The 57,671-nt window shown below is 66.1% G+C and carries 56 protein-coding genes, 1 pseudogene and 1 riboswitch (1 of these 58 running past the window's edge); of the genes and pseudogenes, 33 read left to right on the top strand and 24 right to left on the bottom strand.

From position 1 onward, the window contains the following. From exbB to AC1DJT_RS00835, 4 genes and pseudogenes are all read left to right on the top strand, one after another. Positions 1-371 carry the final stretch of a tonB-system energizer ExbB gene (gene exbB / locus AC1DJT_RS00850; RefSeq protein WP_476776619.1) on the top strand. It extends 673 nt beyond the left edge of the window, so 371 of the gene's 1,044 nt are visible here — the last part of the coding sequence; its start codon lies beyond the left edge, outside the window; its stop codon occupies positions 369-371. Between the two features lie 3 nt (positions 372-374). After that, complete coding sequence (gene exbD, locus AC1DJT_RS00845) at positions 375-830, top strand: TonB system transport protein ExbD (RefSeq protein WP_441490341.1); 456 nt, start codon at positions 375-377, stop codon at positions 828-830. Continuing rightward, entirely contained in the window at positions 827-1,711 is an 885-nt protein-coding gene (locus AC1DJT_RS00840; protein WP_441507509.1) for an energy transducer TonB family protein, read from the top strand. Before exbD ends, AC1DJT_RS00840 begins: the two co-directional genes overlap by 4 nt. A gap of 185 nt (positions 1,712-1,896) precedes the next feature. Then, positions 1,897-3,599: pseudogene (locus tag AC1DJT_RS00835) on the top strand (ABC transporter ATP-binding protein). 92 nt (positions 3,600-3,691) lie between these two features. Here AC1DJT_RS00835 and AC1DJT_RS00830 read toward each other — a convergent pair. Both AC1DJT_RS00830 and cobD read right to left on the bottom strand, forming a co-directional pair. Continuing rightward, positions 3,692-4,663 carry a D-2-hydroxyacid dehydrogenase gene (locus AC1DJT_RS00830; protein WP_476833344.1) on the bottom strand — a complete coding sequence of 324 codons (972 nt, stop codon included), beginning with the start codon at positions 4,661-4,663 and terminating at the stop codon, positions 3,692-3,694. A gap of 76 nt (positions 4,664-4,739) precedes the next feature. Beyond that, entirely contained in the window at positions 4,740-5,756 is a 1,017-nt protein-coding gene (gene cobD / locus AC1DJT_RS00825) for a threonine-phosphate decarboxylase CobD (RefSeq protein ID WP_441507506.1), read from the bottom strand. A gap of 11 nt (positions 5,757-5,767) precedes the next feature. Here cobD and cbiB point away from each other — a divergent pair, with 11 nt between their 5' ends. Then, entirely contained in the window at positions 5,768-6,748 is a 981-nt protein-coding gene (gene cbiB, locus AC1DJT_RS00820; RefSeq protein WP_476768309.1) for an adenosylcobinamide-phosphate synthase CbiB, read from the top strand. Between the two features lie 103 nt (positions 6,749-6,851). Here the strand turns inward: cbiB and cobO are convergent, their stop codons facing one another. Next, a complete protein-coding gene (gene cobO / locus AC1DJT_RS00815; RefSeq protein WP_441507504.1) occupies positions 6,852-7,463 on the bottom strand; it encodes a cob(I)yrinic acid a,c-diamide adenosyltransferase in 612 nt (203 codons plus the stop codon). Positions 7,464-7,476: 13 nt separating this feature from the next. After that, a complete protein-coding gene (cobU, locus tag AC1DJT_RS00810) occupies positions 7,477-8,001 on the bottom strand; it encodes a bifunctional adenosylcobinamide kinase/adenosylcobinamide-phosphate guanylyltransferase (RefSeq protein WP_441507503.1) in 525 nt (174 codons plus the stop codon). A gap of 140 nt (positions 8,002-8,141) precedes the next feature. After that, a riboswitch (cobalamin riboswitch) is annotated at positions 8,142-8,324 on the top strand. On the opposite strand from cobU, the gene AC1DJT_RS00805 reads away from it, so the two are divergent. The 9 genes from AC1DJT_RS00805 (at position 8,312) to cobJ (ending at position 17,629) form a co-directional block, all read left to right on the top strand. Then, positions 8,312-8,542: a CbtB domain-containing protein gene (locus tag AC1DJT_RS00805; protein ID WP_441507502.1), complete on the top strand. Its 231-nt coding sequence runs from the start codon at positions 8,312-8,314 to the stop codon at positions 8,540-8,542. It overlaps the preceding riboswitch by 13 nt. Before the next feature lie 12 nt (positions 8,543-8,554). Continuing rightward, positions 8,555-9,295 (top strand): CbtA family protein, encoded by a 741-nt coding sequence (locus tag AC1DJT_RS00800; protein ID WP_441507501.1) that lies wholly within the window; start codon positions 8,555-8,557, stop codon positions 9,293-9,295. A 49-nt stretch (positions 9,296-9,344) separates the two neighbouring features. Further along, the gene (locus AC1DJT_RS00795) at positions 9,345-9,734 is read left to right on the top strand and encodes a DUF1636 family protein (protein ID WP_441490350.1); all 390 of its coding nucleotides are present in this window, start codon (positions 9,345-9,347) and stop codon (positions 9,732-9,734) included. 4 nt (positions 9,735-9,738) lie between these two features. Then, positions 9,739-10,788: a cobalamin biosynthesis protein CobW gene (gene cobW, locus AC1DJT_RS00790; protein ID WP_441507500.1), complete on the top strand. Its 1,050-nt coding sequence runs from the start codon at positions 9,739-9,741 to the stop codon at positions 10,786-10,788. A gap of 3 nt (positions 10,789-10,791) precedes the next feature. Continuing rightward, positions 10,792-14,154 (top strand): cobaltochelatase subunit CobN, encoded by a 3,363-nt coding sequence (cobN, locus tag AC1DJT_RS00785; RefSeq protein WP_476833343.1) that lies wholly within the window; start codon positions 10,792-10,794, stop codon positions 14,152-14,154. After that, complete coding sequence (gene cobG, locus AC1DJT_RS00780) at positions 14,151-15,449, top strand: precorrin-3B synthase (protein WP_476833342.1); 1,299 nt, start codon at positions 14,151-14,153, stop codon at positions 15,447-15,449. Before cobN ends, cobG begins: the two co-directional genes overlap by 4 nt. After that, entirely contained in the window at positions 15,446-16,078 is a 633-nt protein-coding gene (locus AC1DJT_RS00775) for a precorrin-8X methylmutase (RefSeq protein ID WP_441507497.1), read from the top strand. The genes cobG and AC1DJT_RS00775 overlap by 4 nt, the downstream gene beginning before the upstream one ends. A 10-nt stretch (positions 16,079-16,088) precedes the next feature. Continuing rightward, positions 16,089-16,841, top strand: a complete 753-nt coding sequence (locus AC1DJT_RS00770) for a precorrin-2 C(20)-methyltransferase (protein WP_441507496.1) — start codon at positions 16,089-16,091, stop codon at positions 16,839-16,841. After that, complete coding sequence (gene cobJ / locus AC1DJT_RS00765) at positions 16,838-17,629, top strand: precorrin-3B C(17)-methyltransferase (protein ID WP_441507495.1); 792 nt, start codon at positions 16,838-16,840, stop codon at positions 17,627-17,629. Before AC1DJT_RS00770 ends, cobJ begins: the two co-directional genes overlap by 4 nt. Here the strand turns inward: cobJ and AC1DJT_RS00760 are convergent. Further along, positions 17,572-18,336, bottom strand: coding sequence for a cobalt-precorrin-6A reductase (locus tag AC1DJT_RS00760; protein ID WP_441490356.1), 765 nt, complete (start codon positions 18,334-18,336; stop codon positions 17,572-17,574). The two genes, cobJ and AC1DJT_RS00760, sit on opposite strands and share 58 nt — an antisense overlap. On the opposite strand from AC1DJT_RS00760, the gene cbiE reads away from it, so the two are divergent. The 3 genes from cbiE to cobM are packed head-to-tail and all read left to right on the top strand — an operon-like array spanning position 18,335 to position 20,735. Continuing rightward, on the top strand, positions 18,335-19,594 hold the full coding sequence (gene cbiE, locus AC1DJT_RS00755) for a precorrin-6y C5,15-methyltransferase (decarboxylating) subunit CbiE (protein WP_441490357.1): 1,260 nt from the start codon (positions 18,335-18,337) through the stop codon (positions 19,592-19,594). The two genes, AC1DJT_RS00760 and cbiE, sit on opposite strands and share 2 nt — an antisense overlap. Beyond that, positions 19,573-19,971 (top strand): cobalamin biosynthesis protein, encoded by a 399-nt coding sequence (locus tag AC1DJT_RS00750; RefSeq protein ID WP_476833341.1) that lies wholly within the window; start codon positions 19,573-19,575, stop codon positions 19,969-19,971. The genes cbiE and AC1DJT_RS00750 overlap by 22 nt, the downstream gene beginning before the upstream one ends. Then, positions 19,968-20,735, top strand: a complete 768-nt coding sequence (cobM, locus tag AC1DJT_RS00745) for a precorrin-4 C(11)-methyltransferase (protein ID WP_441490359.1) — start codon at positions 19,968-19,970, stop codon at positions 20,733-20,735. The genes AC1DJT_RS00750 and cobM overlap by 4 nt, the downstream gene beginning before the upstream one ends. Before the next feature lie 11 nt (positions 20,736-20,746). Here cobM and AC1DJT_RS00740 read toward each other — a convergent pair whose 3' ends face one another. Next, the gene (locus AC1DJT_RS00740; protein WP_476833340.1) at positions 20,747-21,850 is read right to left on the bottom strand and encodes a cobalt-precorrin-5B (C(1))-methyltransferase; all 1,104 of its coding nucleotides are present in this window, start codon (positions 21,848-21,850) and stop codon (positions 20,747-20,749) included. Between the two features lie 56 nt (positions 21,851-21,906). Between AC1DJT_RS00740 and AC1DJT_RS00735 the strand changes: the two genes are divergently transcribed. Then, positions 21,907-23,235 carry a cobyrinate a,c-diamide synthase gene (locus tag AC1DJT_RS00735; RefSeq protein ID WP_476833339.1) on the top strand — a complete coding sequence of 443 codons (1,329 nt, stop codon included), beginning with the start codon at positions 21,907-21,909 and terminating at the stop codon, positions 23,233-23,235. Continuing rightward, entirely contained in the window at positions 23,232-23,855 is a 624-nt protein-coding gene (gene bluB / locus AC1DJT_RS00730; protein WP_441507493.1) for a 5,6-dimethylbenzimidazole synthase, read from the top strand. Before AC1DJT_RS00735 ends, bluB begins: the two co-directional genes overlap by 4 nt. A gap of 123 nt (positions 23,856-23,978) precedes the next feature. Here bluB and AC1DJT_RS00725 read toward each other — a convergent pair whose 3' ends face one another. From AC1DJT_RS00725 to AC1DJT_RS00705, 5 genes are all read right to left on the bottom strand, one after another. After that, complete coding sequence (locus AC1DJT_RS00725) at positions 23,979-24,635, bottom strand: 3-oxoacid CoA-transferase subunit B (protein WP_441507492.1); 657 nt, start codon at positions 24,633-24,635, stop codon at positions 23,979-23,981. 13 nt (positions 24,636-24,648) lie between these two features. Continuing rightward, positions 24,649-25,356: a CoA transferase subunit A gene (locus AC1DJT_RS00720; protein WP_441490364.1), complete on the bottom strand. Its 708-nt coding sequence runs from the start codon at positions 25,354-25,356 to the stop codon at positions 24,649-24,651. A 147-nt stretch (positions 25,357-25,503) separates the two neighbouring features. Further along, positions 25,504-26,127 carry an Isoquinoline 1-oxidoreductase subunit gene (locus AC1DJT_RS00715; RefSeq protein ID WP_441490365.1) on the bottom strand — a complete coding sequence of 208 codons (624 nt, stop codon included), beginning with the start codon at positions 26,125-26,127 and terminating at the stop codon, positions 25,504-25,506. After that, positions 26,127-28,304, bottom strand: coding sequence for a xanthine dehydrogenase family protein molybdopterin-binding subunit (locus AC1DJT_RS00710; protein WP_476833338.1), 2,178 nt, complete (start codon positions 28,302-28,304; stop codon positions 26,127-26,129). The genes AC1DJT_RS00715 and AC1DJT_RS00710 overlap by 1 nt, the downstream gene beginning before the upstream one ends. A 3-nt stretch (positions 28,305-28,307) precedes the next feature. Then, entirely contained in the window at positions 28,308-28,766 is a 459-nt protein-coding gene (locus tag AC1DJT_RS00705) for a (2Fe-2S)-binding protein (protein WP_476833337.1), read from the bottom strand. A gap of 195 nt (positions 28,767-28,961) precedes the next feature. Here AC1DJT_RS00705 and AC1DJT_RS00700 point away from each other — a divergent pair, with 195 nt between their 5' ends. The 6 genes from AC1DJT_RS00700 (at position 28,962) to AC1DJT_RS00675 (ending at position 34,610) form a co-directional block, all read left to right on the top strand. Continuing rightward, positions 28,962-29,585: a TetR/AcrR family transcriptional regulator gene (locus tag AC1DJT_RS00700; RefSeq protein ID WP_441507490.1), complete on the top strand. Its 624-nt coding sequence runs from the start codon at positions 28,962-28,964 to the stop codon at positions 29,583-29,585. Positions 29,586-29,764: 179 nt separating this feature from the next. After that, a complete protein-coding gene (locus AC1DJT_RS00695) occupies positions 29,765-30,529 on the top strand; it encodes an ABC transporter ATP-binding protein (RefSeq protein ID WP_441507489.1) in 765 nt (254 codons plus the stop codon). Continuing rightward, positions 30,519-31,262 (top strand): ABC transporter ATP-binding protein, encoded by a 744-nt coding sequence (locus tag AC1DJT_RS00690; protein WP_476833336.1) that lies wholly within the window; start codon positions 30,519-30,521, stop codon positions 31,260-31,262. Before AC1DJT_RS00695 ends, AC1DJT_RS00690 begins: the two co-directional genes overlap by 11 nt. A 41-nt stretch (positions 31,263-31,303) precedes the next feature. Continuing rightward, on the top strand, positions 31,304-32,509 hold the full coding sequence (locus tag AC1DJT_RS00685) for an ABC transporter substrate-binding protein (protein ID WP_476833335.1): 1,206 nt from the start codon (positions 31,304-31,306) through the stop codon (positions 32,507-32,509). Between the two features lie 186 nt (positions 32,510-32,695). Next, positions 32,696-33,583: a branched-chain amino acid ABC transporter permease gene (locus AC1DJT_RS00680; protein ID WP_476833334.1), complete on the top strand. Its 888-nt coding sequence runs from the start codon at positions 32,696-32,698 to the stop codon at positions 33,581-33,583. A 34-nt stretch (positions 33,584-33,617) separates the two neighbouring features. Further along, on the top strand, positions 33,618-34,610 hold the full coding sequence (locus tag AC1DJT_RS00675) for a branched-chain amino acid ABC transporter permease (RefSeq protein WP_476833333.1): 993 nt from the start codon (positions 33,618-33,620) through the stop codon (positions 34,608-34,610). 2 nt (positions 34,611-34,612) lie between these two features. Here AC1DJT_RS00675 and AC1DJT_RS00670 read toward each other — a convergent pair whose 3' ends face one another. From AC1DJT_RS00670 to AC1DJT_RS00650, 5 genes are all read right to left on the bottom strand, one after another. Next, on the bottom strand, positions 34,613-34,993 hold the full coding sequence (locus AC1DJT_RS00670; protein ID WP_441507486.1) for a c-type cytochrome: 381 nt from the start codon (positions 34,991-34,993) through the stop codon (positions 34,613-34,615). After that, complete coding sequence (locus AC1DJT_RS00665; protein WP_441507485.1) at positions 34,990-35,994, bottom strand: Vgb family protein; 1,005 nt, start codon at positions 35,992-35,994, stop codon at positions 34,990-34,992. The genes AC1DJT_RS00670 and AC1DJT_RS00665 overlap by 4 nt, the downstream gene beginning before the upstream one ends. Positions 35,995-36,091: 97 nt before the next feature. Next, a complete protein-coding gene (locus AC1DJT_RS00660; protein WP_441507484.1) occupies positions 36,092-36,727 on the bottom strand; it encodes a 2-hydroxychromene-2-carboxylate isomerase in 636 nt (211 codons plus the stop codon). A gap of 8 nt (positions 36,728-36,735) precedes the next feature. After that, positions 36,736-37,266 carry an isochorismatase family protein gene (locus AC1DJT_RS00655; RefSeq protein ID WP_441507483.1) on the bottom strand — a complete coding sequence of 177 codons (531 nt, stop codon included), beginning with the start codon at positions 37,264-37,266 and terminating at the stop codon, positions 36,736-36,738. Further along, positions 37,263-37,901: a TetR/AcrR family transcriptional regulator gene (locus tag AC1DJT_RS00650; protein WP_441507482.1), complete on the bottom strand. Its 639-nt coding sequence runs from the start codon at positions 37,899-37,901 to the stop codon at positions 37,263-37,265. Before AC1DJT_RS00650 ends, AC1DJT_RS00655 begins: the two co-directional genes overlap by 4 nt. 93 nt (positions 37,902-37,994) lie before the next feature. Here AC1DJT_RS00650 and AC1DJT_RS00645 point away from each other — a divergent pair, with 93 nt between their 5' ends. Continuing rightward, the gene (locus tag AC1DJT_RS00645) at positions 37,995-39,533 is read left to right on the top strand and encodes a 4-hydroxyphenylacetate 3-hydroxylase family protein (RefSeq protein WP_476833332.1); all 1,539 of its coding nucleotides are present in this window, start codon (positions 37,995-37,997) and stop codon (positions 39,531-39,533) included. Positions 39,534-39,616: 83 nt separating this feature from the next. Continuing rightward, positions 39,617-41,269, top strand: coding sequence for an acyl-CoA dehydrogenase family protein (locus AC1DJT_RS00640; protein WP_476833331.1), 1,653 nt, complete (start codon positions 39,617-39,619; stop codon positions 41,267-41,269). 149 nt (positions 41,270-41,418) lie between these two features. On the opposite strand, the gene AC1DJT_RS00635 is transcribed toward AC1DJT_RS00640, so the two are convergent. Then, complete coding sequence (locus tag AC1DJT_RS00635) at positions 41,419-42,150, bottom strand: DUF899 domain-containing protein (RefSeq protein WP_476833330.1); 732 nt, start codon at positions 42,148-42,150, stop codon at positions 41,419-41,421. A gap of 62 nt (positions 42,151-42,212) precedes the next feature. Here AC1DJT_RS00635 and AC1DJT_RS00630 point away from each other — a divergent pair, with 62 nt between their 5' ends. Both AC1DJT_RS00630 and AC1DJT_RS00625 read left to right on the top strand, forming a co-directional pair. Beyond that, positions 42,213-42,683 carry a MarR family winged helix-turn-helix transcriptional regulator gene (locus AC1DJT_RS00630; protein WP_441490381.1) on the top strand — a complete coding sequence of 157 codons (471 nt, stop codon included), beginning with the start codon at positions 42,213-42,215 and terminating at the stop codon, positions 42,681-42,683. A gap of 65 nt (positions 42,684-42,748) precedes the next feature. Next, positions 42,749-43,156 carry a VOC family protein gene (locus AC1DJT_RS00625; protein ID WP_441490382.1) on the top strand — a complete coding sequence of 136 codons (408 nt, stop codon included), beginning with the start codon at positions 42,749-42,751 and terminating at the stop codon, positions 43,154-43,156. A 556-nt stretch (positions 43,157-43,712) separates the two neighbouring features. On the opposite strand, the gene AC1DJT_RS00620 is transcribed toward AC1DJT_RS00625, so the two are convergent. From AC1DJT_RS00620 to AC1DJT_RS00610, 3 genes are all read right to left on the bottom strand, one after another. After that, entirely contained in the window at positions 43,713-44,186 is a 474-nt protein-coding gene (locus AC1DJT_RS00620) for a cysteine hydrolase family protein (RefSeq protein ID WP_476833329.1), read from the bottom strand. Between the two features lie 188 nt (positions 44,187-44,374). After that, positions 44,375-47,140, bottom strand: coding sequence for an autotransporter outer membrane beta-barrel domain-containing protein (locus AC1DJT_RS00615; protein WP_476833328.1), 2,766 nt, complete (start codon positions 47,138-47,140; stop codon positions 44,375-44,377). A gap of 1,008 nt (positions 47,141-48,148) precedes the next feature. Then, positions 48,149-49,579: an aldehyde dehydrogenase family protein gene (locus AC1DJT_RS00610; protein ID WP_441490385.1), complete on the bottom strand. Its 1,431-nt coding sequence runs from the start codon at positions 49,577-49,579 to the stop codon at positions 48,149-48,151. A 574-nt stretch (positions 49,580-50,153) separates the two neighbouring features. Between AC1DJT_RS00610 and AC1DJT_RS00605 the strand changes: the two genes are divergently transcribed. Together AC1DJT_RS00605 and AC1DJT_RS00600 are read left to right on the top strand one after the other, a co-directional pair. After that, entirely contained in the window at positions 50,154-51,644 is a 1,491-nt protein-coding gene (locus tag AC1DJT_RS00605; protein ID WP_441490386.1) for an MDR family MFS transporter, read from the top strand. 144 nt (positions 51,645-51,788) lie between these two features. Beyond that, positions 51,789-52,352 carry a DUF1269 domain-containing protein gene (locus AC1DJT_RS00600; RefSeq protein WP_476833327.1) on the top strand — a complete coding sequence of 188 codons (564 nt, stop codon included), beginning with the start codon at positions 51,789-51,791 and terminating at the stop codon, positions 52,350-52,352. A gap of 115 nt (positions 52,353-52,467) precedes the next feature. Here AC1DJT_RS00600 and dapD read toward each other — a convergent pair whose 3' ends face one another. Next, positions 52,468-53,310, bottom strand: a complete 843-nt coding sequence (gene dapD / locus AC1DJT_RS00595) for a 2,3,4,5-tetrahydropyridine-2,6-dicarboxylate N-succinyltransferase (RefSeq protein ID WP_043242272.1) — start codon at positions 53,308-53,310, stop codon at positions 52,468-52,470. A gap of 218 nt (positions 53,311-53,528) precedes the next feature. Here dapD and AC1DJT_RS00590 point away from each other — a divergent pair, with 218 nt between their 5' ends. Both AC1DJT_RS00590 and AC1DJT_RS00585 read left to right on the top strand, forming a co-directional pair. Then, positions 53,529-53,885, top strand: coding sequence for a hypothetical protein (locus AC1DJT_RS00590; protein WP_441507478.1), 357 nt, complete (start codon positions 53,529-53,531; stop codon positions 53,883-53,885). 112 nt (positions 53,886-53,997) lie between these two features. Further along, entirely contained in the window at positions 53,998-55,332 is a 1,335-nt protein-coding gene (locus AC1DJT_RS00585; RefSeq protein ID WP_476833326.1) for an 8-oxoguanine deaminase, read from the top strand. Positions 55,333-55,524: 192 nt separating this feature from the next. Here the strand turns inward: AC1DJT_RS00585 and tam are convergent, their stop codons facing one another. The 3 genes from tam to AC1DJT_RS00570 form a co-directional block, all read right to left on the bottom strand. After that, the gene (gene tam, locus AC1DJT_RS00580) at positions 55,525-56,295 is read right to left on the bottom strand and encodes a trans-aconitate 2-methyltransferase (protein ID WP_476833325.1); all 771 of its coding nucleotides are present in this window, start codon (positions 56,293-56,295) and stop codon (positions 55,525-55,527) included. A 111-nt stretch (positions 56,296-56,406) separates the two neighbouring features. Beyond that, positions 56,407-57,300: a dTDP-4-dehydrorhamnose reductase gene (rfbD, locus tag AC1DJT_RS00575; protein ID WP_441507475.1), complete on the bottom strand. Its 894-nt coding sequence runs from the start codon at positions 57,298-57,300 to the stop codon at positions 56,407-56,409. After that, positions 57,297-57,671: GDP-mannose 4,6-dehydratase (locus AC1DJT_RS00570; RefSeq protein WP_476833324.1), on the bottom strand; the 375-nt coding region annotated here is incomplete at its 5' end. The genes rfbD and AC1DJT_RS00570, both read right to left, overlap by 4 nt.

The following is a 57,671-nucleotide window of genomic DNA, read 5'->3' as shown; positions in this document are numbered from 1 at the left end:
TGGCGAAGGGCACCGGCCTGCTCGCGACGATTGGTTCGACCGCCCCCTTTGTCGGCCTGTTCGGCACTGTCTGGGGCATCATGAACTCCTTCATCGGCATCTCGCAGTCGAAGACCACCAATCTCGCCGTGGTCGCGCCCGGCATCGCCGAAGCCCTGCTGGCGACTGCGATCGGCCTCGTCGCGGCGATCCCCGCCGTCATCATCTACAATGTCTTCTCGCGCTCGATCGCAGGCTACCGCGCCGTGCTGTCGGACGCCTCGGGCGACGTCCTGCGCCACCTCTCGCGCGACCTTGAGCGTGCGCGGCGTGCGGCGCAGCGTCCCGGCCGCTCGCTGCATGCGGTGCCGCCGCTGATGTCGGCGGAGTGAACGATGGCCGTTTCGCTCAAGGATCCGCAGGACGGCGATCTGGCTGAGGTCTCCGAGATCAACGTCACACCCTTCATCGACGTGATTCTCGTGCTGCTGATCATCTTCATGGTCGCAGCCCCGCTCTCCACCGTCGATGTCGCCGTCGATCTGCCCGTCTCCAACGCGCAGCCGCAGCCGCGGCCCGAGAAGCCCGTCTTCCTTACCGTGAAGGGCGATCTCTCGCTCGCGCTCGGCAACGACCCCGTCCCGCGCGAAGCGCTGCAGAGTGTCCTCGACCGGCAAACCAGCAGCGACCGTGAGCAGAGAGTCTTCCTGCGCGCCGACGGGACTGTCGCCTATCGCGAGCTGATGGATGTGATGAACCTCCTGCGCAATGCCGGCTATCTGAAGATCGCGCTGGTCGGGCTCGAGGATACGGGCCAGGCGGCCGCGCCGGTCGCGGGTGTGAAGCCATGAAGACCGGGTCTCTCGATGGCAGCGCATCACGACGCCTCTGGCCGGCGCTATTGCGCTGGAGTTCGGCTGGGCTCGTCGTGGTGGCGGCGCATGGCGGTATTGCCTGGCTGGCCTTGAGCTGGCGGCCGGGAGAGGCTGCGGCCGGYGCGCCCGAGCCTGCCGTGATGATCGAGCTTGCGGCGGTTTCCGTTGCGCCCGAGGCCCCCGCTGCCGACCTGCCCCTTGCCCCCCAGGCGACCGAGGCCGAGCCGCCCCCACCAACCCCGGAGCCTGTTCCCGAGCCGGTCAAGGAGCCAGAGCCGCCTCCGGAACCCGAGGTGATACCCGAGCCGGTCCATCTGCCCGAGCCTGAGATCAAGCTGCCCGAACTGCCGCAGCTGCCCGATGCTGCAGCCGTGCTCGCTCCCCCGCCTCCGCCTGCCCCCGAGAAGCCGAAGGTCGTCGAACGCAAGCCGACGCCGCCCAAGCCACGCATCGTGGAGCGCCGCAAGCCGGTCGAGCGCGAGAAGCCACGGGCCAAGGAAGCCGCCGCGCCCCCCGCCTCGGCCGCGCCCGCCGCTGCTCCTTCCTCCGCGCCAACCGGTTCCGCTGCATCGCCCTCCGCCTCGACGGCGTCATGGCGCGGCATGCTGATCGCCCATCTCAATCGCTACAAGCGCTTCCCGGGCGGCGCGCGTCCCGGCACGGTGCAGATTGCCTTCTCGATCGATCGGGGCGGGCGTGTCCTGTCCGCGCGACTCGCCGGTAGCTCCGGCGATGCCACGCTCGATGAGGAGGCCGTCAGCATGATCCGCAGGGCAAGCCCCGTCCCGGCGCCTCCTGCCGGCGTCGGCGGGGGCGGCACGATCTCGCTCGCGGTGCCGGTGCGTTACAATCGCTGACGTGGCCCATCTGGAGTGCGGCGGAGCTCCGGGCCCCGGCTTGGCGATGAGTGATCAGTGCCCGGCCATGCATCGCCGGCATTCCGCTCCGGCACGCCAGAGCCTATAGAAGGGGCCGGCCCCGTTCCGGCCTCTGGACCCGCGGATAATCGTGCGCGATCCGGATTTGAAAAGACATCGTCATCATGCTTCGCCGTTTCTTCGCCTATTACGCACCGCATCGCGGCCTCTTCCTGCTGGATTTTTCCTGCGCAGTGCTGTCGGGCCTGCTGGAGCTCGCCTTCCCGATCGCGGTGAAGTTCTTCATCGACTGGCTGCTGCCCGGCCAGAACTGGGGATTGATCCTCGCCTGCGCCGCCGCACTGCTGGTGATCTACCTGCTCAATAGCGGGCTGATGGCGATCGTGACCTATTGGGGCCACATGCTCGGCATCAATATCGAGACCGAGATGCGGCGGAAGGCGTTCGACCATCTGCAGAAGCTCTCCTTCAGCTTTTTCGACAACCAGAAGACCGGCCATCTCGTGGCCCGCCTCACCAAGGACCTCGAGGAGATCGGAGAGGTCGCGCATCACGGGCCCGAAGACCTGTTCATCGCGATGATGACCCTGTTCGGCGCCTTCGTGCTGATGTTCATGGTCAGCCCCGAGCTTGCGCTCGTCACTGCCGCGATCGTGCCGCTGACCGGCTGGCTGACCGGCCGCTATGGCGGGCGCATGACGCATAACTGGCAGCAGCTCTTCGGGCGGGTCGGCAGCTTCAACGCGCGAATCGAGGAGAATGTCGGCGGCATCCGCGTCGTCCAGGCCTTCGCCAACGAGGAGCACGAGCGGCGGCTCTTCGCCCGTGACAACCAGAACTACCGCCAGACCAAGCTCGATGCCTACCGCATCATGGCGGCTACCATCTCGCTGAGCTATCTCAGCATGCGGCTGACCCAGATGGTGGTGATGGTCGCCGGCAGCTATCTCGTCATCACCGGCAGCCTGAGCCAGGGCGGTTTCGTCGGATTCCTGCTGCTCATCGCCGTGTTCTTCCGACCGATCGAGAAGATCAATTCGGTGATCGAGACCTATCCGAAGGGCATTGCCGGCTTCCGGCGCTATACCGAGTTCCTCGACACCGAGCCTGATATCGCCGACCGACCGAATGCGGTGACTGCGCCGAGACTCTCGGGCGAAATCCGCTATGCGGGCGTTTCGTTCGCATATCAGACCGGCCGCCCCGTGCTCAGCGGCACGACCTGCATATCAAGCCGGGCGAAACGATCGCGTTCGTCGGCCCGTCCGGGGCCGGCAAGACGACGATCTGCTCCCTGCTGCCGCGCTTCTACGAAGTCAGCGGCGGAAGCATCACCATCGACGGCATCGATATCCGCGACATGACGCTGGCCTCGCTGCGCGGGCAGATCGGCATCGTGCAGCAGGATGTCTTCCTCTTCGCCGGCACGATGCGCGAGAACATCGCCTATGGCCGGCTCGAGGCGAGCGAGGCCGAGATCGTCGAGGCCGCGCGGCGCGCGCGGCTCGACGAGGTCATCGCGGCGATGCCCGACGGGCTCGACACCATCATCGGCGAACGCGGGGTCAAGCTTTCGGGCGGGCAGAAGCAGCGCCTCGCCATCGCTCGCATCTTCCTGAGGAATCCGCCGATCCTGATCCTGGACGAGGCGACCTCGGCGCTGGACACGCAAACCGAGCGCGCCATTCAGCAATCGCTTGCGGATCTGTCGCAGGGCCGCACCACGCTGATGATCGCGCATCGTCTCGCGACCATCCGCGATGCCGACCGGATCGTGGTGGTGGATTCGACCGGGATCGCCGAGCAGGGCAGCCATGCCGACCTGGTCAAGGCCGACGGCATCTACCGCCGGCTGCACGAGGCGTAAGCGACCGCCCGGTCAGGTATCGGCCCGAAACCGGGAAGACCGATGCGATCACAGTCAGATCATGGGACCGGACTTCGTTCCGGTTCCATGATCTAAACGATCTGGTTGTGCAACTCCGCGTCGCCACGCGCCAGCCGGTCGAGATTGTCGAGGAGGATGTCGACGACGTTCGTCTCATAGGCGCGCGTCTCGCCGGCGCTGTGCGGGGTGACGATGACGTTCGGCTGCCCCCAGAAGGGCGAGGCCGGTGGGAGCGGCTCGTCATGGAAGCAGTCGAGTCCGGCGCCAGCCAGGCGCCCCGAACCCAGCGCCGCCAGCAGCGCCGCCTCGTCGACGACACGGCCACGCGCAACATTGATCAGGAGAGAGCCCGGACGCATGGCGGCCAGCGCCTCGCTGCCGATCAGTCCTTCGGTCTCGGGCGTCAGCGGGCAGGTCAACGCCACGATATCGGCCTCAGCCAGAACCGTGCCCAGCTTGTCCGTCGCCACAATCGCATCGATGCCTGATACGGGCCGCTCGCTGCGGCGCACACCAATGATGCGCAGACCGAAAGCCGCAGCCAACCTCGCCAAACGCAGGCCGATCCGTCCAAGGCCGACGATGACAAGCGTCTTGCCGCCGAGCTCGTCCTCGCGTCGGGCGCGATCACCGATCATCGGCCGCCAATGCTTTGCCATCTGGTTGTCGCGAGCGAGGTGGATCTGACGGGTAAGGCCCAGGATGAGCGCCATCGCGTGTTCGGCAACGGCGCGCTCATTGCCCCCCTGCGCACTGGTGAGGCGAATGCCGGCCGCGGCGAAGGCGGCCTTGTCGAACTGATCCGTGCCGGCGCTGATCGACTGGACGAAGCGCAGGCGCGGGCAGGCGGCGATCAGCTCGTTGCGCCAGAGTCCGGAGACGACGAGGACATCGGCTTCGGGCGCGCGCGCCTTGAGTTMATCGAGGCTGCGAACCTCAAAGCTCCTCGCGGCGCGCGCCCGCGCGGAGAACTCCGCTCCCAACTGGTAGGCGGCATGCGCGAAGCCGATCGTGAGTTCTCTTTCCTGCGGCCAAGGCTTCATTGCATTCCCCCGTGATGACAAAACCCAGCTTAATCATGCGAAACGGCTCCGTCCCGCCCTTCCATGCATGCGCCCCCTAGGCGGCATCAGGAGGCAGAAAGGATGCCAGAGCAGCGGCGAGCCTCTGCCAGGACGGCTCGTCGCCGGGCAAGCCAAGCCGTAGCCAGCTCGCATTGTTCTGAAAGCGGCGGACATAGATGCCGTCGCGGCCGAGATGGGCGAAGAGTGCCGGTGCGTCCGGCGTCGCCAACAGCCTGAACAGGGAGGTGCCGCCAACGATCACGCCTCGCGACGCCAGCAAGGCATCGAGGCGGGCGGCATCGCTGGCCCGGGCACCGGCGGCCGCCGCGAGCCAGTCCGTGTCACTGAGCGCCTGCGCCCCGATATGAAGCGCCGGCCCCGCGACGGCCCAGGGACCGAGCGCGGCACGCAAGGCCTCCGTCAGGCGCGCCTCGCCGATCGCGAAACCCAGACGCAAGCCGGCAAGCCCGTAAGTCTTGCCAAAGGAGCGCAGGATCAGCGTCGCCGGTGGCAGCTCGGGGATCAGGCTCGCCTCGGGCATGAAATCGATGAAGGCCTCGTCGATGACGAGCAACCCGCCTCGTCCGGCCAGGTCACGCGCAACCGCCGTGAGTTGCGCGCGCTCAATCACCCGCCCATCGGGATTGTTCGGGTTGACCAGCACGACCACGCCCGCATCGCCCGCCTCCGCGGGCGTTGCGCTCTCCCGCACGTCCATCCCCGCCTTGCGCCAGGCCACCGCATGTTCGGCATAGGTCGGGCCGATCACGACGACTGGCCCGGTGTTCGCAAGACACGGCAGCAGTTCGATCAGGATCTGAGTGCCGGGCGCCGCGACGATGCCGGCCGTCTCGGGCACCCGGTACGTCTCGCGTGCCGCAGCGAGCAATGCCGCCTCGTCCCGCACTCCCGGCAGGCGCTGCCAGAGGCTTAACGGCAGCGCAGGAACCGGATAGGGGATGGGATTGATCCCGGTCGAAAGATCGATCCATGGCTCGGGCGCCTCCGGGAACAGCGCCTTCGCCTGTGCCAGATCGCCGCCATGCCAGACCTTGCCTGCCGCCTCAGCCATTCCCGCCCCGCATGAGCCTGTCCGATTCCCTACCGCTCCTCGCCGCCGCCCTGATCATCGAGGCGGGATTCGGCTACCCCCAGGGCTTGTATGCGCTGATCGGCCATCCCGTCACCTGGATCGGTGCGCTGATCTCCCGGCTCGACCGGATGCTCAATCGCGAGCGCGCCTCCTTCATCGTGCGCAAGGCGGCCGGCGGCCTCGCCCTCGCGCTGCTGCTTGCCGCCACATTCGCCATCTCATGGGGGCTGACCCTGCTCTGCCGCGGCCTCGGCCCGCTGGGCTGGCTGCCCCTCGCGCTCGTCGCCTCCAGCCTCATCGCACAGCGCAGCCTGCACGAGCATGTCGCACGGGTCGCCGAAGGACTGGAGCGGGACGGGCTCAAAGGCGGACGCATCGCCGTTTCGATGATTGTCGGCCGCAACCCCGAAACCCTCGACGAAGCCGGAGTTTCCCGCGCCGCAATCGAAAGCCTTGCCGAGAATTTCTCGGACGGGATCGTCGCTCCGGCTTTCTGGCTCGGCGTCGGCGGCCTGCCGGGCGGCGCGCTCTACAAGGCGATCAATACCGCCGATTCGATGATCGGCCACAAGACACCGCGCCACCTCGCCTTCGGCTGGGCGGCGGCGCGTCTCGACGACCTCGTCAACCTTCCCGCCTCTCGCCTCACCGCGCTGCTGCTGACCGCAGCCGCCGCACTCGACAAAACGTCAGACCCCGCCAATGCGTGGCGAGCTGTCCGACGCGATGCCCGCCATCATCGTTCGCCCAATGCCGGTTGGCCGGAAGCCGCGATGGCAGGTGCGCTCGGCCTCCGGCTGGCGGGCCCGCGCGTCTATGGCGATGTCAGGGTCGACGACGGGTGGATGGGGGACGGCCGGGCCGAAGCGGAAGCGGCGGATATCCGGCGGGCGCTCGCTCTCTATCGGAGGGCGTGTCTGCTGCTGTGGGGGCTCGCCGTTGCGGGGGCCGTCACCGCGCTCGCCCTCTAGTTCATCGGACCGGGCATCGCATCGGGAACGACGATCTCACCTTCTGTGTTTGCTTCGACTTTCCCGAAAGCTGCGATCCACGTTTCGGGTCGATGCCCTGGCCTCAGAACTCGATCCCGGCCTGTGCCTTCACGCCCGCCGCGAAGTGATGCTTGACCACCGTCATCTCGGTGACGAGGTCTGCGACGGCGATCAACTCGGGCTTGGCATTGCGGCCGGTGACGACGATGTGCAGATCAGGGCGCCGGCTCGCCAATGTCTCGACCACCTCCGCCAGCGGCAGATAGTCGTAGCGCAGCGCGATATTGAGTTCGTCGAGCACGAGCAGGCGTATCTCCGGATCGTCCATCAACGCCTTGGCCTTGGCGAAGGCGCGCCCGGCGGCAGCGATGTCGCGGGCCTTGTCCTGCGTTTCCCAGGTGAAGCCTTCGCCCATCGTGTGCCAGACGATGCGATCGCCGAAGGCGTCGAGCGCCTTGCGTTCACCTGTCGCCCAGGCGCCCTTGATGAACTGCACCACCCCGACGCGCCAGTCATGGCCGAGAGCCCGCAGGATCAATCCGAAGGCGGCGGTCGACTTGCCCTTGCCTGGCCCCGTATTGACGATCAGGAGTCCCTTTTCGATCGTCTTGGCGGCGACCTCGGCATCCTGCACCGCCTTGCGCTTTTCCATCTTGGCCTTGTGGCGGGCGGCCTCGTCAGCATCGATCGTCATCGGAACCTCCTGCTCATTTCACCTGCATCGGCAGACCGGCGACCATGAAGATCACCCGGTCGGCCCGCGCCGCAAGCATCTGGTGCAACCGCCCCGCCTCGTCGCGGAACCGTCGGGCGAGCGCATTCTCGGGCACGATACCGAGCCCGACCTCGTTGGAAACCAGGACCACCGGGCCACGTGCCGAAACGCAGGCCTCGACCAGTTCCCGGCTTGCAGCCGCCACATCCTGCTCTGCCAGTATCACGTTGGTCAGCCAGAGCGTCAGGCAGTCCACCAGGGCAGGTTGCCCCGCGGGAACCGCGCGGATCGCCTGCGCCAGGGCCAGCGGCGCATCGATGGTCATCCAATCCTGCGACCGGCGGGCGCGGTGCTCGGCAATCCGGGCGCGCATCTCATCGTCATAGGCCTGCGCCGTGGCGAGATAGATCCAGGGCGCCGGCACCATCTCGATCAGGGCCTCGGCATGGCGGCTCTTGCCGGAGCGGGCGCCGCCCAGAACGAGGGTAAGAGGGGAAAGGATCGCTGCCACTGCCAAAATCTCAACCCAGGGAAGATCAGCCTAAGGAACGGACCTGGCGAGCGAAGCGAAACAAGCCGGGACAGGCCATCAGAGATCACATCGCTTCACTGCGCTCGCAATCACGATCGCTGCATTGCACAGCACCGTGCAGATGGCTAATGATCATCCCCGACGGTGCCTCTGCAAGGAGGTGAAAAGGGAACGCGGTGCGATACCGCGGCTGCCCCCGCAACTGTAAGCGGCGAGTTTCGCGCCATCGGCCACTGGGATTGTCCCGGGAAGGCGGCGAGAGATCCGGACCCGCGAGCCAGGAGACCTGCCGTCGATGAGTGATGCAATCCAGCGGGCTGCCGGCGGGGTGGCCAAGGAGACCGAGATGACGACGAATACGGCTTCGATCACCACCCAGGCCAGCGCATCCGAGCGCGTCAAGGCTGTCGCAGCTGCCCTGGCACTCGGCGCAGCCCTGATCTTCACCGTCGGCTTCGCCCATTCGACCAGCGTTCACAACGCAGCCCACGACACGCGCCACACCCTCGCCTTTCCCTGCCACTGAGGGAAAGGCAACATGGTCAATCGTGTTCTCACGGTCAGTCTTCTGGCCGGGCTTCTTGCTGGGCTCCTGGTCGCAGCACTCCAGCATGTCACCACCACGCCGCTGATCCTCAAGGCGGAAACCTTTGAGACGGCGTTGCGCGCAGCCGAGCTTCAGCACGCCAGCTTCACCGGCGATGCCAGGATCGTCCTTGCCCATGGCGGCGCCGACGCAGCCGACCACGCCGAGTGGAAGCCACAGGACGGCTTGCAGCGCACGGCCTTCACCACCATCGTCACCATTGCGACCGCGATCGGCTTTGCCGCCCTGCTGCTCGGCGGCATGATCGCAGCGGGCGATGCCATCACTGAACGGACCGCACTGATCTGGGCGGCTTGCGGCTTCCTGGCCTTCGGCCTCGTGCCGGCGACCGGGCTCGCACCGGAATTGCCCGGCAGCGCGTCAGCCGAACTGCTCCACCGCCAGACCTGGTGGATCGCCACCGCGCTCGTCACCGCCGGCGGCCTCTGGGTCTTCCTGCGGACGGAGGCGAGCTGGCTGCGGGCACTTGCCGTGCTTGCCATGCTCGTCCCGCATCTGATCGGCGCACCACATCCCGCCGCCCCGGAGAGCAAGGTCCCGGCCGAAATCGCAGCGCATTTCGCCGCGCTCTCGCTCGCGCTCCAGGCTGCCCTCTGGCTCGCTACCGGCTTTGCCGTCGGCGTGCTCTGGCCCTGGGCGACGCGCCGTGCCGCAGCCCCGGCCAAGGCCTGACGCTGAGCGCGATCCCCCGGGATCGCGCCGGAAGCAAAGGAACCGGCCTATGCCCGAAGGCGATGTCACCATTTTCGTCTGCGTCGCCTGCCGGCGCGCGCGGGCGGACCTGCCGGAGGGTTACGACCAGCCCGGACTGGGTTTTGCCGAGGCGCTGCGCGAACGCATCGCGCGCGACGGCGGGACGCTTCCGGTCGAACCCGTYGACTGCCTCGCGGTCTGCAATCGCCCCTGCACCGTCGCCTTGGCGGCCGACGGCAAATGGACCTATCTGATCGGCGATCTCGACGCAGACACCCATATCGCCGAAATCGTTGACGCAGCTGCAAGCTTTGCAGCCAGCGCAAACGGTATCGTTCCCTGGAAAGAAAGACCCGCTTCGTTCCGCAAGGGCGTGGTCGCGCGCGTACCGCCTCTCCCGGCGCGCCAACAAGGATGAGATCATGAACGCTCCCCAAGCCCGCTCGCTGGGCAAGATCCCCTGCACGATCATCACCGGCTTCCTCGGGGCCGGAAAGACCACACTGGTGCGGCACCTGCTGGAGAATGCAGGGGGCAAGCGCATCGCCGTGCTGGTCAATGAGTTCGGCGATCTCGGCTTCGACGGTTCCTTCATCGACGGCTGCGGCATTTCCGGCTGCACCGCGGAGGACATCGTCGAGCTGCCGAATGGCTGCATCTGCTGCACCGTCGCCGACGACTTCGTGCCAGCGCTGGAAAAGCTGCTCGACCGGCCGAACCCGCCGGAACACATCCTGATCGAGACCTCGGGGCTTGCCCTGCCGAAGCCGCTGGTCAACGCGTTCAATTGGCCGGCCATTCGGTCACGTGTCACGGTCGATGGTGTCATCGCCGTGGTCGATGGTCCGGCCGTGGCGGATGGCCAGTTCGCGGATGATCCCGCCGCTCTCGCTGCGCAGGCGGCGCAGGATGCCGCGGTCGGGCACGACAACCCGCTCGAAGAAGTGTTCGAGGACCAGATCCTCTGCGCCGACCTGATCCTGCTCAACAAGAGCGACCTCGTCGATGCGGCCGGCCGCGAACGCGTCAAGGCCGAGATCGCCGCGCATCTGCCGAAGGCGATCAAGATCGTCGAGACGGCCCATGGCAAGGTCGAGCCCGCCCTGATTATTGGCCTCAACGCGGCTGCCGAGGCCGATCTCGCTGGACGCCCCTCTCACCATGAGAGCGCCGAGGACCACGACCACGACGATTTCGAAAGCCTCGATTTCGCTCTCGCCGCGGCGACATCGCCCGAGGAGCTGGCGGCCCGCGTTGCCAGGGCCGCGGAGGCCGAGGGCGTGCTGCGCCTGAAGGGTTTTTCGGCGATTCCCGGTAAGCCGATGCGGCTCGTCGTCCAGGGTGTCGGGCGTCGGGTCAGCCATCATTACGACCGCGCCTGGGCGGCCGGCGAAGCCAAGGATGGTCGCCTCGTGGTGATTGGCCTGAAGGGCTTTGATCGCAAGTCCGTGGAGGCCGCCCTCGCGGGCTGAGCCATGCACCTCCTCCCCTCAAGCGAGATCAGGCTTGACGACGGCGAAGACGCCGTCGATCTCGCCCTGCCGCCAGGGGATGTGCTGGTGCTCTCCTTCGCCGACAGCGACCTTTCGGCGCTGACGGCCGCGGCCGGCGCAAGCGAGCTCGCCGTCAGGCTCGCCTCGCTGCGCCGGCTGAAACACCCGCTCTCCGTCGATTTTCTCGTCGAGAAGACGGTGGCGCATTCGCGCTTCGTGCTGATCCGCTGTCTCGGCGGGCTGGACTACTGGCGTTACGGCATCGAGCAGCATGCGGAAATCTGCCGAYGGGGCGGGATACCGCTCGTCGTGCTGCCCGGCGACGACCGGCCTGATGAGCGGCTGGCCGAGTACGGCACCGTCGAACCGCATTTCGCGGCGGAGCTTCTCGCCTATTTCCGCGCCGGCGGCGGTGCGGAGAATATGCACCGGCTGCTTGGACGGGTGGATGCGTTCCTTCGCCGCGAAAGCGATGCTTCGGACCTCGCGCCCACTCCCTTGCCCGCGYTCTTCGCCCTTGGTGCGGGCGGTGCTCCGCTCGCATGGCGTGAAGCGCTCTCACAGCGCCCCGTCGCGAACGCGCTAGTCCCGATCCTGGTCTATCGCTCCAGCGTCGCCGCCGGAGACACCGCCATGGCGGAGGCGATCGCAGAGGCGCTGAGTGCGCGCGGCCATGCCCCGTTGATTCTGGCCCTTACGAGCTTGAAGGACCCGGCCGTCACCGGCGAACTTGCGGCCCTGATCGCCGCGCGCAAGCCCGCCGCCATCATCACCACCACCGCGTTCTCGGCCCGCAACAGCGCCGATTTCGTGCTGGACACCGCCGATTGCCCGATCCTGCAGGCCGTGCCGGTCGGCAGCCCGCGCGACGCCTGGGAGGCCTCGCCGCGCGGGCTTTCCGGGGCCGACCTCGCCATGCAGGTGGCGCTGCCTGAATTCGACGGACGGTTGGGGGCGCTGCCCGTCGCCTTCAAGGCCGAGATGACGGACAGCAGGACCGGCCTGACGAGCCGCCGGTTGGTTCCTGATCGCGATGGTGTCGCCGCCCTTGCCGATCTCGCCTCAGGCTGGATCGCGCTGGCCGGCAAGCCGGCTGCCGAGCGCAACCTCGCCCTGGTCATGTCCGACTACCCGGCGCGCGGAGGACGGGCCGGCTTTGCAGTCGGGCTCGATACCCCAGCCAGCGTCGGGGCCATTTGCGAACTGCTGGCGCAGACCGGATACGATGTCGGCCCCTCCGCGCAGAGTGTCATCCCGGACGAGCCAAGGCAGAGCCGGGACGGTCACCTTGCTCATGGTGACGACACGCGTTTGATGCAGGCGCTGACTGAAGGGCCAGCAGAGTTTGCAGTCCCGCTCGCCGATTATCACGCCTGGCTCGGCGCCATTCCCGGCGCGGCAGGCGCGGCACTCATCGCGGCCCATGGCGAACCTGAGGCGGATCGTGACTGCGATGGCTCGGCCTTCCGTTTCCGTGTGGTCCGCAATGGCCGTCTCACCATCGCGCTGCAGCCCGCTCGCGACACGACGCCCGACCGCAAGCTGCGCTATCACGATCCCGATGCGCCGCCGGGCCATGCCTATCTCGCCTTCTATCTCGGCCTCCGGCGGATTGCCGATGCCGACGCACTGATCCATCTCGGTACGCATGGCACGACCGAGTGGCTGCCGGGCAAGGCGGTGGCTCTTTCAGCGAGCTGCTGGCCTCGGCTTGCGGTTGGCGGCCTGCCGGTGATCTACCCCTATGTCGTCGATGACCCCGGTGAGGCGGCCCCTGCCAAGCGCCGGCTTTCGGCCGTGACGCTCGGCCATCTCCCACCCGAACTGGTGCATGTGGATGCAGCCGGCGAAGTGGCTCTGCTGCGTGATCTCGTCGAGGAGTTTTCGCAAGCGCAGGTCCTCGATCCGCGCCGCGCCGAGATCGTCGCCCGTGAAATCCGCGGGCGAGCCGAAGCAAGCGGGCTGGCGGAAGCCTGCGGTGTCACGCCCGATCTCGACATGGCGAGCGCACTGAGCCAGCTCGACGCGCATCTCTGCGACATCGCCGAACTGCCCTTCCGGGATGGGCTGCATGTCTTCGGGCGGGCTGCGCACGATCCCGCGTCATCCCGCAACGAGCGCGACAACTTGCTGCGCGCTCTGGCCGGGCGGTTCGTTCCGCCCGGCCCTGCCGGCTCGCCGCATCGCGGGCAAAGCGATGTGCTGCCGACCGGCCGCAACCTCTCGACGCTCGATCCGCGCGCGATCCCGACCCGGGCCGCCGCGCGCCTCGGCTCGCGCGCCGCGGCGTCGCTGATCGCACGCCATCTCCAGGACCACGGCGATTATCCACGCCGGATCGTGATGGATCTCTGGGCCTCGCCCACTCTGCGTTCCGGTGGCGAGGACATCGCACATGCGCTTGCCCTGATGGGCGTCGCGCCGCTCTGGGATCACGCCTCGACGCGAGTGACCGGATTTTCCGTCATTCCCCTGGCCAAGCTCGATCACCCGCGCATCGACGTCACCATCCGTATCTCCGGCGCCTTCCGCGACACATTCCCAGGTCAGATCGCACTGCTCGACGCCGCTGCGCGCGCCGTAGCAGTGCTGGACGAAGCCGATGAATGGAACGAGCCTGCTGCAGCCCGCCGGCGCGGCGAAGACGCCGCACGCATCTTCGGCCCGGCACCCGGCCGCTTCGGCGCGGCCATGGCCGACCGCGCGCTCGACGGGCAATGGGAGAGCCGCGGCGAGCTTGGCGCCGCCTATCTCGCGGCCAGCGATCATGCCTTCGGTGGTACGGAGGGCCTTGCCAGCGCCGATCCCGGCTTCGCGCGTCGCGTCGCCTCGGCAAGCGCCTTCGTTCATGTCAGCGACACGGCGGGGCGCGACATTCTCGAAGCGACCAGCGCGGCCGATGTGATCGGCGGTTTTGCCGCGGCAGCGCAGGCGCTCGGCAGCGAGGCCGCACTCTACAGTCTCGACAGCTCCAACCCGGAAGCGCCGAAAACGCGCACCCTGGCCGAGGACATTGCGCGCATCGTCCATGGCCGGCTCTGCCACCCGCGCTGGATTGCGGGCCAGCTTGCCCATGGCTGGCGCGGCGCGGCCGAACTTGCCGAGACCGTCGACACACTCTTCGTCTATGCGGCCAGCACAGACGCGGCCTCGGACGGACTGTTCGACGCCGTATTCCAGGCCTATTGCGCGGATCCGGCCATCTGGAGCGCGCTGGAACAGGCCAATGCGCCCGCGGCTGCCTCGATCCGCGCGCGGCTGACGGAAGCCGAGCGGCGCGGCCTCTGGCAGACCCGGCGCAATTCCGTGGCCGCCTTCCTCGCCAGCAAGGACGCGGCGGAATGACCGCCCCGACGCAAGAAGCGCTCCGGCGCGGCTGGTGCCCGAGCACGCTCCGGCCGATGGAAACCGGGGACGGCTGGCTCGTGCGGCTGCACCCGCCGGGCGGGCAGATGCAGCCCGCACAATTGCGACGCGTGGCGGATCTGGCCGAAGAGACGGGCAATGGCCTCGTCGAGATTTCCAGCCGCGGCAATCTCCAGATCAGGGGTGTGCGGCAGGAGGCCCATCCCGCCCTTGTCGAGGCCTTGCTCGCGGAGCGGCTCGTCGACGAAGCCGGCGGGCCCGGGCCGCAGCGCCTGGTGCTCACCTCACCGCTCGCCGGGCAGGATCCGAGCGACCTGATCGATGCCGCCATTCTGGCCGCATCCCTGGAACGTCAGGGGCGCGCCATCTCAGGGTTGCCGCCCAAGACCAGCGTCATCGTCGATGGCGGCGGCGAGCTCGCACTCGATGGCTTTGCCGGCGATCTGCGCGTGGTTGCGATTGACCAGGGTTCCGTCGTGATCGGCCTGCCGCAAGGCGGCTGGTTTKGCCCGGTCGCATCCGGTGATGCAGGCGCCGTGACGGCAGGGCTGTTGCAGGGCTTTGCGGCATACCGGCGGGCCGAGGCTGACAGGATCCATCGCCTGCGTGATCTCGACCACGACCAGATTAGCGCGCTGACCGAGGCCCGCTCGATAGCGCCGGCCGGTGCGCCGGCGGCTCGCTCCGCGCCGAGGCGGGTCGGGCTCTTCGCGTTGCGCGCCTCCCGTTTTGCCCTGATCGCTGGGCTGCCGTTCGGCCGCTCGGACACTCGGACATTGTCGCGGCTATGCGAGGCCGCCGGCGCGCATGGCGTCAGCGAAATCCGCTTTTCGCCCTGGCGCGGGCTGGCTTTCCTGGGCCTCGAGCACGATGCCGCCGCGAGCCTCGCCGCACGATGCGAGGCACTGGGGCTGATCACCCGCGACGCCGATCCACGGCTTGCAGTGCAGGCATGCTCCGGCAAGCCGGCCTGCCTGCGCGGCGAGACGCAGACGATGGGCGATGCCGCAGTCCTGGCCGAAGCGGCAGCCTCGCTCCTTGCTGCTGGCCTCAGCCTGCATCTATCGGCCTGCGTCAAATCCTGCGCGCAATCAGGCCCCGCCGACCTCACGCTGGTCGGGCATGACGGCCGCTATGACGTCGTCATCGGCGGAACGACGCGGGACAAGCCGATGGCGAGGCTTGACCTTTCGCAGATTGTGCAGCGTCTGCAGCCGGGACAGGACATTCACACCCGCCTGACCGCAGGCCGGTTTTCAGGACCACAGGTTTGAACACGCGCTACGACTATATCCGCGAGGGTGATGCGATCTATGAGCGCTCCTTCGCCATCATCCGGGCCGAGGCCGACCTCTCCCGCTTCTCAGGCGCGGCCGCCCGCGTGGTGGTACGCATGATCCATGCCTGCGGCATGACCGACCTGCCGCGCGATGTCGAGATGTCAGCCGATTTCACGGATGCGGCGGAGGCTGCGCTGCGCGCCGGCGCTCCGATCCTGTGCGACGCCAAGATGGTCGCGAACGGCGTGACCCGCGCCCGTTTGCAGGCCAGCAACGCAGTGATTTGCACGCTGGACCAGGCTGAGGTGCCGGCACTGGCCAAACAGGCCGGCACAACGCGCTCGGCCGCGGCCATGGAGCTGTGGCGGCCGCATCTCGCGGGAGCCTTGGTCGTCGTCGGCAATGCCCCGACCTCGCTTTTCCGGCTGCTCGAAATGTTCGATGCCGGTGCGCCAAAACCGGCAGCCGTGATCGGCATCCCGGTCGGTTTCGTCGGTGCAGCCGAATCGAAGCAGGCGCTGGCACAGGACGGCCGCGTGCCCTTCCTTGTCGTGCATGGGCGCCGCGGCGGCTCTGCGATGGCGGCCGCTGCCGTCAACGCCCTGGCGCAAGAGAAGGAGTGAGCCGGTGAGCATGGACCGGTCCTTGCCCCAGAACGCAGGCACCCTGCTCTTCGGCGTCGGCCTGGGGCCCGGCGACCCCGACTACATGACGGTCCGGGCCCGCGACATCATCACGACCGCCGACCGGCTGGTGCATTTCTGCAAGAAGGGCAGCCGTGGCAATGCCCGCGTGACAGCCGACGCGGTGATCCCGCCGGATCCAGCGCGCGAGATCGTGCTCGCCTTTCCGGTGACGACCGAGGTTCCTGTCAGCGAGGACGGCTATACCGGGCCGATCGCCACCTTCTACGATGAATCCGCCGAATTGCTCGCAGCCGAGATGGCGGCGGGCCGGACCGTCGCGGTGCTCTGCGACGGCGATCCGTTCTTCTACGGTTCCTTCATGCATCTATGGCGGCGCCTCGCCCACCGTTTCCCGACCGAGGTTGTACCGGGCGTCACCGGCATGGCCGGCGCCTGGGTTCGTGCAGGTGCCCCGATCACCTGGGGTGACGACGTCATGACCGTGCTGCCCGGCACCTTGCCCGAGGCGGAACTGCGTCGTCGCCTGGTCGACACCGATGCGGCCGTGATCATGAAGCTTGGTCGCAACCTGCCGAAAGTACGCCGCGCGCTGAAGGCAGCCGGGCTGATCCATCGCGCGATCTATGTCGAGCGGGCAACGATGGCGGGGCAGGTCGTGACCCGGCTCGATGAGAAGACCGATGACGTTGCCCCCTATTTCTCGATGATCCTCGTTCCAGGCGAGGGCCGGCGGCTATGAGCGGCTCGCTCACCATCGTCGGCCTCGGCCCTGGAGAGCCGCACTGGCTGACGCCGGCTGCACAAGCCGCGCTCGAAGCGGCTACCGACCTCGTCGGGTATGGTCCCTATCTGGACCGACTGGCGGTGCGCGGGGGGCAGACGAAGCACGCATCCGACAACCGGGTCGAGATCGCACGCGCTCGCTATGCGTTGCAGCTTGCAGCCGAGGGTCGCGCAGTCGCGGTGGTATCAGGCGGCGATCCCGGCGTCTTCGCGATGGCAGCGGCGGTGTTCGAGGCACTCGAGGCCGGCGAAACCGGCTGGCTTGCGCTGCCGATCAGCGTCGAGCCCGGGATTACCGCGATGCTCGCCGCAGCGGCGCGGGCCGGCGCGCCGCTTGGCGGCGATTTCTGCGCAATCTCGCTCTCTGACAACCTCAAGCCCTGGGACGTGATCACCGCGCGGCTGGAAGCGGCGCTGAGCGCCGATTTCGTGATCTCGCTCTATAACCCGATCTCGAAGGCTCGGCCCTGGCAGCTCGGCGAGGCCCTAACGCTGGCTGCCCGGCATCGCGCGCCTGAAACACCCGTGATCTTCGCGCGCGCTGTCGGACGACCGGACGAAGTCCTGCGCGTATTGCCGATGAGCGAGGCTGTGGGGGCGGCAGGCTCGGCCGACATGGCAACGCTCGTGATGATCGGTGCCTCGAGCACGCGATCGATCGCCCGCCCGGGCCAGGCGCCGATCGTCTATACGCCGCGTTCGGTGACGAAGATCCCCTGCGCCACCAGCCAGGGCAGGACCTGATCGATATGGTCGACGGTTGCGACATCGGGTTTGGGCGGCCGCTCGACCATGATCACGGGAAGGCCGAGCCGGCGCGCCGCCGTCAGCTTGCCGACTGTCGCCGGACCGCCGGAATTCTTCGAGACGAGAATCTCGATGCCCTCCCGGCGCATCAGATCCTCCTCTTCATCGGCCTCGAACGGGCCGCGCTGCTGGATGACCTTGATGCCGTTGAGCGGCAGCCGGTCGCCGATCGGCTCGATCACCCTGACGAGATAATGGTGCTGCGGCGCGTCGGCGAAGGCCGGCAGCTCGAGCCGTCCGACCGTCAGGAAGACGCGACGCGGCTGCGTGCCCAGCGTCTCGACTGCAGCTTGAATGTCCGGCACCGAGCGCCAGCGATCACCCGGCCGCGGCTTCCAGGATTCACGGCGGATCGCGATGATCGGCACGTTCTCGGCCTTGCAGGCCGCCTCCGCATGGAACGGCATGATAGCTGCGAAGGGATGCGTGGCATCGACCACGGCAACGACCCGGTTTTCTATGAGATAATGCCGCAGGCCTTCGATGCCGCCGAAACCACCGACACGCACCGGCAGATTGAGGGGTTTGGGATCGGAGGTATGTCCGGCCAGCGAGACAACCGCGCGGATTTCCGGCGCCTGGTCAGCAAGAAGCTGATCAAGCGCGACAGCTTCGCTGGTGCCGCCGAGGATCAGGACCGTCATGACATTGTTTTCGCCTGAATCCGACGAACTGTCGAGGGCATCCGCCTCGGCMACCGAGCCTTGGCTCTCCCTCGTCGGGCTTGGAGAAGACGGCCGCGCCGGGCTTTCGCCGGACGCGCTTGCCGCGCTTGAAGGCGCCGAGCTCGTCTATGGCGGCGCCCGGCATATCGCCCTGATCGGGCCGGTTGCGGGCGAGGCTGCGCCCTGGCCGCAGCCCTTCCGCAATGCGCTGCCGCTGATCCTCTCGCAGAGAGGCCGCAAGGTCTGCGTGCTCGCCACGGGCGACCCGTTCCATTACGGAATCGGTGCCGGCCTGGCGAAGGCACTCGGCCCGGACGAGATGCGGATCTATCCGCAGCTCTCTTCCTTTGCGCTCGCCTGCAACCGGCTGCGCTGGCCGCAAGAGGAATGCGGCCGCGTCTCGCTGCATGGTCGTGCGCTGGAACGCATCATCCCCTTTCTGCAGCCGGGCCGGCGCGTGCTCGCTCTGTCCTGGGATGGTTCGACCCCGGGAAAGCTGGCTGAATTGATGAGCGCACGCGGCTTTGGTGCCTCGCGCCTCGTGGTGATGGAGGCGCTCGGCGGTCCACGCGAACGTATCCGCGAGTGCAAGGCGCAGGCCTTCGATCTCGGCACAGTCGACCCGCTCAACCTGATCGCGCTGGATCTGGTCGCAGAGCGTGAAGCGCGTATCCTCCCACTCGCCTCCGGACTGGATGACGACTGGTTCGAGCATGACGGCCAGATCACCAAGGCCGATATCCGTGCGATCACGTTGTCCGCCCTGCGACCCCGTGCTGGAGAACTGCTCTGGGATGTCGGCGCCGGTTCGGGCTCGATCGGGCTCGAATGGTGCCTGCGCAATCCCGGCAACCAGACCATCGCCTTCGAGGCCAGGCCCGAGCGGGCTGCGCGGATCACCCGCAACGGCTCAGCCCTCGGTGCGCTCCGAATCGAGGTCGCCATCGGCGCGGCACCTGCGAGCTTTCCCGGCCGCCCGGTCCCGGATGCGGTCTTCATCGGCGGCGGCATGACCGAGCCCGGAGTTTTCGAGGCTGCATGGGGTGCGCTGAAGTCGGGCGGTCGCCTCGTCGCCAATGTGGTGACGCTGGAGGGCGAGGCACGGCTTGCGGCGCTTTACGCCGCGCATGGCGGCACCTTGCGCCGGATCGGCGTCAGCCATCTCGACGCGGTCGGCAGCATGCATGGCTGGCGCGCCGCGATGCCGGTGACACAATGGCGGGTGGTGAAGCCGTGATCGTGGCGGGGATCGGATTACGCCCGGGCACCAGCGAGGTGGATATCCTCGCCTGCCTCGACCAGGCGCTCAGGCAAGCCGGCGTGGCGCCGACCGCGTTGCGCCTCGCCACCATCTCCAGCCGTTCGCGCGAGGCGGGTCTCCTTGCCACGGCGCGGAGCCGCAACGCCGAACTCGTCGCGATTCCAGACGAAGCGCTCAAGGGCTACGAGGCCGCCTGCGCAACCCGCTCGACCCGCATCGCCTCTCTCTATGGCGTCKGCTCCGTCGCGGAGGCGGCTGCGCTTGCGGCCGCCGGCCCGGGATCGGTGCTGATCCAGCCACGGATCGCCACTGCCCGCGTCACCTGCGCGCTGGCGCGGAGCGCCACGTCATGACCATCCATTTCATTGGCGCCGGCCCAGGTGCCGCCGATCTCATCACCCTTCGCGGGCGCGACCTGATCGCCGCCTGCCCGGTCTGCCTTTATGCCGGCTCGCTGATCCCGCGCACGATGCTCGACTGGTGTCCACCGGGCGCGCGCATCGTCGACACCGCCCCGCTCGATCTCGATGCGCTCATTGGCGAGATGCAGACCGCCCATGAAGCGGGGCAGGACGTGGCTCGACTGCATTCGGGCGATCTCTCGATCTGGAGCGCCTGCGGCGAACAGATGCGTCGGCTCGATGCGCTCGGCATCCCCTTTACGGTCACGCCCGGCGTGCCGGCCTTCGCCGCGGCKGCAGCGACGCTGAAGCGCGAATTGACGCTGCCCGGCGTCGCGCAATCGCTGGTCCTGACACGCACCTCGGGCCGCGCCTCGGCTATGCCCGAGCGCGAAAAGCTCGCGACCTTCGCGGCCTCGGGCACGACGCTCGCCATCCATCTCTCGATCCACGTGATCGGACAGGTCGCCGCCGAGCTGACACCGTTCTACGGAGCAGATTGCCCCGTCGCCGTCGTCTTCCGGGCGTCCTGGCCAGATGAGCGCGTGCTGTGCGGAACGCTGAGCACGATCGTGGCCGAGGTCCAGGCCTCGGGGTTGGAACGGACCGCGCTGATCCTCGTCGGCCCCGCGCTCGGCTCGCAGGATTTTGGCGAGAGCGCCTTGTATTCCACAGGCTACGACCGGCGTTTCCGGCCGAGCGGTGGTGGCGTGTGACACGCTCGGGCTCACCCCACCTTGCGGAATGGCGTACGCGCCAGAAGGCCACCGGTGCGATCGAAAATCGCRATCTCCAGCTCACTGTCCGGCACGCCGAGGGAATGCGCGGCGTTCACCCAGGCATGCCGGCCGACGGTTTCGGCCAATGGCAACCCCTCGGCCTGGGCACGTTGCAACACCTCGAGCGCCGTATTGGCCCCGGGCACCCAGGCAGCCAGGTGCTCACTGCCGCCCGCCTCCAGAATCCGCGCCGCCAGCCAGGCGAAATCGACCGGACCCGCGCGCGAGTGCAGGTCGAGCATGCCCTGCCCGAGCTTGACCATCTTTGCGAAGCCGCCGGCGACCGTGACGCGGTGGACCGGGTGGCGCCGCAGATATTTCAGCATGCCACCGGCGAAATCCCCCATGTCGATCAGAGCCTGCTCCGACAGGCCATGGAGACGCCGGATAGCGGCTTCGGAGGTCGAGCCGGTGGCGCCTGCGACATGGGTGAGACCAGTCGCGCGCRCGACATCGATGCCGCGATGGATCGAGTGAATCCAGGCCGCGCACGAAAAGGGTATGACGATTCCGGTCGTACCGAGAATCGAGAGCCCACCGACGATGCCGAGGCGCGGATTCATGGTCTTTCCGGCGAGGGCCTCCCCACCGGGGATCGCGATGGTGACGGAGACGTCGCGCGGACCGCCCGTCGCCGCAATGACCTCCGTCAAAGCCTGCCGGATCATCTCGCGCGGCATCGGGTTGATGGCGGGTTCGCCGACCGGCAATGGCAAGCCGGGCAAGGTGACTGTGCCGACACCCTCGCCGGCGCGAAAAACAATGCCTGCGCCAGGCGCGGCCGGGCCGACCCGCGCAACCACCAGCGCGCCATGCGTAACGTCGGGATCGTCGCCCGCATCCTTGATGATGCCGGCCTCGGCGCCCTCCGCAAGCGCGGACTGCCGGGCCAGGGCAAAGGCCGGCCGCTGGCCGCCCGGCAGCGTGATCTCGACGGGATCGAGAAACGAGCCGGCCGCCCAGCCGCAATAGGCGGACTTGGCGGCGGCGGCAGCGCAAGCGCCCGTCGTCCAGCCGCGTCGCAATTCGCCTTGGGGCGGCAAGTCTTCCATGAGCGCCTGCATAGCGCAGCAAGAGGGCTCCGTCAGGAGCCMGCGGAGATCATCGCATGAGCGGAAAAGGCCTCCTCATCGCCGCGCCGCGCTCCGGCTCGGGCAAGACGACGATCACGCTCGGTTTGCAACGGGCGCTGGTGAAGCGAGGGCTGACCGTACGCGGGCTGAAATGCGGGCCGGACTATATCGACCCGGCATTCCACGCGGCCGCAACCGGCGCACCGAGCGCCAATCTCGACAGTTTTGCGATGCCGGACACCTTGCTCGGCCAGATCGCAGGCGAGGCTGCAGAGGCGGCCGATATCGTCGTCGCAGAGGGCTCGATGGGCCTGTTCGACGGCGTGCCGGGCGAGATGGGGCATACGGGCGCGAGCGCCGATATCGCGGCCTTCTGCGGCTGGCCGGTCGTGCTGGTCGTCGATGTCTCCGGTCAGGCGCAGTCGGCCGGCGCGGTGGCTCTCGGCTGCGTGCGTTATGACGAGCGCATCCGTGTCGTGGGCGTGATCCTCAACAAGGTGGCAAGCGAACGCCATCGCCGGCTTGCCTGCGCCGGCATGGAGCGGATCGGCTTGCCCGTGCTCGGAGCCCTGTCGCGCGAGGCAAGCCTGATCCTGCCCGAGCGCCATCTCGGCCTTGTGCAAGCCGGCGAGACAGAGGATCTGCATGGCCGGCTCGATGCGCTCGCAGACGCGATCTCTGCCGCGGTCGACCTCGATGCGATCCTTGCCGTGGCCGAACCGACGGACCTCCCGGTAACCCGGCATGGCGCTCCCGCCCTGCCCGCCCCGGGACGCTGCATCGCCATTGCCCGCGATGCCGCCTTCAGCTTCGTCTATCCGCATGTCGAAACCGGCTGGCGTGCGACCGGCGCAACGCTCCTTCCCTTTTCGCCGCTCGCCGACGAATCGCCGCCGGAGACTTGCGACAGCTGCTGGCTGCCGGGCGGCTACCCGGAGCTTCATGCCGGCCGGATCGCCGGCGCCAGCCGCTTCCTGGCCGGCTTGCGCCGCTTCGCGGAGACCCGGCCAGTCCATGGCGAGTGCGGCGGCTWCATGGTGCTTGGCCGAACGCTGATCGATGCCGACGGCACCGCCCATGCCATGGCGAACCTGCTCTCGGTCGAGACCAGCTTCGCGAAGCGCAAGATGAATCTGGGTTACCGCCGCGCCGTGCTCCAGGCGAATGGTCCGCTGGGTTCGGCCGGGCAGGCACTGACCGGGCATGAATTCCACTACGCGACGATCATTTCGGTTGGCGATGACGCGCCCTTCGCGATGGTGACCGATCCGCATGGCTCGGCTCCGGTTCCCGCCGGCGGCCGGCGGGCGCTGGTAACCGGCTCCTTCTTCCACGCTATCGCCCGCTTCACCGGGCAGCCATGAGCGGGCCTCCGGTCTTCGACGAGGCCTTTGCGGCGCAATTCGAGACGCTGCTCGCCTGGCGGCGCGATGTGCGCCGCTTCCGGTCGGAGCCGGTGCCCGAAGCGTTATTGGCGCATCTCTTGAAGCTGACCGAACTCTCTCCCTCGGTCGGCCATTCGCAGCCCTGGCGCTGGTTGCGCGTCACGGACGCAGAGCAGCGTGCGGCGGCGCAGACCAGTTTTACGCATTGCAACGCCGAGGCGCTCGGTGACTACGCCGGCGAGCGAGCCCGGCTCTATGCCAACCTGAAGCTCGAAGGCCTGCGCGAAGCCCCCGAGCAGTTTGCGGTGTTCTGCGACCACGGCACGGAGCAAGGTCATGGGCTCGGCCGGCGCACCATGCCGGAGATGCTCGATTATTCCGTGGTCGCCGCGATCACTCAGTTCTGGCTGGCAGCGCGCATGCACGGCATCGGCGTCGGCTGGGTCTCCATCCTCGAACCCGAGGCGATCGCGGCTGCGCTTGGCGTGCCGCCGCAATGGAAGCTGATCGCCTGGCTCTGCGTCGGCTATCCGCAGGAGGAGCATGCCGATCCGGAGCTGATCCGGCATGGCTGGGAGATCGGGACAGGCCGCGACTGAGATCTCATCGCGCGTGTTCAGCGCGGCGATCCCGGGGCCGCATGCGCCGCCCCGGGATGATCTAGCCCTTTGTGTTTGCATCGGCTTTCCCGAAAACCGCAATCCACTCTTCGGGCCGATACTTTAGACCGCGACCTTGAACTTGGCCTGGGTCTTGGCCTTGATCTCATCCAGCGAAACGCCGTCCGCCAGCTCGATCAGGGTCATGCCGCCGCCATTCGCCTTGTCCACGGCGAAGACACCGAGATCGGTGATCACCATGTCGACGACGCCGGCGCCTGTTAGCGGCAGGTCGCAGGCCTCGAGCAGCTTTGCCGATTCGGAGCCGTCCTTGTTCTTGGCGACATGCTCCATCACCACGACGACCTTCTTGACACCGGCAACGAGATCCATCGCGCCGCCCATGCCCTTCACCATCTTGCCGGGGATCATCCAATTGGCGAGATCGCCGTTCTCGGCCACCTGCATCGCGCCGAGGATCGACAGATCGATATGACCGCCACGGATCATGCCGAAGGAATCCGCCGAGGAGAAATAGCTCGTCGTCGGCAGTTCGGTGATGGTCTGCTTTCCCGCATTGATCAGGTCGGGATCTTCTTCGCCCTCAAAGGGGAACGGCCCCATGCCGAGCATGCCGTTCTCCGACTGGAGCTGCACGCTCATGCCGGCGGGAATGTAGTTCGAGACCAGCGTCGGGATGCCGATACCGAGATTGACGTAGAAACCGTCCTGCAGCTCCCTGGCGGCGCGGGCGGCCATCTGCTCACGTGTCCAAGCCATGGTCCTTGTCTCCTCAAGCCGTCGGACGGGGACGGGTGGTGCGCTGTTCGATGCGCTTGACCGGGTTCGGCACATGCACGATGCGCTTCACGAAAATGCCGGGCGTGTGCATGTGATCGGGATCGATCTCGCCGGCCGGCACGAGGTGCTCGACCTCTGCGACCGTGAAGCGCGAGGCGCTCGCCATCATCGGATTGAAGTTCCGCGCCGTCTTCCGATAGACGAGGTTGCCCTCGGTATCGCCCTTCCAGGCATGAACGATCGAGATATCGGCGAAGAGGCCGCGCTCCATGATGTAGCGCTCGCCATTGAACTCGCGTTCCTCCTTGCCCTCGGCGATCAGCGTACCGACACCGGTCTTGGTGAAGAAGGCGGGAATGCCAGCCCCGCCGGCACGAATCCGCTCGGCAAGAGTGCCCTGCGGCGTGAATTCAAGCTCGAGTTCACCAGCCAGGTATTGCTGGGCGAAAAGCTTGTTCTCGCCGACATAGGAACTGATCATCTTCTTGATCTGGCGGGTTTCCAGCAGCAGACCAAGCCCCGCGCCGTCGACGCCGGCGTTATTGGAGATAAAGGTCAGGTTCTTGGCGCCGGAATCACGGATCGCCTCGATCAGGGTGTCGGGAATGCCGCAGAGGCCGAAGCCGCCGGCCATGATCGTCATGCCGTCCTTGACGATACCGGCGAGCGACGCCTTTGCGTCGGGGTAGACCTTCTTCATCGCGATGCCTTTGCCGCTGGGATCAGGGGGAGAGGAGCGTTCCTCCCAAGGACTAGCCGAGCCCATGGTGCGGTTGCAACATGGACGAGGGCGCGGGTGGGCATGCGTGCCTCCCCTCGTACCCCGAGGGGAGAAGAAGGAGCCGCGTCAGGACGCCGGACAGACGGCTCCCGTATCGACCCAGGCCTGCATAAGCGCACCGAATTGCGCATTGCTGCCTGGTGCCGGAACACGACCGAGTCCCGGGTTCCAGGCCCAGAGCACCAGGGTGTCGCTGGTGACATGCTTGACGATTGCCGCGAGGTCGCGGCTGCCATTGCGGTTCTGGTCCTTGAGCTGCTCGCAGATCTGACCGAGCGACTTACCCTCCCAGGCCATCGAGGCCGGCGCCAGCGCCCAGTGACCATCGCCCGGAATCCGCGCCGGGTCGAAATTCTGCTTTCCGTGGCAGGTCGCGCATTCCAGCCCCGGTGCGCCGTGCCCGTCCTTGCCGCGCACGACGAGCGGCTGATGCAGGCGCCTCGCATCGGCCTGCCGCGGGCGTTCGGTCGCCGGGTGGCAGTTCATGCAGCGCGGATGCTGCAGCACCGTGCCGATCTCGCCGAACAGGGCGACCGAGCGATCGCGCTGGTTGGCGATGGCGCTGAAGCTCTCGGCTGGACGCAGCGAGGCGGGCGGGGCCTGTCGCGTCGTTTGCGCCGAGGTGAGCGCGGTCCCGGCCAGACAGAGTCCCGCACCTGCCAGGACGGCGTGAAGGAGGGGCGCCCGCATCAGACCGTGCCTCCKACCATGGGCAATTGCCGCGGACGCGGTTGCCCGAGCTTTGCCAGTGCATTGGCGACCGCCGGGCCGATCGGCGGCACGCCCGGCTCGCCGACGCCGGTGGGCGCTTCGGTCGAACGGATGATCAGGACCTCGACCTCCGGCATCTCGTGAATGCGCAGCGAGCGATAGGTATCGAAATTGGCCTGGACCGGCCTGCCCTGGTCGAGCGTGATCTCGCCGTAGAGCGCATGGCCAAGACCAAAGCCGATGCCGCCTTCCATCTGCGCCCGGATGATGTCGGGGTTGACCGCGACCCCGCAATCCACCGCGCACCAGACCTTGTGAACCTTCGGCTCACCATCAGTGCCGAGCGAGACCTCCGCGATCTKGGCAACGAAGGAACCGAAGCTCTCGACCACCGCGACGCCGCGGGCGCGGCCGTCGACCGGGCCGGAGCCATTCCACTTCGCCAGTTCGGCGACAGCCTTGAGCACGCCGACGGCACGCGGATGCCGGTTCATCAGGTTAAGCCTGCCGGCAACCGGATCCTGCCCCGCCGCCTGCAGCAGCTCGTCGATGAAGCACTCGACCGCATAGGCCGTGTGCGTATGGCCGACGGAGCGCCACCACAGGGTCGGCACGCCAACCTTGGGGTTGTTCACCTCGCAGTGGAAATCGGCAATCTCGTAGAAGAGTTCGTTGGCGCCTTCGACCGAGGTTGCGTCGATGCCGTTCTTCACCACCATCGCCTCGAAGGGCGTGCCGAGGAAGAAGGACTGGCCGACGATGCTGTCGGCCCAGGCCGTGATCTTGCCGTCGTTCACGGCACCGCGCAGGCGATGCACGAAGAGCGGGCGGTAATAGCCGCCGGAGAGGTCATCCTCGCGGGTCCAGACCAGCTTGACCGGACGGTTGGGGCCGATCGCCTTGGCGACCATGGCGAGTTCCGCTGCCAGATGCTGGCTGACCTGCGCACGCCGGCCAAAGCTGCCGCCTGCCAGCATGGTCTCGAGCCTGACCTTCTCTGGCGGCAGGCCAAGGATGGTTGCGATGGTCATATGCTCGGTGGTCTGGAACTGGCTGCCGAAGCGGGCGAGCGCCTCGCTGCCATCCCATTGCAGATAACCGTCGAGCGGCTCCATCGGCGCGTGCGCCAGATAGGGGAAGACGAACTCGGCTTCGATCACCGTCCCAGCCTTGGCGAGCGCGGCCTCGGCATCGCCATGCGAACCGGCGACCACACCCTTCTGGCGGGCAAGCGCGCGATATTCGGCGATGAGTTCGCGGCTGCCGCGCTTTTCGGCCGCGCTCTCGTCCCAGGTCACTTTCAGGGCTTCGCGGCCCTTCAACGCGGGCCACATGCCATTGGCATAGACGGCGACGCCGGAGCCGATCTGCTTGACGTCGACGACGCCCTTGACCTTGAGCGCCTCGGCCGCGTCGAAGTTTCCGACCGTGCCGCCGAAGCGCGGTGGCCGGGCAACGACGACGGTCAGCATATTGGGAGCGTGGATGTCGATGGTGAACTCGGCCTTGCCGCGCGACTTGTCGGCACTGTCGAGCCGCCTGACCGCGCCCTCCTTGCCGATCAGGCGGTAGGCCGAAGCCGGCTTCAGCGGCACGTTTTCCGGTACGGCAAGCTCCGAGGCCGCCTCGGCGAATTCGCCAAAGCGTCCCTGTTTGCCGGAGGCATGGCTCAGGACGCCGGCCTCGACCTTGATCTCGGAGGCTGGGACCTTCCACGACTGCGCTGCGGCCTGGACCAGCATGGCACGGGCCGTGGCTCCAGCCTTGCGCATCTGTTCCCAGCTATTGGCGATCGCGGTCGAGCCGCCGGTTCCCTGCACGCCGAATGCGAGATTGGCATAGAGCTTGACGTCGGCCGGCGCATGCTCGCTGCGCATCTGGCCCCAGTCTGCGTCCATCTCCTCGGCGACGAGCGTCGCAAGCCCGGTGAATGGCCCCTGGCCGAACTCGATATGCTTGATCAGCACCGTGACGGTGCTGTCAGGCGCGACGCGGACGAAGGCATTGGGTGCGAAGGTGGCGTTTCCGCCCGGGCGAAACGCAGCGCCTGCCCCGGACTGGGCACGGGCCACTTGCGGGAGATGCAGCCCGATGACGAGGGCGCCAGCTCCCTTCAGCAGCGAGCGGCGGGAGAGGTTCTGATCGTGAACGGTCATGGCTCAGCCCTCCAGCGTGCGGGCAGCATCATGGATCGCGGCGCGGATGCGGACATAGGTTGCGCAACGGCAAAGATTGCCGTTCATCGCGAGATCGATGTCGCGATCGCTCGGCTTCTTGTTTTCCGTGAGCAGCGCAACCGCGCTMATCACMTGGCCCGACTGGCAGTAGCCGCATTGCGGTACGTCGCGTGCCGTCCAGGCGGCCTGAACGGCATCGGCTTCCTTGCCCGAAATCGCCTCGATCGTGGTGATCTCGGCATCGCCCACCGCCGAGACCGGCGTGACGCAGGAGCGCAGCGGCTTGCCGTCCATGAAGACCGTGCAGGCGCCGCATTGCGCGACACCACAGCCGAACTTGGTGCCGGTCAGGCCGAGATTGTCGCGGATCGCCCAAAGCAGGGGCGTATCGTCGTCGACATCGACGCTGTGCGTCCTGCCGTTGACTTTGAGTGAGACCATGGCTGCCTCCGGATCGCTGGACATGACACAGCGCGGCACCATGGTGCGGATCGAGAGGCTCGCTCTCGACGGCCCGATCTGACATATCAGAAGCGGGCGGGTGATCCGTCGTCTTGGGTCGCGCGACTAGACGAATTAGACCGTTTGAGTCTAATTGGAATAGTCGCGCTCAGTTTGGATCTTGTCAAGACTGCAATGTCCGACAGAAGCGAGAGTTCCGGCGTGGCCGCCGATGATGCCACCGGTCGCATCGATCAGATCGCCGATGCGGCCCTGCGCCTGTTTGCCCGCTACGGCTACAAACGCACCTCGATGGACGACATCGCCAAGGAAGCCGGGCTGGCCAAGGCGACGCTCTACCTCCATTTCAAGGGCAAGGATGATGTGTTCCGGGCCATGCTCGCGCTGCTCGGCAGGCGTGTCGAAGCACGTTGCCGTGAAGTCCTGATCAGCCAGGCCCCCTTCCCGGAACGCCTCACGGCACTGTTGAGAGCTCATTTCGCCACGGCCTTCGAGAGCCTCGGCACGGGTGAACACCTGGTCGAGTTGAAGGCCGTCATCGCCAGCATTGCCGGGCAGGAGCTGCTTGTCTTCGAAGACATCTTCGCCAGGCATGCGCGCAACCTCATCGAGGAGGCGCAAGCGAAGGGCGAGATCTCGCTGAAACGCACGGGCCTTAGCCCCACGATGCTGATCAACACGCTGATGCAGGCGGCCGCCGGTGCCAAGCTCGGCCCCCTGCCCTCCTGCGCGGACTACCAGCAGCGGCTCGACGCGATCGCATCGGTCACGGCTGCTGCCGTCCTGCCGACCGGCTAGTATGACAGGGCCGGCATCGGCTCTAAGCCTTTCGTCTAAACCGCCATTCCTGGGCAGATGCACATGGATTCATGCGCACGGGCGTGGCGTTGACAGGCGCGCTGCGCGCGGTGCAGCATGACTGCAAGGGGAAACGAACAATCCAAGAATCATTGAGGTGGCGACCATGTGTGCGTGGTATGTCTGAGGATATTATTCTCTCCACCTCGGGGCTAACCAAAGAATTCGCGGGATTCACCGCGGTCAATGGCGTCGACCTCAAGGTCAGGCGCGGCAGCATTCATGCGCTCATCGGCCCAAATGGTGCCGGCAAAACGACATGTTTCAATCTGCTGACCAAGTTTCTTGCGCCAACCAAGGGTTCGATCGTCTATAACGGCCAGGACATCACGCGCCAGAAGCCGGCCGAGATCGCCCGGCTCGGGCTGGTCCGGTCCTTTCAGATTTCGGCGGTTTTCCCGCAACTGAGCGTGATGAAGAACGTCCGGATCGCGCTGCAGCGCAAGCGTGGCGACTCCTTCGATTTCTGGCGGTCCGAGGATGTGCTGAAATCGCTCGATGCCGAGGCGCTGCGCCTCGTCGAGGCCGTCGGCCTCTCGACCTTTGCGGACCTGCCGGCGGGAGAACTCTCCTACGGTCGCAAGCGCGCGCTTGAAATCGCGACCACGCTGGCGCTCGATCCGGAGATGCTGCTGCTCGACGAACCGATGGCCGGAATGGGCCGTGAGGATGTCGAACGCATCGCGGCGCTGATCCGGAAAATCTCGGCCAACCGCACCATCCTGATGGTCGAGCACAACCTCTCGGTCGTCGCCTCACTCTCCGACCGCATCACCGTGCTGGCGCGTGGGCAGGTGCTTGCCGAAGGCGACTACGCCACGGTCTCGAAGGATCCGCGCGTGGTCGAAGCCTATATCGGATCGGGAGTCGGCCATGCTCACTGAGGCGACCGGGGCCGCAGCGCCTGCGAGCGCTGTCAAACCGCTGCTCGCGGTCCGCGGGCTCGAGGCCTGGTATGGCGAGTCGCATGTGCTGCATGGCATCGATTTCGACGTCGCGCCGGGCGAAGTGGTGACCTTGCTMGGCCGTAACGGCGCCGGCAAGACCACGACGTTGAAGTCGATCATCGGCATCATGGGCAAGCGCAAGGGCTCGATTTCGTTCGACGGTACCGAGACGATCAACCTGCCCTCGCGCACCATCGCCCGGCTCGGCATCGGCTTCGTTCCGGAAGAACGCGGCATCTATTCGAGCCTGAATGTCGAGGAGAACCTTCTGCTGCCGCCGCAGGTGAAGCCGGGCGGATTCAGCCTCGACCAGATCTTCGAGCTCTTTCCCAATCTGAAGGAGCGGCTGAAGAGCCAGGGCACCAAGCTGTCGGGCGGAGAGCAGCAGATGCTGGCGATCGGGCGCATCCTGCGCACGGGCGCGAATCTCCTGCTGCTCGACGAGCCGACCGAGGGGCTGGCCCCCGTGATTATCGACCAGATCGGCCGCACCATCGCGAAACTGAAACACGATGGCTTCACCATCATCCTGGTCGAGCAGAATTTCCGCTTCGCCGCAACGGTGGCCGACAGGCACTATGTCGTCGAGCAGGGCAAGGTGGTCGACATGATTCCGAACGAKGCGCTTGAGCGAAACATCGACAAGCTCCACGGTTATCTCGGGGTTTGAACAATCGCGTCGAGAACGACGTCATTTCAGGGAGGGACGGCATGAAACTCAAGACATTGCTGCTGGGCAGCGTATTTGGCGCGCTGCTGGTGAGCCCGGCGCTGGCGCAGCAGATTTCCGTCAAGGCCGGTGTGCTCAACGACCGTTCCGGCCTCTATGCAGACCTCTCCGGCGAAGGCTCGGTGGTTGCGGCCCGCATGGCCGTCGAGGATTTCAAGGCCGCCGAGAAGGGCATCAAGGTCGAGATCATCTCCGCCGACCACCAGAACAAGCCCGATGTCGGCTCGACCATCGCCCGGCAATGGTACGATCAGGACGGCGTCGACATCATCCTTGACGTGCCAACCTCATCGGTGGCGCTGGCCGTCAACCAGATCACCAAGGAAAAGAACAAGATCCATATCAACTCGGGCGCAGCGACCTCAGACCTCACCGGCAAGGCCTGTTCTCCGAACACGATCCACTGGACCTATGACACCTATGCCCTCGCCCAGGGCACGGGCGGCGCCATGGTGAAGGCCGGCGGCGACAGCTGGTTCTTCCTGACCGCMGACTATGCCTTCGGTCACGCTCTGGAGCGCGACACTGCCGCGATCGTCACCAAGAACGGCGGCAAGGTGCTGGGGGCCGTACGCACGCCCTTCCCGGGCACCGATTTCTCGTCGTTCCTGCTCCAGGCTCAGGCTTCCAAAGCCAAGGTCATCGGCCTCGCCAATGCCGGCGGCKACACGATCAACTCGATCAAGCAGGCGGGCGAGTTCGGCATCGTTGCAGGCGGGCAKAAGCTCGCGGGGCTGCTCGTCTTCCTCACCGACGTGCACGCGCTCGGCCTGCAGACGGCGCAAGGCCTGGTCCTGACGGAAGCCTTCTACTGGGACACGAACGACCAGACCCGTGCCTGGTCGGAGCGCTTTGCGAAGGCCCATGGCGGCAAGAAGCCAACCATGGTCCAGGCCGGCGTCTATTCCGGCATGCTCCACTATCTCAAGGCCGTGGAGGCTGCGAAGAGCAAGGATACCGCGGCCGTGATGGCCAAGATGAAGGAATTGCCGACCGACGATCCGCTCTTCGGCAAGGGGTCGGTCCGCGTCGACGGCCGCAAGATGCACGACATGTACCTTTTCGAGGTCAAGAAGCCGTCCGAGTCCAAGGCACCATGGGATTACTACAAGCAGATCGCGGTTCTGCCGGCAGAACAGGCCTTCAAGCCGCTCAGCGAGAGCGAGTGCCCGCTCGTCAAGAAGTGAACGAGGCTTCGTCCGCGCTTGCTTGGTTCCTGCGTCATCCCGGGCGATCCTAGGGAGACCCGGGATCCACATGCTCCGGCACATCTCCCGGGTCGGGTCTTCGGCCGGCCCGGGATGATGGCAGCAGGAGATGGCGTATCCGTACGTCGGTCCTTGGCAGCATTTTCAGGATGAGTTGAGCAAGGCATGTTCGAGCTTCTCGGAATCCCACCACAAGCGCTGTTCGGCCAGGTCCTGCTTGGCCTGATCAACGGCTCGTTCTATGCCATCCTCAGCCTCGGGCTGGCGGTGATCTTCGGGCTGCTCAACATCATCAACTTCACCCATGGCGCGCAGTATATGATGGGCGCCTTCGTGGCCTGGATGTGCCTGAACYATCTCGGCATCAACTACTGGGCCGCATTGCTGCTGGCACCGCTGATCGTCGGGATCGTGGGCGTCCTGATCGAGCGGTTCCTGATCTCGCGGCTGGCCCATCTCGACCATCTCTACGGGCTGCTGCTGACCTTCGGCCTCGCACTGATCATCCAGGGCCTGTTCCGCAACAATTACGGCTCGTCGGGCCTGCCCTATCAGATCCCGCCGCAGCTGGCGGGCGGGCATAATCTCGGCTTCATGTTCCTGCCGAACTACCGCGCCTGGGTCGTCATCGCGTCGCTCGTCATCTGCCTGGCGACCTGGTTCGTGATCGAGAAGACGAGGCTCGGCGCCTATCTTCGCGCCGCCACCGAGAACCCGACGCTGACACAGGCCTTCGGTATCAATGTGCCGCTGCTGGTGACCCTGACCTACGGCTTCGGCGTCGCTCTGGCGGCGTTCGCCGGCGTGCTCGCGGCGCCGATCTACTCGGTCAATCCAAACATGGGGGCCGACCTGATCATCGTCGTCTTCGCCGTCGTCGTGATCGGCGGCATGGGCTCGATCATGGGCGCGATCGTCACCGGGTTCGGCCTCGGCCTGATCGAAGGCGTGACCAAGGTTTTCTATCCCGAAGCGTCCGCGACCGTGATCTTCATCATCATGGTCCTGGTGTTGCTGGTGAAACCAGCCGGGTTGTTCGGGCGGCCCGCGTGATGGCACCGTCCCGCATGATTGGAAGGAGCTGACCATGGCCGACGCGCTTTCCGCCGACGTTCCCGCGGGCGGCCTCGCAGTCGCCGAGACCACGAAGGGAACCGAGCGCCTGCATCGGGCGATCTTCATCGGGCTCGCGGTCCTGGTCGCCGTCGCGCCTTTCCTCGCCTATCCCGTCTTCGTGATGAAGGTGATGTGCTTTGCGTTGTTCGCGCTCGCCTTCAACCTTCTGCTTGGCTATGGCGGTCTGCTCTCCTTCGGCCATGCGGCCTATTTCGGCATGGCAAGCTATGTCAGCGCCTATACGGCCAAGAACTGGGGCTTGACGCCCGAGCTCGCGATCCTGTCCGGGACGCTGATCGCCGGTATGCTTGGCGCCGTCTTCGGCTCGCTCGCGATCCGCCGGCAAGGCATCTACTTCGCCATGATCACGCTGGCACTGGCGCAGATGGTGTTCTTCTTCTCGCTGCAGACACCGCGCTTCACGGGCGGCGAGGACGGCATCCAGTCAGTGCCGCGCGGCAAGCTCTTCGGCCTGATCAGCCTCGCCGACGACCGGGCGCTGTATTACGTGGTCGCAGTCATCTTCATGGCCGGGCTGCWGCTGATCTACCGCATCATCCATTCGCCCTTCGGCCAGGTCTGCAAGGCGATCMGGGACAACGAGCCGCGCGCGATCTCGCTCGGCTACCGCGCCAATCGCTACAAGCTCGCGGTCTTCGTCCTTTCGGCTGCGCTGGCGGGGCTGGCGGGCGCGACCAAGGCCATCGTCTTCCAGCTCGCCTCACTCACCGACGTGCACTGGTCAATGTCCGGCGAGGTCGTGCTGATGACGCTGGTCGGCGGTCTCGGAACCGTGTTCGGGCCGATCGTCGGTGCGCTCGTCATCGTCTCGATGCAGAATTATCTCGCCAGCCTTGGCGCCTGGGTCACGGTCGTGCAGGGCGTGATCTTCGTGATCTGCGTGATGCTGTTCCGCGAGGGCATCGTCGGCGTGATCTCGAGGGCCATCAAGCGACCGCTCTGACGTCAGCGCGGCCGCATCAGGAAATCAGCGACGGCTGCCCGGTCGGCCTCGCGGGCGAGCCCGGGCGCGCTCATCCAGCTGCCTTTGAACATGGCCTCGGGATCGGCGAGATAGGCTTTCAGCCGCTCCGCGTCCCAACTGAGGCCCTGCGCGCCGGCCGCTTTCAGCGCCGGCGAGTAATCGAAACCTGTGGCCGTGCCGATGCGGCGGCCGGACAGGCCGGCGAGATGCGGACCCGCCATGCCCGGCTTGGCCGGGTCGAGGCTGTGGCAGGCCTGGCAGGTCGCGAACAGACGCTCGCCCGCCCCGCTCTCCTGGGCTGCGCCAGGCTGCGCGGCAAACAGAACCGCCGTGATCGCAGATGCGACAGGCGCGCTCCTCACGCCTGCTTCACCGTCTGGATCCGAACAAGTCGGTCATTGCCGCTCTCGCCGCCCCAGGCCTCGCCGGAACGCCCGTCCATCTGGCGGACATTGGCGCCGGGCTTGTCGCTCGGGAGACTGCTGAAGGCTTCGGTGACGGGATCGAAATGGACGATGGCATTGGCCGAAAAGTCCGTCAGCCAGACTTTGTCCGCATCATCGACATAGACCGAATAGGTGCGCGGTTTGTCACCCGGCAATTTCCATGTCTTCCAGCTGTTGCTGAGCGTGTCATAGGCCGAGACATTGCCGGAATTCCATTCGCTGACCCAGATGCGATTCTTCGAATCCGACCAGACCCGCCGCGCGCCCTGACCAGGCGTCGGTGGTTCGACCACCGTGATCTCGAAGGTGCCGGGATTGATCTGGGCAATATGGTTGCCCGCCAGCGAGGCGTACCAGATCTCGCCGGAGGGCGTTCTGGTGATGCCATAGGCGCCCGGCCCGCGTGGCGCATCCTTGATCTCCATCCTGGCGGTCTTCGGATCGAAGCGACCGACGATCCCATTCTGGCCCGTGAACCAGAGAATGCCTTCCTTATCGAAGACCCCGGTATTGAGATTGGCGCTCTCGCGCCCCGCTGGCAGCTTGAAGAGATCGACCTTGTGGGTCTTGTCGTCGACGCGGGCAATGGCGTTCTGGCCACCTTCCGTCACCCAGGCGGCTCCGTCCGGGCCCCTGATCACGCCATGGGGTGCGGCCCCCTGGCCGAGTTCGACCACCTTGAGCTGGCTCGAACGCGGATCGAAGCGGCCGAGCGTGCCGTTGCGCTGACCGCAGACCCAGATCGTGCCGTCGCCGGCATCGGTGACATCGCGCGAGCCCTTGATCGCGGGGATATCGAAATAGGTGATGTTGAATCTGGACCCCGGCGCCGTCGGTCCGGCCGCCGCCGCCCGGCCGACCAGGGCCGGCGCCGCAAGCCCGACGAGGCCAAGCTGAAGAAAGGACCGGCGCAGCATGAAGCGTCTCCTCCTGTACCGGCCGGGCGCAACGCCTCGGCCGGTTTCCAGCTTGGGACGACAAGATGGTGAAACTGCGCCGACTCTCCCCTGCCGCTCAGAGCTGCCGTCGAACTCCGACGGGCAGGCTCGAAACCCGCGCCATTTCGCCGCTCAGGAAACGTTCCGGCGCCACCAGATAGTCACGCGCCATCGTCATGGCGTCGACGCCCCAGAAGACTTCGCCGTCGATCAGCAGGCTCGGCACGCCGAAGACCCCCGCCGCGACGGCCTCTTCCGTGGCCAGGCGCAGCGCATCCTTGACCGGCTGTTCGCCGATACGGCCGAGCGCAGCAGGATCTCCGGCCGCGGCCGCCACCTCGGCCAGCACGGCTGGATCGTTACCGTCGCGCCCCTGCCCCCAGATCAGCCGAAAGGCTTCGCGGACCGCGCCCTTCTGCCCATCGAGCGCGGTCAACAGGCGCAGCATGGCGAGCGGGTTGAACGGGTGGCTCGGCGGGAAGCGGAAGGGCACGCCCAGCGATTGGGCCAGGTGCGTCGCGAGACGATAGGTGTGGACACGCTTCGGCGCGATCTCGGCCGGGCCGAGCTGGCCCCAATGCTTGAGCACGGCACCAAAGACGATCGGCTTCATCACGACAGGCCGCAGCTCTTCAATCGCGTCGAGCTTCGTCAATGCCAGATAGGCAAAGGGTGAGATGAGGTCGAAATACCAGATGGCAGGCTTGGTCATTCGCATCCTCATTTGATCAGCTTGGACACGGCGCGGAATTGCGGGTGTTCCGCCGTCCGCAGCCATTCGAACAGGACCATCTCGGTCGTGACCATCTCGGCGCCATGAGCGGACATGCGCCGGATCGCAGCCTCCTTGTTCTCCGCAGCGCGTGAGCCGATCGCGTCCTGCACCACGAGGACGCGGCGCCATTGCGTCAGCAGCCCAAGAACCGTCTGGCCGACACAAACATGCGCCTCGCAACCGCAGACAATCAGCTCTTCGTCCTCTTCCAGCGCGCCGAGAAAGGCCGGTTCGGCACAGGCATCGAAGCTCATCTTGGTCACCACCGGACCGGCGCCCGACAGTTCCGGCACCGTGCTGCCGAGCCCGGCCGGGTTCTGCTCGGTCATCACCACGGGAACATCGAGCAGGGCCGCCGCCTCGACGAGCCGTCGTGCATTCGCGACCATGCGCGGCCCGTCATGGATCACGGGCATCAGGCGCGCCTGAAAATCGATGATGACGAGGCGGGCGCGCTCGACCTTCAGCAGTGTCATGGACGCTCTCCCTTCATCAGCAATTGTCCGATCTGGACATCGACATAGCGTTCCATCAGGGCGCGCGCCTGCGCCCCGAACATCCTCAGCCGCTGCGTATGGGCGAGCAACAGCACGCCCGAAGCATGGGCGAAGGCATCGGCCATGGCCAGCCGTGCCGTCTCCTGATCGCGGCCCATCTGTTCGACCGCGTGCCTGATTGGCGAGAGCCCCGCCTCCAGGGCCTCGTTCAGGGCCTTGTCCCGCTCGCGGCCGAGCCCATGGGGGCGCATGCCGCCACGGAACAGGTAGAAGCCGAGATCGAGATCCCTGGGATGAGCCGCATAGAAATCGAAGAAGGCGAGCGCTGCCAGGCGGAAGCGGGCTTCCGGCGTAGCAGCCCCTTCGACCGCCTTGTCGACATGGTCGCGCAGTGCCGACAGCGACTGGCCAAGGACCTCGGCATAGAGCGCCTCCTTGGAATCGAAATGGAAGTAGAGCGCCGCCGGCGTGTAGCCGGCCTCAGCCGCGATGCCGCGCAGCGAGGCGCCATCCAACCCATCGCGCTCGAAGATCGTGCGTGCGGCGTCGAGGATCAGCCCGCGCCTGAGTTCCGTGACCGCCCGCTTGCGGCGACCTCGCATCGTCTCGGCCACTGCCACCTCAGCATCGCTCCAGATTTGAGTTGACGAAAATTCTAACGGCGTTCAATTTTACGGGCAACACTCAAATATCAAGAGGACACGCCCATGCTGATGGATGCTGCGGGCTACCGCGAGTCGCTGCGCGCCTATCATCCGCGGGTTTTCGTCAACGGCCAGCGTGTCGAGAGCGTGGCTGACGAGCCCTTGCTCGCTCCGGGCATCAACGCGGTCGGGATCACCTACGACCTCGCCCATCAGGAGGCCCATCTCCCGGTGATGACGGCGCGGCAGACAAGCTCCGGCAAGACCGTCAACCGCATGCTGCACATCAACGAAAGCTCCGGCGACCTGCTCGCCAAGCTCGAGGCGGTTCGGCTGGTCTGCAATATCTCGGGCTGCGCCCAGCGCTATCTCAGCCATGATGCGCTGAATGCGCTCTGGCAGGCGACAGCGCTCACCGACGCCCGTCACGGCACCGATTATGCGCAACGCTTCCGCGCCTATCTGCACGAGGTTCAGGACAAGGACCTGACGCTCGGCGTCGCCATGACCGACGCCAAGGGTGACCGTTCGAAGCGACCGGGCGCACAGGCGAACCCGGATTCCTATGTTCACATCAAGGAGCGGCGGAAGGACGGCATCGTCATTCGCGGCACCAAGGCCATCGTCACCGGCGCGCCCTATATGCACGAATTCCTGGTGATGCCCTGCCGAACCCACGTGCCGGGCGACGAGGATTTCGCGGTCTGCTGCGCCGTGCCCTGCGATGCCGCGGGCGTCACCATCGTAGCGCGACCTGCCGGACGCCCCGGAGATCGAGCCGCGAAATTCTCGTCGCAATACGGCCAGTCGACCGGCGTCGTGATGTTCGACGATGTCTTCGTGCCATGGGACCGCGTCTTCCTTGCCGGCGAGACCGAGGAAGGCGGCTTCCTGACCACGAGCTACGCGACGCATCACCGCCATTCCTGCATCGGCGCCAGAGCCGGGTTCGGCGATCTCCTGATCGGCGCCGGCGCACTGATGATCGAGGCCAACGGGCTCGATACCGAGCGCCACGGCCATGTCCGCGAACAGATGGTCGAGTTGATCAAGATCACCGAAGGATTTTTCGCCTGCGGTGTCGCGGCCTCCGTCTACTGCCAGAAAGATCCAGCAGGCTCGGTGATGCCTGACAGCGTCTTCTCCAATATCGGCAAGCTGCTGTTGGCCACGCAGATCTACGACATGCACCGCATCGMCCATTACGTATCGGGCGGGTTGATCGTGGCGCTGCCAGGCCCGGATGAGGACCATAATCCCGAGACCGCTGCCTCGTTGTCTGCCGTGCTCGCGGGCCGCCCCGATATCCCGCACGCGCAGCGCGCCGAGGTCGCGCGCTTCATCGAGGATCTCACCGTCTCGAAGGAGGCCGGCTGGTATTCGGTGATCTCGCTGCATGGCGGCGGCTCGCCGGAAGCGATGAAGCGCGAGATCTGGCGCAACTACCCGGTGGCGGAGAAGGTCGAACTGGTCGAGAGCCTGCTCGGACGGGGCGTCCTCGCCGATGGCGGCAGGGTCTCGAAGCAGCCTGGGCGCTGTTGTGTCGCCGGTTGCGAGGTGCCGGAAATGCCGGGCGGGGCCCCGCGCGAAGCGGCTGAATAGCGCAACCCGTCAGCCTCTGATCCCCTTCATTCCCCGTCCCGGGACGGGATAGCCGGCGCGCCGGACCTGACCAGAGGACCAACATGACCGTGCACGCCCTTGCCTCGACCGATCAGGTGCTGAACCAGGCGCGCCCAGCCACGGGCTGGAACGCCTTCTCCGACGACGCGGTGCTGCAGGGCGTCGTCACGCGCCAGGCTCCCTGGGTTGCAGGCAGAGCGATGGCGCTCGGCGCCCATGCCGGCGATGAGACGGTGCAGGATCTGGCGCGTCTCGCCAACAGGTTTACGCCGGAACTCAGGACGCATGATCGCTTCGGCAACCGCATCGACTGGGTCGAATTTCATCCAGCCTGGCACGAATTGATGGCGCTCGCCTTCCGGCACGAGGTGCCCTCGCTGGCCTGGACGACGACGGAGCCGAACGGCCATGTCGCGCGTGGCGTCCTCTCCTATGTCTGGAACCAGATCGAACATGGGGTCGGCTGCCCGACCGGCATGACCTATGCCGCCTGGCCGGGCCTGGCCCAGCCTGAGTTCTCGCTCTGGCGCGAGAAGATCACCTCTGGCCAGTATGACAAGCGCCCACTCCCGGTCTCACAGAAGACAGGGGCGAGCATCGGCTATGCGATGACCGAGAAGCAGGGCGGATCGGACCTCCGGCAGACCMAGACGACCGCGCGCTATCTGGAGGATACGCCGGAGGGGCGCGTCTATCTGATCACCGGACACAAATGGTTCTTCTCGGTCCCGCAATCGGACGGGTTCTTCACACTCGCGCGCAGCGAGAGCGGCGTCTCCTGCTTCTTCGCCCCCGGCTTCCTGCCGGATGGCAGCCGCAACCGGCTGCAGATCCAGCGGCTGAAGGACAAGGCGGGGAACCGCTCGAACGCCTCGTCGGAGGTCGAATTCCGCGAGTGCCTGGGCTGGCTGGTCGGCGAAGAGGGGCACGGCATCCGCGAGATCCTCGGCCACGCCCATCTGACCCGGCTGGATTTCGCCATCGGCTCGGCGGGGCTGATGCGGCAGGCGCTGACCCTGGCGCTCAACCACACACAATCGCGCAGGGGCTTTGGCTCCTCGCTGGCCGAACAGCCGATGATGACCAATATTCTTGCCGATCTCGCAATCGACTCCGAAGCCTCGACCCTGATGGCCTTCCGCGTCGCCGCCGCAACGGACGCGATGGAGAGCAGCGAGCAGGAGCGGCATGTCGCACGGGTTTCGACACCGCTGGCGAAATTCTGGAACTGCAAGCGCGCGGCCGCCTTCGTCGTCGAGGCGCTGGAATGCCATGGCGGCAACGGCTTCATCGAGGAGAACCCGATGGCACGGCTCTATCGCGAGGCGCCGCTGAACGCGATCTGGGAAGGCACCTCGAACATGATGTGCATGGACGTCCTGCGCTCGTTCAACCGCGATCCACATACGAAGGAGGCCTTCATGGCCGAGCTCGGCTCCGCTCGGGGCGTCAACCGTGCGCTCGACCGCTGGCTCGACAGGCTCGACGACGAGGTGGCCAAACCGCGCAATGACGACGGCCATGGCCGCCGGCTCGCCAACCTGATGGCCTATGCGCTGCAGGCCTCGGAGCTGAAGAAGCACGCGGACGAGGCGGTGTTCGAGACCTTCTGCCGCTCCAGGCTCGATGCCGACTGGGGTTATGTCTTCGGCACGCTCGATCCATCGCCGGAACTGGCCGGCATCGTGAAGCGCGCGAGCGTGGCGCGGGGGTGAGCCATTCTGGCCTCGCCGCCGGACGGGGCGGTGAAGAGAGCCCCGGGGGCCGTGCCCGAACCTGGATGGTTCAAGGCTGGCATGGACCCCGGTCCTGCGCTTCTCATCGGCCGGGTGACGCCCGGGTTCCGGGCGCACCAGGCCTTCAATCACGCGCAGCAGGCTGCGGCCATCGGCACCGTCTCGTACTCGTCGTGGCGCTTGACGAAACTCATGGTCGAGTCCTCATTGCGGCCCTTGGGGGCGCGGTCGAGGATCATCAGTGTGCCGATCAGCTCCTCCGGGCCCCGCGCATAGCTCGAATAGGTATGAAACACCTCGCCGGCTTCGTTGCGGATGAATGAGCTCAGTCCGGGCAGTTCGTCATGCGCATTGCCCACCGGCGTATCGGTGAAATTGTAGCGGACGCTCTCCCCCTTGAGCTGCTCGGGCGTGAACGAGACGTGGTAGTCGAAATTGAAGTCGCTGCCATGGGACGAGACCCAGGGGAAGCGCCAGCCCATGCGACGCTTATAGGCCTCGATCTTCTGCAGCGGCGCGCGCGAAACTGCGACCAATGTCACGTCGTGATTGTTCAGATGCGCCAGCGTGCCGTCGAGATGATCAGCCAGGAAGGAACAACCGGGGCAACCTGCCTCCCATTCCGGCCCGAACATGAAATGATAGATCATCAGCTGGCTGCGCCCGTCGAACAGCTCCGCCAGCCGCCGCCTCCCTGTCAGGGTGTCGAAGACATAGTTCTTCTCGACCMGGACCCAGGGCAAGGCGCTTCGCTCGGCATTCACCGCGTCGCGCAGACGCGTCTCTTCCTTCTCGYGGGCGAGCAGAACCTTGCGCGCGGCAAGCCAGTCCTCGCGTGAAACAACCGGGTGTTGCTGCATGGCCTTCCTCCTTCAGAAACGCCCCTCTTGACAAGATAAGTTGATATCAACATAAAAACTTCATGTCAAAGCCCATCCCCCTTTCCGCCGAGAACCGACTGCCCTTCGAGACCACATTGCATGTGCGGGACCATTGCCTGTGCCTGCATGTGCAGCGGGCAGCCAGGGCACTTGCGCGGCGCTTTGACGAGGCTTTGCGACCGTTTGAGCTGACGAACCAGCAATTCTCGCTGCTGATGTCGCTCAATCGCCCGCAACCACCGAGCCTCGGCCCGGTGGCAAACCTCCTTGCCATGGACCGCACCACCCTGACGGCGGCGCTCAAGCCGCTCGAGCGGCGCGGTCTCGTTTCGGTCGACAGCGATCCGGATGATCGGCGCAGCCGGCTGCTGACATTGCAGCCAGCCGGGCATGCATTGCTCCTCCTCGCCGTCCCGACCTGGGAGCGCATCCACCGCGAGGTCGACGCGCTCTTGCCCGGGACGGATCCTGACCGTTTCCGGCACGATCTCAGGGCACTGTCCCAGCCCTGACTGCTACCGCCTATGGCGGCGGCCGTTTCCCAACCCACACCACCAAAAACAAGCAAGGAACGACCATGCCCCAGATGATCTTCGTCAACCTGCCGGTGAAGGACCTGCAGAAGTCCATGGCCTTCTTCAAGGCGCTCGGTTTCAACTTCAACCCGCAATTCACCGATGACACCGCCGCCTGCATGGTGATCAGTGACACCATCTTCGCAATGCTGCTGACGCACGAGAAATTCGCAGGCTTTGCACCGCAGCCGATTGCCGACGCGACCAAGGTCACCGAGGTCCTGACCTGCCTGTCGCGCGAAAGCCGCGCCGATGTCGACACGATGGTCAATGCYGCGGTCGCCGCCGGCGGCAAGACCTATGCGAAACCGCAGGACCACGGCTTCATGTATGGCCACGGCTTCCAGGATCTCGACGGCCATGTCTGGGAGGTGATGTGGATGGATCCCGCGGCCGTGCAGCAAGGCTGAGCAGGCCGCCTGAAAAAAGGGCAGCGATACTGCCCTTTTCCTCTTGCAGTCGCGAGAGTGCCGCCCTATCTCCTGTGCACCGCAGCAGAGATGCTGTGGCGCCCTCCTTGGGCGTTTCCTCCCTAGACTTCGGGCTGCGCCTTTGGCGTGGCCCTTTTTTCTTGGGTGATGGCCGCCCAGCGCCCCCAGTCGGGACGACGCTGAGCCCAGCGCGACACACGTCATGCCGCCAGGCTCGCCGGCCTCGAGATGCCGACCGCTCCATGCGCGATCGAAGAGGAGGCGCCGCTATCTCCCCATCACGGCGCCTCCTCCCGCGGGCCGAGGCCTCGCCCGGGTATTCCCGGTACGAGTAACGACGCGCGCAGGGAGCATTCACTGCTTCGACCTGCACTCGAGGCCAGGCGATCGGTATCGCGTCAGATCACTCACGCGACGCGTCCTGAAAGCGAAACACCGAGCACACTCCGCATAGGGAGGCGGGCCGATCTGTTCGATGACGCGGGCATTAATGCTTCGTCATGCTACATCGAGCCGGATCGGAGCCAAGGCCGCGCTAACCCGCCAGAAGCTCATCAGGGCTCAGGATCACCGCACCGAAATGGTGGCGCCAGAGCCGGACACCCAATTCGCCGGAACGATCCAAGGAGGAGCCGACGGTCAACCAACTCAGGAGCGCCGGACTGAGCCCGGCATCAAAGAGGGCAAAGCCGGCGGCGAGGACGCAGGTGTCGGCCTGCAGGCCGCAGACCAGCACACGCTCCAGCTGCATGCMTTGGAGATGGTCGATCATCGCGGCCGGCGGCAGATAGCCGTGCTTGACGAAGACGCGATCGGCGGGAACCAGGCTCTCGTCCGACAGGCCGGGTTTCCAGCCCAACTGACGCTCGAAAGGCGTCACCGCCTCGTCATGCCTCTCGACCGTCGCGACTGAGGGCATACCGGCTACGACAGCCGCAATACCCTGGATCAGCCATTCCGGCGGCGAAAAGCTGGCTTGCACGTCCACGATCAGCAGGGCCTGGCGCATGCTGCGTTTAAGCGCGGGCAGCCTTCGGCTGCAACTCCGATGGCTGTCATTCGACCGAGCTCATGCACGCGGCCGGAATGCCCGCGCCTTAGCATCGGCCCGAAAAGTGGATTGGGATTTTTCGGGGAAGCCGATGCAAAGACAAAGGGTTAGATCATCGGACTGGATACGATATCCGGTCCGATGATCTAGAAGCTGACCCTGACCTGGGCCTGGCCGCCGAGGCGGTTGGTGGAGCCGGAGAGTTCGCCGTCGAGCCGGGCGCCGAGCGTGACGGAGGGGCTGAGCCTGAGGTCGAGCCCGGCGGCGAGCAGCGCGCTGTTGCGGGCGGGCCTGGCCCCCTCGACCGCGAAGCCTGAGCCGGTCAGGCCGGCAATCGAGGCGGAGAGACCGGCGTCACGCTGGTAGTAATGCGCCCAGCTCGCCCGGAGATAGCCGGCGACTGGCAACCCGTTCAGGCTATTGGCATAATCGAGCTGCAGGCCAAGCTCGCTGCGCGAGGTGATGTCGTTGCGCCGGGCGAGCGCCAGCGCGCCGGCATTGGCCCCGGCCCAGTTCGCCTCGATCAGGCCCGGGCTGCGGGCCTGGATCGCCTGCAGCGCCGCCAGCGGCGAGAGCGTCAGGCCGTTCCATGACAGCACCGCGGCGCTCGCCTGCAGCCGGCCGCTCCAGGCGGTGGTGGCATAGGACGAGGACAATGCGCTGCCGAGCACCGGGATACTGCGCTTGATCTCGTTCTCGAGCCGGCCATAGCCGAAGGCAGCGGCAAGATTGACCGGCCCGAGCCGGGTCGTGCCGTAGAGGCCGGCCTGGAAGACATCGGCCTCGGCCTTGCCGAGACCGCCGGCGAGCGAGGACCGGGCGCTGCCGCCGGAGACCGCAAAGCCCGCAACCGTGCCGGGCATGATCCGAAAATCGGCGCCGACGGCGAGATGGGCATCGTCGAGATCGCTCTTGGCCGAGCCGACCCTGGTCGATCCGTCGGTGCGGCCGACCGAGCCGAAGGCTGCGCCCCAGACGGTGTATGGCGGCGGATCGAGGAAAGCCGGCGCGGTCGGTGCGTCGGCGCCCTTGCGGACGAGGCCGGAGAAGGAGGCTTCGCCGGGAGCAGCCCCCGCGCTGCCGCGGCCCGCCGMGAAGGGATCGAGCATCGCACGCAGGAACTGGTCGGCGGCCGAGACCGCCATTGCCGGCGCTGCGGTATGCGCCTCGCCCGAAAGCTGGTTCACCGCCCCGGGGATTGCTGCGGCCGGCAGGTTGTAGATGCCGAACAGCGCCGACGGATCGGCTCCGCCCGCCACCGCCCGATCGAGGCCTGCGGCAACCGAAAAGGCGTTCAAGAGCGATGCGACGAAGCCGGCCAGCGGCTTTGGCGCAAGGGTCAGCATCACGTCGTTTGCGGTATAGGCCAGGCTGGTGGCGATGCCGGCTCCGAAGGGGCCGGTCGAATCGAGCGTGCCGAAGCGCGTCCCGCCGAGCCCGCCTTGCGCCGAGAGCAGCGTATAGCGCGTCGTGAAGGAATAGGGGCCGCCAAGTGCCACCAACCTGAGCGTCCCTGCGAGGCTCGCGGTGCCCGTGACATTGACCCGGTCTGCGACCGCGCCCTGGATCTCGGCCTCATAGACCGAGCCCGCGCCCATTGTCAGGGTGCCGTTGACCGTCAGCGTTCCCGGCGAATTGCCCGGCGCCAGCGTGCCGTTCACCACCGTCGAGGGCAACTGACCGGACCCGCCGAGCCGCGCACCCGCCGCAACGGTCAGCCCCGAAGAGGCCGCTAGCGATCCGTTCACGATCAACGAACCGCCGTTCACCGTCGTCGTCCCACGGAAGGTGTTTATGCCGCTCAGGGTCGTGGTCCCGCTTTCATGCAGGATCGCTCCAGTGCCGGTAATCGTTGCGCCAACCGTATAATTCGAAGCGGTATGGTTGAACACGAGCCGCCCGGAGCCGCGTCCGAGGCGGATTTCCGCCACCTCGATGAAGCCGGGAGCGCGGGCGACTGCTCCTGCCGCTGCACCGATATTGACGGTCCCGGTCGAGCCGGCACTGTTGGCGATGACAAGCATGCCGCGGCCGTCATCGATACGCACGGTGCCGCCATTGTCGATCGTTGCTTCGGCGACGCCGAGATTCCCGACCATCAGGTAGGTGGTGCCGAGCCACTGGGAATTCGCGCCCGTCACTCTCAAATCGCCGCGAGAGCCAGCTTGCCAGGCGAGGATGCCCTGGTTCGTCTGGACAACAGCTCCGTTCGAGACGAGGCCACTGCCCTGGCCGCTCATGCCAAAGACCGAATAGCCCCCGACCTTCAGCTTTGTGCCGGCGCCATCGATGGTGAGCGAACCCCGGCCGGACGCAAACTCGCCGAAATTCGTATTGACCGTTACCGCAGCCGAACTGCCATTGGAGATAACGATATCGCCGCGTCCCGCGTAGCCACCCATCAACGTGCCGCGGATATTCCAGGTARCGCCGCTGACGGTGACCGCGCCCACACCCGTCGCGTTGTAGCCGGCGGTGATCGCACGGTCATCGGCCTTGGCGCCGGCGAGAACCTGATAGGTGCCTTGCCCGGATTCGCCGACGATATGRCCGTTGCCATTATACCAGGTGGTCCCTGCTCCCGAGAGCGTGATCGTTCCGGCAGAGCCGGCGAAGGAGCCGGTCGTCACGAAAGCCGCAAAATTTGCCGCCGCACCGCCCGAAGCGGCGAAGCTGCCCTGGCCCCTGTAGCCGGCATAGAGGTAGTCGCCGGACCAGGCCCCGCCGATCAGGTTGGCCGATCCCACCTCTCCGGCGAGGTTTGCGACGGTCGTTGCGGCCGCGGTGAGCGAGCCGCCGGGCGACACCGTCAGCGATGATGTCATGCCGATCGCGCCAATGTGCAGCAGGTTTGCGGACGCCCCGGCAGCAGTAATGGACGGCGCAATCAGCGAGCCAGAGCCGATGGTCACTGTCGTAGCGCCAGTTGGAACGGCCCCCAGCGACCAGTTCGACGCTGTATGCCAGTCGGGAGAAGCGCCTTGCCATGCTGTTTGAGCCAGTGACGGCGTCACGCCAAGCGCAAACCAACTCACCGTCGACAAGGCCGCCAGCCCCGTGATGGCACGAGGATAACTTCGTAGCGGCCGCATGCGCCCCCCTGGGTCTTCAACGCCCAATAGCAAATGCATTCCGCAAGGGAATTCATAAAATTGTCAAGAAATTAGTAACCTATTTCATTCGGGAATTTGAACAGCCATTCACATCACATGGCCGCATCGAGTCGAAAGCGTCCGGCGCCCGGAATATTTCGAATCCTGATAAATAATCGACACGCACAATTACGGCACGTTCTCCGACGAAAATATATCAACCGCGAATTGTGATGTTATTTCGCACTCTCGGTGATCTTATAGCGCAGATAAACCTGCATACGGCGCATAAATTTACCACTGAAGCGTCGCCATGATCGCCATGCTCGGGAGTGGCGGGGTCTGACCGACTTCCTGGAAAGCGCTCAGCGGCGGCACCTTTACTAACCAGCCCACCCTAAGCAGATCTTCGAGAACCTCTCCCAAAGCGCAGCACGCCGCTCCCGACTGGTTGGCCCTGGGTCAAGACCGCAGAGCATATGCCAACGAGCGCTTCACTGCCCGGCTGCTTGCGGAGGCGCGTCGATTGCGCGCCATCTCAGGATCATTGGTGCACGGCCTCAACAGCGGGAGCGGAATGCGCCTTCCATGCCGCGCAGAGACGAGAAAGGGCGTGCGCAGTGATGCACACGCCCCTTTTGGCAAACAGGGGCTMGCCGGGGCAACTCTCACAGAGGCTTGGACGCCGAAGCCGCCCCTGTACGACCAGATGCAAGCCGAGACCCGCGTCGTCCGACTGCCGGGATCGAGACACGATCTCGATCCGCATCCACCATCTTGGCTTCACCGCATCCCCTCAACCGGAAGGGATGCGGCAAGCCGCCCGGATCAGGCCGTGGCGTAGCCGACCGTGCCCTTGATCTCGAGGAATTCCTCGAGGCCGAAATCGGCATATTCACGGCCATTGCCCGATTGCTTGTAGCCACCGAAGGGGGCGCCAGCATCCCAGGCCGGGTAGTTGATGTAGACATTGCCGCTGCGCATCTGCGCCGCGACCTTGCGGGCACGTTCCAGCGAACCGGACTGGACATAGGACGCAAGCCCGTAAGGCGTGTCATTGGCGCGGGTGACGACCTCCTCTTCCGTCCGATAGGGCAGAATCGAGAGCACCGGCCCAAAGATCTCTTCGCGCGCGATCGTCATGTCGTCCGTGACATTGGCGAACACGGTCGGGCGGACGAAATAGCCGCGATTGAGCCCCTCGGGGCGACCCGGACCGCCGGTGACGAGATCGGCGCCATCCTTGATGCCGGCCTCGATCAGTGCCTGGATCTTGTTGTACTGCGTCTCGCTGACGACCGGCCCGAGCCAGGTGCCTTCCGCCGAAGCAGCGCCGACCTTGAGCGGCTCGGCCGTTGCCTTGGCGATTGCGACCGCCTTGTCATGCAGCTCCGCCGGCACGAACATCCGGGTCGGCGCGTTGCAAGACTGGCCGCTGTTGCGCATCACGCTCTCGACGCCGAGCTTCACCGCATAGCTCAGATCGGCATCGTCGAGGATGATGTTCGCCGACTTGCCGCCGAGTTCCTGATGCACGCGCTTGACGGTGTCGGCTGCCGCCTTGGCGACCAGAATGCCGGCGCGGGTCGAGCCGGTGAACGAGACCATATCGACCTGCGGATGGCGCGAAATCGCCTCGCCGACCGTCGGGCCATCGCCATTGACGAGATTGAACACGCCCTTCGGCACGCCCGCCTCGTGCATGACCTCCGCGAAGATGATCGCGTTCATCGGGGCGATCTCGCTTGGCTTCAGCACCATGGTGCAGCCCGCCGCGAGAGCCGGCGCGACCTTGCACATGATCTGGTTCAGCGGCCAGTTCCAGGGCGTGATCATGCCGACGACGCCGATCGGCTCCTTGGCGATCAGCGTCGTGCCGCGCAGCTCCTCGAACTCGAAGCTCTCGAGCGTCTCGATCATCTTGGCGAGATGCGCGGTGCCCATTCCGGCCTGTGCACGATGCGCCAGATCCTTCGGCGCACCCATCTCCTGCGACAGCGCGTCCGCGATATCGGCATAGCGCGCCTTGTAGGCCTCGAGCAGGCGGCGCATCAGGGCGAGGCGTTCCGCCTTCGACGTCGCGGCAAAGGCCGGGAAGGCGGCGCGTGCAGCAGCGACCGCCTTGTCGACGTCGGCCTCGGTGCCGAGCGCGATGGTGGCAAAGGCCTCCTCGGTCGAGGGGTCGATGACCTCGAGGGTCTTGTTGCCCATCGGCTGGACCCATTGGCCATCGATGTAGAATTGCAGGGCATGCGACATGGTGCGGTCTCCGGCGGCTGGGCTTTGGGGGGAGTAATGCTCGTCCCTGAACAGGCGATGTCCGGGGAACGGCAGCGAGGCGGCCGCAGCCCCTGAAGCTGGCGACCGTGATTGGCGGCGAACCCGGCCAGCGCGCATCGCCCTCGCGAGCGGCTCGTCCAGCTCCACCTGACGGAATGTTTGGCGCTATGGCAGCATGGATATTACGATAGGCGGGCGTCACGCGCTTGTCACCGTCACCGGCCGGGCCTGGCTGGAATGACCGTCATGCACGCCAGGCGGCCGGAGCTTGCGGCCGATTGGCAGGGGCAATCCGCTTCTGCTGCGCGACCGCTCAGCGTCGCCTCCCGGCTTGACCTTCATCACCGTGTGAACAGCGCCGTTGCGGTCAACGTCCCAGGCCAGCCGCAGGTCATGCCCACCTCATTGCCTATTCTCTATGCGCAATCGGCACGACACAAATCCGTGACCGCCCTGGTTCACAGCCCTGCCTTGCGCGCGCGCCGCTGGCGCATGGACCAATGGAATCCTACAGTTCGCCATTCCCCAAACACAGGGCAGGCGTTGCAGATCGATGGACAAGCGTGTCGAGACCGATGAGCAGAAGCCGGCTCTGTCGGAAGCGGATATCCGCTCCATCATCATTGGCATCATGCTCGCCATGTTCCTGGCCGCGCTGGACCAGACTATTGTCGCCACCGCCATGCCGACGATCGGGCGCGAGCTCGGCGACGTTACGCATCTGCCCTGGGTCGTGACCTCCTATCTGCTGGCTTCGACCGCGGTGACGCCGCTCTACGGCAAGGTCGCCGACATCCATGGGCGGCGGGTAACGCTGCTCGCCGGCATCGTGATCTTCATCGTCGGCTCGGTTGCCTGCGCACTGGCATCGTCCCTCTGGCTGTTGGTGGTGGCGCGCTTCGTCCAGGGGCTCGGTGGCGGCGGGCTGATCTCGATGGCGCAGACCATCATCGGCGACATGGTGCCGCCGAAGGAGCGCGGCAAATATCAGGTCTATATCGCCAGCGTCTTCTTCTCCTCCTCGCTGCTCGGACCGGTGCTCGGCGGGGTGATCTCCGAGGCGCTGCATTGGTCGGTGATCTTCTGGATCAACCTGCCGCTCGGGCTCTTCGCCTACCTGATGACCGACAAGGCGCTGAAGCGCCTGCCGCGGCATGAGCGACCGCACAAACTCGATTTCCTCGGCGCCGGGCTGATGACGAGCGCAACGGTGACGCTGCTGCTCGCGCTCTCCTGGGGTGGCGTGCATTATCCATGGGCCTCGGCGCCGATCCTCGGGCTGGTCGGCCTGTCGGCACTGCTCTGGATCGCATTCGCCATGCGTCTCAAGACCGCAGAGGAGCCGCTGATCCCGCTCGCGATCCTGGCCAATCCGGTGGTGCGGATGGGCACGATCGCCGCCGGCTTCGGCATGGGCACCTTCATCGGGCTCACCATCTATCTGCCGCTCTATTTCGAGACGGTCGCCGGGCTCTCGGCCGCCAATTCCGGCATGGGATTGATCCCGCTGACCTGCGGCACCGTCATCGGCGCGACCGCATCGGGACGGGCAATGACCCTCCTCAAGCACTACAAGCGCGTACCGGTTGCAGGACTTTGCATCGCCCTGATCGGTACCGCATTGCTGATCGCCTTCGCCGGCCGGATGTCGCTCATCCCCTTCGGTATCGTGCTGGCGGTAATCAGCCTCGGCTTCGGCACCTTGCTGCCGGTCGCCACCGTCTCGATCCAGAATGCCGTCCAGCCGCACCAGCTCGGCACGACGACGGCGACGGCGAACTTCTTTCGCCAGATCGGCGGGGCGCTGATCGTCGCCGTATTCGGAGCGATCGTCCTCGGCGGCATCGGGGCAGGCTCGGGTGTTACGGCCGAGACCCTACGGAGCGGAACGGCGGACCGCGCCACCATGATCATGCTGTTCCAATATGTCTTCGCAGCGACGTTCGCGGGCTTTGCACTGGCCCTGTTCTTCCTGTTCAGGATGAAGGAAATGCCGCTGCGCGGCCGCGCCATCGAGGCTGCGAAGGAAATCGCAGGCGAATAGGGCGGGACAAGCATCCTCGTCCGCGTTTGACGAGCATCAAACCGGCGGGGTTGCCGGCAGGCTAAACCGGAGCGCAATCTCGCATTGCCGCAACTCTGTCACAGCCGCGCGGCAGGTTGAGTTTGCCCGCCAAAGGAGAGCCCCATGTCCGATCTCGTCGTCATCGTATACCCGACCGAGGCCAAGGCCGAGGAGATGCGCCAGAAAGTCATCTCCCTGCAGAAGGAATACCTGATCGAGCTCGGCGACGCGGCGATCGCGGTCATGCATGAGGGCGGCAAGATCAAACTGAACCAGCTCATGAACACCACCGCGCTCGGGGCGGTCTCGGGCAGCTTCTGGGGCCTGCTGATCGGCGCGATCTTCCTGATGCCGGTGTTCGGCGCTGCAATCGGCGCGGCGTCCGGCGCACTCGGTGGTGCGTTGACCGATTACGGTGTCAATGACGGTTTCATGAAGGAACTCTCGACCAGCCTGCAGCCGGGCAACGCCGCGCTCTTCCTGCTGATCCGCAAGATGACCGGCGACAAGGTGCTGGAAGCGATCAAGGGCACGGGTGGCGTGGTGCTGAAGACATCGCTCGACCACACCCGCGAACAAGCCCTGCGCGACGCGATCTCGGCTTCACCTGKGGCGGTCGAACATCCTTCGACGCCCGGCGCGACAGCAACCCCGACGGCCGGCGAAGCACCCTCGCCCGTGGGCTGAAGCACACCCTTGAGGCGACGTCATCCCGGGCAGCCAGAGCGAGGCCCGGGATCCATTCGTTACCGCTGACGAGGACCCCGGCTGCGCTATGCCTCTGCCGGGGTCTCAGCGCGTATCAGTCCCGCAGCAGCTCRTTGATTCCGGTCTTGGCGCGGGTCTGGGCATCGACCGTCTTGACGATCACGGCGCAGTAGAGCGAGGGGCCCGGCGTTCCATCATTCAGCGGCTTGCCGGGAAGCGACCCGGACACCACCACCGAATAGGGCGGCACCTTGCCGATATGGACCTGACCGGTGGCGCGATCGATGATCTTGGTCGAGGCCGAGATGAAGACGCCCATCGAGATCACCGAACCCTCGCCCACGATCACGCCCTCGACCACCTCGGAGCGGGCACCGACGAAGCAGTTGTCCTCGATGATGGTCGGGTTGGCCTGAAGCGGCTCAAGCACACCGCCGATGCCGACGCCGCCAGACAGGTGCACGTTCTTGCCGATCTGCGCGCAGGAGCCGACGGTCGCCCAGGTGTCGACCATGGTGCCTGAATCGACATAGGCGCCGATATTCACATATGACGGCATCAGCACGACGTTCGGCGCGATGAAGGCGCCGCGGCGCACGGCGGCCGGCGGCACGACGCGGAAACCGGCGGCGCGGAAGCGATTCTCGCCCCAGCCCTCGAATTTCGAGGGAACCTTGTCCCAGAACACCCCCTCGCCCGGGCCCCCTGCGATGATCTTGTTGTCGTTGAGACGGAAGGAGAGCAGCACGGCCTTCTTGAGCCACTGATGCGTCACCCATTCGCCGCCCAGTTTTTCGGCAACGCGGGCCTGGCCGGAATCGATCATCTCGATGGCCTGCTCGACGGCATCGCGCACCGCCCCTTTGGTGCTGACGCCGATCTCTGCCCGGTTTTCCCAGGCGGCATCGATGGTGGCGGCGAGATCGGTCAGGCTCATCGTCGGTCTCCGTTCAGAATGCGCCGGAGCGATGGCGGATCAAGACAGCGGCGTCAAGGAGAAGCGCGGCGCGCCGCCKACTTCTCGTCCGCACGTGCCGACGCCGGCCGCCTGGCATTGACTGTACCAAGGCATCATGAATCCGACGCCGCAGGAACGCCCCAATTGCCCCCCCAAGGTCATCGACCTGGGCAGGGAATCTCGGAATCATGAATGCGATGAAGCCTTCTCTTTCAAGACGAGCTGCGACCGCGATCGCCTTGTCGGCCACGATCATGGGCGCAGCTCCCAAGGCCGCGGCGCAGGCCCAACGCGACGTCGATTGGACCACGCAGAAATGCGTTCGGTACAAGGAGGCCTATGGTGCGGCCATCGCCAAGCGGGGAAAGACAGGACTGAGCGACGAATTCCTCGCCCGGCACGATGCCTTCCTTGCGACCAACTGCACGGCGCAGGCAGACGTCTGCCCACGCAGCGGAAAGGAGCTTGAGCTGGCTAATATCCTTGTTCTGATGTCCCTCAACGGAGGACTCTCGAGCACATTCCTGCCCTTCGCCTGTCGAAAGCCGACATAGGCCGTCTGCGCCCGCCCCCTTGATGTGCCGGAAGACGTTCGGTCTATTCCTCGCCTCTGCCGCCTTCCACTACTGAAGAGCGACGTCCACGCCTCGTTCGCAAGGAGCGGCCATGCGCCTCTGGATCAGGAACCCGCTCGGCATCGTCGCCGCGGACGCCGGCGGCGGCGTGGTGGTCGAGCATGGCGCCATCGTCGAACTGCTGGCCGCCGGCAGCGCTCCGGCACAGCCGGTCGACGAGACATTCGATGCCTCCGATCATGTCGTGCTGCCCGGGCTGATCAACACGCATCACCATTTCTACCAGACGCTGACACGCGCCCATCCGGCCGCGATCGACCGTGAGCTCTTTCCCTGGTTGAAGGCGCTCTACCCGCTCTGGGCCCGGCTGACGCCCGACGATCTCAGGCTCGCAGTGCGGGTCGCACTCACCGAATTGCTGCTCTCCGGCTGTACCACAGCGGCAGATCACCATTATCTCTTCCCCAAAGGGCTGGAGAGCGCGGTCGATATCGCGGTCGACGAGGCGCGCGCGCTCGGCATCCGCATGACTGTCTCGCGCGGCTCGATGAATCTGTCGCAGAAGGATGGTGGGCTGCCGCCGGATGCTGTGGTGCAGGACGAGGAGACGATCCTGGCCGACAGTGAGCGCGTGCTCTCGCTGTTCCATGATCCAAAGCCAGGCAGCATGATCCAGATCGCGCTGGCGCCCTGCTCTCCCTTCTCGGTGACGCCTKCGCTGATGGCGAAATCGGCTGAACTCGCCGCGCGCTTCGATGCTCCGCTGCACACCCATCTCGCCGAGACGCAGGATGAGGAGGCCTATTGCCTCCAGGTCTACGGCAAGCGCCCGCTCGACCTTCTGGAGGATGCCGGCTGGATGCGGCCGAAGACCTGGCTGGCGCATGGCATCCATTTCTCCTGCGAGGAATGCGAGCGGCTGGGCCGGGCCGGCGTCGGCATCTGCCATTGCCCGACCTCGAACGGCGTGCTCGCCTCCGGTTTCTGCCGGACACGCGAACTCGAGGCCGCCGGCTCGCCGCTCGGCCTCGGCGTCGACGGCTCAGCCTCCAATGACGGCTCGAACCTGATGGAAGAGCTGCGCCACGCCCTGCTGATCAACCGGTTGCACTACAAGAGTGCCAGCGCCGTGACTGCGCGCGACGTGATCCGCTGGGCGACGGAAGGCTCGGCACGATGCCTCGGGCGCTCCGATATCGGGCGGATCGCGCCCGGCATGCAGGCGGATCTGGCACTGTACCGGCTCGACGAGCTGCGCTTCTMCGGCGCGCATGATCCCGTCGMAGCGCTGGTGCTGTGCGGCGCGAACCGGGCCGATCGTGTCATGGTCGCGGGGCGTTGGCGGGTTGTCGACGGTGCCGTGCCCGGACTGGACATCGCCGCGCTGCGGCGGATGCACAGCGCAGTTGCGATGCGCTACGCGTAAGGGGCCGTTCGCGCCTCAGAGCATTCTGCGAAATATGGCAACGGTTTTCGCATAGAGCATGCTCTAAACCATTAGAATCGATCACGTTTTCTGCATTTGGACACTTTTATCCAAATGCAGAAAACGTGATCTAACCATCTGTGAGTGCATCGGCTTGCCCGAAAACCGCAATCCACTTTTCGGGCCGATGCTTTAGCGTGTCGCGACGATGAACAGCCGCGGGAAGGGCAGCAGCACGGTGCCATCCGGCATCGCGGGGTAAGCCTGCGCAATGAGACCCTGATAGCGTGCGAGGAAGGCTTCGCGCTCGGCCTCGTCGAGCAGATCGAGCAGCGGACGCAAGGCGGCGCCCTTGAACCACTCGACCACCGCCGAAGCCCCGCCCGCGAGTGGATGATGATAGGTCGTGCGCCAGATATCGAGCCTTGTCGTGCCGCCGCGCAGCGCCCGATAATACCAGTCAGCGCCATGGCGCGCCGCGCGCGTCTGCAGCGCTGGGGCGAGCTTGCCGGCCCAGGTCCCGTCAGCGGCAACCTCACGCATCAGCACATGGGCCGGTTCGTCGAGATTATCCGGCATCTGCACGGCGAGCGTGCCGCCCGGCGCAAGCTTGGCCATGAGTGATGGCATCAGGACTTCGTGATCGGGCAGCCATTGCAGCACGGCGTTCGACAGGATCACGTCATAGGKGGCGGCCGGCTGCCATGAGGCGATATCGGCAACCTCGAACGGGATCGCCGGCAGGCGCCTGCGGGCGGCCGCGATCATGTCGGAAGAGCTATCCATCCCGCTGATCGCGGCGTCGGGGAAACGCGCCAGCAGAAGCTCGGTCGAGTTGCCGGGACCGCAACCGATATCGACCGCGCTTGCCACGGCGTCCGTCGGGACCTGGGCAAGCAGATCGCGAACCGGGCGGGTCCGCTCATCCTCGAATTTCGTGTACTGCCGTGCCGACCAGGTCATAACGATTTCCATATCCTCATGAGCAGGAAGGCCCGCGATCAGAGCAGTTTTGCCAGATACCGCCCGTAGCTCGATTTGCCCGTCAGCTTCGCCAGTTCAGCCAGCTGCCCTTCATGGTACCCTCTGCGCCATCAACGTGGCCACGACCTCCCGCATGCGTTCCTGCCACGGCTTTGCGCGATAGCCAAAGATCGCGGCGAACCGGGCGGAATCAAGCACCGAATTGGCAGGACGGCGCGCCGGTGTCGGGAATTCCGCAGTCGTGATCGCGTCCACGATCGGGCTCCGCCCGGTGAAACGGGCCTGCTCGGCAATGATGGCGCTGGCGAAGCCATGCCAGGTCGTCTCGCCCTGCCCGGCAACATGGTAGGTGCCCCAGGGCTCGGCGCCGGCCATCAGCGCAGCGCGGACGGCGAGGATCGCCTCGGCAAGGTCGCGTGTCGCGGTTGGAGAACCGCGTTGGTCGGCGACAACGCGCAGGACATCGCGTTCTGCGGCAAGCCGCAGCATGGTCTTCAGGAAGTTTGCGCCATGGACGCCGTAGACCCAGGCGGTGCGCAGGATGACATGGTGCGGCTGCAGGGCCCGGATGCAGACCTCTCCTTCGCTCTTGCTCGCACCATAGGCACCGAGCGGCGCGACGGGGTCGCTCTCGACATAAGGCCCGGGTTTGCTGCCGTCGAAGACGTAGTCCGTCGAAACATGGAGGAGCGGAATGCGGGCTTCGGCCGTCGCCTCGGCAAGAATGGCGGGCCCTTCCGCATTGGCGGAGAAGGCGGCGACCGTCTCGCTCTCGGCCCGGTCCACCGCCGTAAAGGCCGCAGCATTGACCACGAGGCCGGGGCGATGGGTCTTCAAGGCCCTTGCCACAGCCGCACGGTCCGTGATGTCGCCGTCAGCCCGCGCCAGCCCGACGAGCGGAACGCCACGCTCATGCGCCAGCGCCGTCAACTCGCGGCCAAGCTGACCGCCGGCGCCAAAAAGCAGGATCGGCGCTTCATTCACGAGAGGCCGAGCCTCTCGCCGCGATAAAGCCCGTTGCGGATGCGGCCCCACCAATCCGGATTGGCGAGATACCAGCGAACGGTCTTCTCCAGCCCGCTCTCAAAGCTCTCCTGCGGGCTCCAGCTGAGCTCGCGGGCGATCTTTGAAGCGTCGATCGCATAGCGACGGTCATGGCCGGGCCGGTCGGCGACAAACCGGATCAGGGTGTCGCGCGGGCCGATAGCGGTGTCGGGGGCGAGGCTGTCGACCAGGCCGCAGATCGCGCGCACCACATCGAGATTGGTGCGCTCAGCATTGCCGCCGACATTATAGCTCTCGCCGGGGCGTCCGGTTACCGCGATCAGGCAAAGCGCGCGTGCATGATCCTCGAC

This window comes from Allobosea sp. 05T422_2 (assembly GCF_056396265.1).
The sequence above is the reverse complement of the archived record's forward strand: the minus strand, read 5'-3'. Positions and strand labels throughout refer to the sequence as shown.

Excerpts from the sequence above, each read along its gene's own strand:
- AC1DJT_RS00630 (WP_441490381.1), top strand. The coding sequence starts at position 42,213 with ATGTCAAAGCCCATCCCCCTTTCCGCCGAGAACCGACTGCCCTTCGAG.
- AC1DJT_RS00760 (WP_441490356.1), bottom strand. The coding sequence starts at position 18,336 with ATGACGGTCCTGATCCTCGGCGGCACCAGCGAAGCTGTCGCGCTTGAT.
- AC1DJT_RS00805 (WP_441507502.1), top strand. The coding sequence starts at position 8,312 with ATGAGTGATGCAATCCAGCGGGCTGCCGGCGGGGTGGCCAAGGAGACC.
- AC1DJT_RS00610 (WP_441490385.1), bottom strand. The coding sequence starts at position 49,579 with ATGTCGCATGCCCTGCAATTCTACATCGATGGCCAATGGGTCCAGCCG.
- cobW (WP_441507500.1), top strand. The coding sequence starts at position 9,739 with ATGAACGCTCCCCAAGCCCGCTCGCTGGGCAAGATCCCCTGCACGATC.
- bluB (WP_441507493.1), top strand. The coding sequence starts at position 23,232 with ATGAGCGGGCCTCCGGTCTTCGACGAGGCCTTTGCGGCGCAATTCGAG.
- AC1DJT_RS00605 (WP_441490386.1), top strand. The coding sequence starts at position 50,154 with ATGGACAAGCGTGTCGAGACCGATGAGCAGAAGCCGGCTCTGTCGGAA.
- cobO (WP_441507504.1), bottom strand. The coding sequence starts at position 7,463 with ATGACGATCGATGCTGACGAGGCCGCCCGCCACAAGGCCAAGATGGAA.
- cbiB (WP_476768309.1), top strand. The coding sequence starts at position 5,768 with ATGAGCCTGTCCGATTCCCTACCGCTCCTCGCCGCCGCCCTGATCATC.
- AC1DJT_RS00800 (WP_441507501.1), top strand. The coding sequence starts at position 8,555 with ATGGTCAATCGTGTTCTCACGGTCAGTCTTCTGGCCGGGCTTCTTGCT.
- AC1DJT_RS00720 (WP_441490364.1), bottom strand. The coding sequence starts at position 25,356 with ATGAAGAAGGTCTACCCCGACGCAAAGGCGTCGCTCGCCGGTATCGTC.
- exbD (WP_441490341.1), top strand. The coding sequence starts at position 375 with ATGGCCGTTTCGCTCAAGGATCCGCAGGACGGCGATCTGGCTGAGGTC.
- AC1DJT_RS00660 (WP_441507484.1), bottom strand. The coding sequence starts at position 36,727 with ATGACCAAGCCTGCCATCTGGTATTTCGACCTCATCTCACCCTTTGCC.
- AC1DJT_RS00655 (WP_441507483.1), bottom strand. The coding sequence starts at position 37,266 with ATGACACTGCTGAAGGTCGAGCGCGCCCGCCTCGTCATCATCGATTTT.
- AC1DJT_RS00590 (WP_441507478.1), top strand. The coding sequence starts at position 53,529 with ATGAAGCCTTCTCTTTCAAGACGAGCTGCGACCGCGATCGCCTTGTCG.
- AC1DJT_RS00695 (WP_441507489.1), top strand. The coding sequence starts at position 29,765 with ATGTCTGAGGATATTATTCTCTCCACCTCGGGGCTAACCAAAGAATTC.
- AC1DJT_RS00725 (WP_441507492.1), bottom strand. The coding sequence starts at position 24,635 with ATGGCTTGGACACGTGAGCAGATGGCCGCCCGCGCCGCCAGGGAGCTG.
- AC1DJT_RS00700 (WP_441507490.1), top strand. The coding sequence starts at position 28,962 with ATGTCCGACAGAAGCGAGAGTTCCGGCGTGGCCGCCGATGATGCCACC.
- cobD (WP_441507506.1), bottom strand. The coding sequence starts at position 5,756 with ATGGCTGAGGCGGCAGGCAAGGTCTGGCATGGCGGCGATCTGGCACAG.
- cobJ (WP_441507495.1), top strand. The coding sequence starts at position 16,838 with ATGAGCGGCTCGCTCACCATCGTCGGCCTCGGCCCTGGAGAGCCGCAC.
- AC1DJT_RS00715 (WP_441490365.1), bottom strand. The coding sequence starts at position 26,127 with ATGCGGGCGCCCCTCCTTCACGCCGTCCTGGCAGGTGCGGGACTCTGT.
- AC1DJT_RS00770 (WP_441507496.1), top strand. The coding sequence starts at position 16,089 with ATGGACCGGTCCTTGCCCCAGAACGCAGGCACCCTGCTCTTCGGCGTC.
- AC1DJT_RS00665 (WP_441507485.1), bottom strand. The coding sequence starts at position 35,994 with ATGCTGCGCCGGTCCTTTCTTCAGCTTGGCCTCGTCGGGCTTGCGGCG.